Genomic DNA, 56,729 nt, shown 5'->3' on the forward strand with positions numbered 1-56,729 from the left:
TGAAGCCCCGCTCCTTCTTCGACCAGATGAACGACTGGGCGCGATCGGAAGGCGCCGGGGGTCTGGGCTACATCATCTATGGCGAGGACGGCCCACGCGGCCCCATCGCCAAGAACCTGGACGAGGAACGCGTCGAGCGGATCAGGACCGAATGCGGCCTGTCCGCCGGCGACGCGGTGTTCTTCGCCGCCGACAGGGCTGACGGCGCGGCGAATCTGGCCGGCAAGGCGCGCGTCCGGCTCGGCGACCAGCTCGAGTTGCTGGAGCGTGAGCAGTTCAGGTTCTGCTGGATCGTCGACTTCCCGATGTTCGAATGGGACGAGGACGAGAAGAAGGTCGAGTTCTCCCACAATCCCTTCTCCATGCCCCAGGGCGGCATGGAGGCGCTGGAGAGCATGGACCCGCTCGAGATCAAGGCGTTCCAGTACGACGTGGTCTGCAATGGCGTGGAACTCTCCTCGGGCGCGATCCGGAACCACCGCCCCGACATCATGCTGAAGGCCTTCGAAATCGCCGGCTACCAGGCCGAGCAGGTGGAGAAGGATTTCTCGGGGATGCTCAACGCACTGCGCTATGGCGCCCCGCCCCATGGCGGCATCGCGCCGGGCGTCGACCGCATCGTCATGCTGATCCTGGACGAGCCGAACCTGCGCGAGATCGTGGCCTTCCCCATGAACCAGCAGGCCGAGGACCTGATGATGGGGGCGCCGGCCGAGGTCTCGCCGAAGCAGCTCCGCGAACTGCACATCCGCTCGGTATTGCCGGAGCCGGAGAAGAAGTGACCGGTCGGCGCGCGTGGGATGGCTCGGCCGGCACGCGCGCCTTCTGCCGATGAGCCGGGCAATGAATGGCGAAACGGTGGCGGTAACGGCATGCCCCCCATGCCGGACACACGCGCAAGTGGTCGGGCGACGGGAAACGCGATATATGGTCAGACCATGAGCGAGATCGCGGCAGCACCGGCATCGGGCGCGTCCGAGAAGACGCGGGACAGGATCGGGTTCTTCTTCCTGAACCTGGGCCATCTCTACGACCACATGTTCATGCTGATCTTCGCCACCGTCGTGGTGGCCCTCGTCGGCATGGACGGCATGAGCTATGGCGAGTTGCTGAAGCTGGCGACGCCTGCCTTCGTGCTGTTCGGCCTGGGATCGCTGCCCGCCGGCTGGCTGGCCGACCGCTGGTCGCGCCAGGGCATGATCACGGTTTTCTTCATCGGCATCGGCGCCGCCTCGATCCTCACCGGCTTCGCGGAGTCGAGCTGGCAGATCGCCCTCGGCCTCGGCGCCATCGGCCTGTTCGCCTCGATCTACCATCCCGTCGGCATCGCCATGGTCGTCGACGGCCGCGAGAAGGTCGGCAAGGCGCTGGGCATCAACGGCGTCTGGGGCAACATGGGCGTGGCCGCTGCGCCGCTGGTCGCCGGCTATCTGGTGCAGACCGCGGACTGGCGCACGGCGTTCATCGTCCCCGGCATCGTCGCCGTGCTGACTGGCCTCGCCTACATCGTCTTCTGCCGCGACAGCGCGCGCCGGCCGAAGACGGCGAAGCCGCAGGTCGCCGACCCTCACGACAGCGACCTGACGAAGGCCGTGCTGCTGCGCGTCGCCTTCGCGCTGACGCTGACGATCCTGTTCGGCGGCATCGTCTTCCATTCGGTCGCCATCGCCCTGCCCAAGCTCTACGCCGAGCGGCTGGCCAGCCTGACCACCGACCTGGCCAATATCGGCGTCATCGTCGCCCTGATCGTCGGCATCGCCAGCTTCGCGCAGATCGTCGTCGGCCATCTGGTCGACCGCTTCCCCGCGCGGCGCATCCTGTTCCTGATCGCACTGCTGCAGGTGCCGGCGCTGGCCGGCGTCGCGGTACTGTTCGACCTGCCGGCGATCTTCGTCGGCTTCGCCGCGCTGCTGCTGATTCTGGGCGAGGTGCCGATCCACGACACGATCGTGACCCGCCACACCAGGGCCGCCTGGCGCGGCCGCGTCTTCGCGGTGAAGTTCGTCATCGCGCTGCTGGTGGCGGCGGCGGTGCCGTCGCTGGTCGGCGGCGTGCACGAGGCCTTCGGCTTCGACGCCCTGTTCTACATCCTCGCCGCGGCCGCGGGCGGCGTCGCGTTGTCGGCGCTGATCCTGCCGAAGGCCCGCAAGATCGCCCGTTGAACACCTCCATCCCGGAGCGCCCGTCATGACCCAGCACACCATCAACTCCGTCGAGGAACTCCGCACCGTCTACGGCAAGGTCAGCCCGCGCGCCGCGCAGAAGGCGATCCCGAAGCTGGAGAAGCACGCGCGTAACTTCATCGCGCACTCGCCCTTTCTGGTGCTGTCCAGCGCCGCGGGCGACGGCACCGCCGACGTCAGCCCGAAGGGCGACGCGCCGGGTTTCGTGCATGTCATCGACGACAACACCATCGCCATCCCCGACCGGCCCGGGAACAACCGCATCGACACGCTGCAGAACATCCTGGAGAACCCGAACGTCGCGGCGATCTTCATGATCCCCGGCGTCCGCGAGACGCTCCGCGTCAACGGCAAGGCCGAGATCTCCACCGACCCGGAGCTGCTGGCGGCCATGGCGGTGAACGGCAAGACGCCGATCACGGCCATCGTCATCCACGTCGAGCAGACCTTCCTGCACTGCGCCAAGTGCATCATCCGCTCGAAGCTGTGGGACGACGACCACCGCCCGGAGAAGGGCGCCATCCCCACCCTGTCGCGCATGATCGCCGACCAGGTGGGCATGGAGATCGACGAGGCGGAATCCGAGAAGCTGCTTGAGCAGGCCTACCGCGATCGGCTTTATTGAGCCCCGCAAGGTTCAGGCGTTTCAGGGGAGGAAGCGATCATGGCGAAGATCGGATTTGTCGGCGTCGGCAACATGGGCGGCCCGATGGCCATCAATCTCATCAAGGCCGGCCATGAGGTGACCTGCTACGATCTCTCCAGCGCCGCCGTGGACAAGGTGGTGGGCGCCGGCGGCAAGGCCGCCAGTTCGGCGACGGACGCCGTCGACCGGAAGGAAATCGTCATCACCATGCTGCCCAAGGGCGAACATGTCCGGGCGGTCTATCTGGGCGAGGACGGCCTGATCCAGGCGGCCGAGGAAGGCACGCTGTTCATCGATTCGTCGACCATCGACGTCGCCACCGCGCGCGACGTGGCGAAGGTCGCCCAGGACGCCGGCATGATGATGATCGACGCGCCGGTCTCCGGCGGCGTCGGCGGCGCCGAGGGCGGCACCCTGACCTTCATGTGCGGCGGTTCGGATGCGGCCTTCGAGAAGGCGAAACCGATCCTCGACGTGATGGGCGGCAAGATCGTTCACGCCGGGGGCGCCGGCAACGGCCAGGTCGCCAAGATCTGCAACAACATGGTGCTGGGTATCTCCATGCTGGCCGCGGGCGAGGCCTTCACCCTGGCCGAGAAGCTGGGCCTCGACGCCCAGACCTTCTTCGACATCGTCTCGACCTCGTCGGGCTATTGCTGGTCGATCAACGTCTACTGCCCGGTCCCCGGCCCGGTGCCGACCAGCCCCGCCAACCGGGACTACCAGCCCGGCTTCTCGGCGGAGAACATGCTGAAGGATCTGCGGCTCTCCCAGCAGGCGGCGGAACAGTCCGGCGTCGACACCCACATGGGCCACGAGGCGATGGCGCTCTACGAGCGCTTCGCCGAAGCCATGAACCAGGGCGGCAAGGATTTCTCCGGCATCATCAGGATGATCCAGGAAAAGAGCGGCGGCTGATGAACTACTGGCTGTTGAAGTCGGAACCCGGGACCTGGGGCTGGGACGACCAGGTCGCTCGCGGCGACAAGGGCGAGCACTGGGACGGCGTGCGGAACTACCAGGCCTCCAACAACATGAAGGCCATGAAGGTCGGCGACCGGGGCTTCTTCTACCACTCGGTGAACGAGAAGCGAATCGTCGGCATTGTCGAGGTGATCCGGGAGTACTACCCGGACCATACCGACCCGAAAGGCCGCTTCGGCATGGTCGACGTCAAGGCCGTGAAGCCCTTCGAGACACCGGTGACGCTGGCCGACATCAGGAGCGACGAACGGCTCGCCGACCTGCCGCTGATCAAGCAGTCGCGGCTCTCGGTCATGCCGATCCCCGAGGACGCCTGGAAGATGATCTGCGCCATGGGCGGGGTGGAACCGTAGAGCGTTCCAGTGTTGATTGAACCGCTCGACATTGTCGCCCTCGGGCCGCGGATCCTGTCCGAGGCAAGCTTTGATCCGAGGTCCTGTGCGCCTGTAGCTCCAATGTTTGATAGAGCCACTCAAACCTGTCGCCCTTGGACTCGATCCAAGGGCCCAGTGAACCAAAGAACTGGGTCCTGGGGTCAAGCCCCAGGACGCCCAGTAATTATATCAACTAGCGTAACGCTCTAAACCGCCTCTTTCGCCTGCTTGACGAACTTGTAGAGCTGGCGGTCGACGGCTTCGACGTCTTCCTGGAACTTCAGCAGCACGTTGATCGTCCGGCGCACGGTCTCGACGTCGAGTTCGCTGACGTTGAGCAGCAGCAGCGTCCGCGCCCAGTCGATGGTCTCGCTGATCGCCGGCACCTTCTTCAGTTCCTCGGCCCGAAGGGCGTGCACGAAGGCCACGAGCTGCTTGCGGAGCGATTCGGCGGCCGCCGGGACGCGGGCGGCGACGATGCGGCGCTCCATCTTCTCGTCGGGGAACGGGATGTAGAGGTGCAGGCAGCGGCGCTTCAGCGCGTCGCCCATCTCCCGGGTGTTGTTGGACGTCAGGAAGACGATCGGCGGGATCTTCGCCTTGATCACGCCGATCTCGGGCACGCTGATCTGGTAGGCGGACAGGATCTCCAGCAGATAGGCCTCGAACTCGTAGTCCGACTTGTCGATCTCGTCGATCAGCAGGACTGCGCCGTTCTCCGCCTCCAGCGCCTTCAGCAGCGGCCTGGGCTCGAGGAAGTCGTGGCTGAAGAAGACGTCGGAGAAGCTGTGGAGCTGGCCCATCGCCTCGGGCAGCGATTTCGCGCCCTGCATGACGTCGCCCAGCTTCTCCTTCAGCACCTGGGTGTAGAGGAGCTGCTTGCCGTATTTCCACTCGTAGAGCGCCTTGGCCTCGTCCAGCCCCTCATAGCACTGCAGGCGGATCAGCGGGATGTCGAGCATCTCCGAGGTCGCGATCGCCAGCTCGGTCTTGCCGACGCCGGGCGGACCCTCGACCAGGATCGGCTTGGTAAGCTGCTGCGCCAGGAACACGGCGGTCGCGATCCGGTCGTTGGAGATGTATCCCAGCTGGTCGAACGCCTTGTCGATCTTCGACGGGTCCGACAGCTTTTCCTGCCACTCTGCGCTCACGAACACTCCCCTTCCGCCATCGTGTCATCTGCGGGGCCCGTCATAGCCCGCCCGGGCGGACGGCGAAAGCCGCCTTCGCGCATGGCTGCGTCATTCGGCGGCAAGGGACTTCAGACGCCACCCCATCAGCGCCGCACCGAGAATCATCGGCACCGCCGCAACGGGCACCCAGAACGCGGCCCGCGCGGTGGCGGCCAGCGTATCCCCGTCCGCCAGGCCGGCGGCGTTGGCGACCAGCCCCGCCCATGCAGCGCCCAGCGCCAGTCCGGTCTGCTGCACCGTGGGCACGGAGGAGGCCGCGATATCCTCCTCGCCGGGACGCGCGTTGGCCATGACGGTCTGGGCGATGAAGGCCCAGCAGGTTCCCATGCCCAGCCCCATCAGCATGATCGCGGGCAGGACGAGGAGCAGCGGACCGCGCGGCATCGCCAGCGCCAGCGCGCACAGGCCGACCAGCATGATCACGGGGCCGATGCGGATCAGGCGCAGCGGCCAGCGTCCGGAAAGCCCCGAGACCACGATCGCGGCCGTGGTCCAGCACAGCGAGGCGGAGGCCACGAAATAGCCCGCAGTCAGGGGATCCGCGCCATGGATGCGCTGGATGAAGAGCGGCACGAAGCTCGGCATCTGGGTGAAGACCACCGAGACCAGCAGCGCGATCCAGAGCCCCGTCCCCGTGACCGTGGCGAGACTGAAGGCGTCCGACGGCAGCAACGGATCGGCCGCGCGCCGATCGCGCCGCAGCATGAGAACGAAGGCCGCGCCCGCCAGCGCGATCATGGCGCCCTTGGCTGGCGGCGCTTCGAAGACGCTGGCGAACGACATGGCCGCGATGGCCAGAACCAGCAGCAGCAGCCGCAACGCCGGCAGGCGCGGACAGTCCATTTCGCCGGCGGCGAGCCTCGGCAGGGCGAAGAATGTCAGGCAGGCAAGCGCGGCAGAGATACCAGCCACCGTCAGGAACGCCCCGCGCCAGTGCCCCAGATTGGCGAAGACGCCGCCCAGCAGCGGTCCGATCAGGACGGAGATGCTCCAGACGCTGGCGAGCATGGCGAAGACCCGGGGCCACAGCCGCTGCGGGAAGGTCTTGCGCACCAGCACATAGGCGGTCGCCGCGACCATGCCCCCGCCGAAGCCCTGCACGATGCGCCCCATGATCACGTCGATCATCGACGGCGCCATCGCGCAGGCCAGCGAACCCAGGGCGAAGATCGCCGCCCCGATCAGGTAGCCGCCGCGCGGGCCGACGGCGCGGTTGATCAGGCCGCTCGACGTGGCGGCGACGATGGAGGCCGCCATGAAGGCGGTCATTGCCCAGGCGATCAGGTGCGCGCCGCCGATATCGGCGACGATGCTCGGCAGCACGGTCGCCACCAGCATGACGTTCATGGAGTGCAGCAGGATCCCGGCCAGCATGACGGCCAGCGCCGGAAGCCATTCGGGCTGCAGGACCTCGCGCCAGCCGACACGGCCGGCGTCGGCGCTCACCCCGCGGCCCCGGTCATCGCCGCGCCGCGCTTCGCCAGTTTCGCAGCATCGACGCGGGCCGCGATCTTGCCCATTTCGGTCATGTCGCGGGCCAGCAGGTCGAGAAATCCGTCCCCGCCGCGAACCGGTTCAAGCAGGGCATTGAACTCCTCCTGAAACCGCCGCCCCAGCCGGCGCAGCGCGAGCAGCCGCGCCTCGTGCTCGGGCGACGCCGGGTCGCCGCCGCAGTCCGCCATGAGCTGACGCGCCGCCGCGTGATAGAGGTCACGGTCGGCCGCCAGTCCGCCAAGCGCCGCCGCCTGTTCCTTCTCCAGCAGCGGCGCCAGACGCCGCAGCTCGACCGCCATGCCGCCGGTCTTGATGGCGAGGCCCATGCAGTCCTCGACCCGGCGGAAACGCTTCAGCACGGTTTCCACCGCGTCGCCGGCCTCCGCCAGCAGCGCCTCGCCGGGCAGTTCGACATTATCCAGCTTCAATCCGCAATGACCGGAGGGCTTCAGGAAGTCGACCCTGACCCCTTCTGTACGGGTGACCCCTTCCGCATCCTCCGGCACAAGAAACGCGCCGAAGCTCTTGCGGCCATTCACTGCTCCGGTGATCGCGACGACGACGAAGACGCCGGCGATCGGCCCGTTTGTCAGCCAGGCCTTCTCGCCATTCAGGCGCCATCCTTCGGCGCTCCGCTCGGCCCGGGTCTTCAGATGCTTCGGATGCGCCCCCGCGCCGGGCTCGGAGATGGCGATGCACGGAGAGATGCGCCCCTGCGCCAGGTCGGGCAGCCACTCTTCCTTCTGCGCCTCGCTGCCGAACTCGGCAATGACGCGGCCGGCGATCATGTGATGGCCCATCCAGGAGGAGCAGAGGCCCACCACTTCCGCCGCCTCGGCGAAGGCGGCCGCGGTATCGAACATTTCCACCGGCGTGGCATCGATCCCGCCCCAGTCCCCCAGGCCGAAACCGAGCCAGCCGGCCTCGCCCAGTTCCTGCCAGATCTGCCAGGGGAAGTCCTCGGAACGGATGAGCGCACCGGCCTGCGGCGCGATGACATCGCGGGCGTAGTCCGCCAGCTCGGCCGCGGCGTTCACGCCTACCGGCCCTTCCAGTTCGGTTTGCGCTTCTCGGCGAAGGCCTTCGGCCCCTCGATGAAGTCCTCGGAATTCCGCAGCGCCTCGACAGCCGGATAGTCGTCCAGCATGGCGTCGGCGACGTCGGCGTGCTCCAGGCCCTGCCGCACCACTTCCAGCGTGGTCCGGAGCGACACCGGCGAGCATTCCAGCATCATCTCCGCCCAGCGCTTCGCGCCGGCCAGGGCTTCGCCCTGGGGCACGACCTCGGTGACGAAGCCAAGTTCCTTGCCTTCCGCCGCCGGGACGTGGCGGCCGGTCAGCATCATGCCCATGGCCTGCTTGAGCGGAATTTGCCGCGGCAGCCGATGTACGCCGCCGGCCAGCGCGGCGAGCCCCACCTTCGGCTCCGGCAGCGCAAAGCGGGCATTCTCCGAGGCGACGATGATGTCGCAGGCCAGCGCGATCTCGAAGCCGCCGCCCATGGCGACGCCGTTGACCGCGGCGATCACCGGCTTCCTGCGGTCGTGGCGGCTGGTCAGTCCACCGAAGCCCATCGGCGCGTACCATTTCGGATTGCCTTCGGCCTGGTAGACCAGGTCGTTGCCGGCGGAGAAGGCGCGCTCGCCGGCGCCGGTGACGATCGCGATCCAGAGGTCGTCATTGGCCTCGAACATGTCGAAGATCGCGCCCATCTCGGCATTCGCCGGCGGATGCAGCGCGTTCATGCGCTCGGGCCGGTTGATGGTGACGGTCAGGACATGACCGTCCTGTTCGGTGGTGGTGAATTCGCCCATGGTTTCCTCCCCCGGCGGCTGACGCGCGGCTAGTGCTTCGTGATCTGTTCGATGTGTTCGACGATCTCCTCCGGATCGGCGGGCTCGGTGCCGGGCAGCACGTAATCGCCGCCCAGCCAGCGGTTGAGATCGACATTGGCGCAACGCGTCGAACAGAACGGCCGCGCCGCCTCGCTCGCCGGCTTGCCGCAGATCGGGCAGTCTTTCGTTGGTACGCGTGACATGAGGTTATCTTTCGCGGCTGAGGCGGAACTCGTCAACGGCCAGCGCGTCATAGCCGAGCCGCACCGGGCGGCCGAGGAGTCCGTCGAGCCCGCCGGCAAGGCGCGAGCCCACGACAGGCCGTAGTTCGGCCGACAGCGTCAGCGCCACCGGCACCGGGCCGACGCCGGCCAGCTCCGCCTCGATCCGGCGAAGCACCCGCGCCAGCGCGGCCTCGGGCCGCAGATGCTGCCGCGCCGGCGCCGTTTCGCAGAGTTGCGTCAGAAGCGCCGCGGCGTCCCGGCTGCGCGTCAGCGTCAGGATGGAAAACCGGTCGATTCCGCCGATCTCCACCTGCGCCGGGTCGCGCTGGAACGCCTGGCGCAACGCCTTCTCGACCTTCTTGCGTTCCGGCGCACCGCGCAGCGAGATGAAGTCCACGGCGACCACGCCGCCGATGCGCCGCAGACGAAGCTGCCGCGCCAGTTCCCGGGCGGCGGCGAGGTTGGCCTTCACCGGATCGCCCGGCGCGTCGACATCGACCGTGGTCATGGCCCGTGTCGTCTCGATGGTCAGCCGTCCGCCGCCCGGCAAGACGACTTCCGGCGCAAGCGCGGCGTCGATTTCGTCATCAAGTTCCAGCGAACGCGAGGCCTCGCAGAGCTCGATCCGGTCGGCGAGGTCCGGCGCAAGCGCCTTGGCGCGCTGCCGCAACTCCGCCAGCAGGCCGCGGTCCGGCGTCAGGATCGCCTCCGGCGACGGGCCGGCAAGGCGAATGAAGGCCTGCTCGATCAGGTCTGGCGCGGGAAGCACCAGCGCCGGTCCCTTCGTCCGCGCCGCCTCGATCTGCACCCACTCGGCCCGGAGGCGGCGCAACTCGGCCAGCACCACGTCAATTTCGACCTGCGACGCCGCCGGGTGCACCAGTATCCGGCCCGCACCGCCCGCATCGGTCAGCGCCGCACCGAGCGTCTCGCGCAGGTCGAGACCGGCGACGGCCTTGGGGAAGTCGAGGCCCTCGCGCAACGGATGGAAACTGAGATAGCGGCCGTGCAGGGCGATGTCGGCGCTGGCCCGGCCCTGCTTGCCGTCGAGTCCCTCACGGCCGGTCTGGACCAGAAGATCCTGGCCGCGCCGCACCAGTTTCGCGATGGACAGCTTCCTGGCGCCGGCGTCGTCGGCCGCCAGCACCCGCGCATCCGCCGCACGCACGAAAAGGCTCAGCCCCTCGCCCGCGTCTACCGTCGCCGCCTGCAGCTCACCGGAGACATGCGTGACGCGGCCCTTCCGAATCTCTCCCGGCCGGCCCGGCCCGGGCTCCGCGCTTTCGATGTGAATCTCGGCGATGCGGGACTGTTCGATCAGCGCGACCCGGGTCTCCAGCGGTCCCCGGTCGATGAAGAGGCCTCTATCCATCGCGCCGGCTCCAGACGGGATAGCCGGCGCCCGCGAGCAGCGCCGCGCAGTCATGCAGCGGCAGGCCGACCACATTCGACCATGAACCGTTGATCTGTCGGACGAAGACGTCGGCCATGCCCTGAATGGCGTAGCCGCCGGCCTTCCCCTCCCACTCGCCGGAGGCGATATAGGCTTCCCGTTCGGCCCGGGTCAGTCGCTTGAACGTCACGATCGTGGTGACCCGACGGCTGGACATCTCGCCCGACGGCCGGACCAGAGCCAGCCCCGTGGTCACACGGTGACGGCGGCCCGAGAGCAGGTCGAGACAACCCCGCGCCTCGGCTTCCGAAGCCGGCTTGGGCAGGATGCGCCGCCCGCAGCCGACGACGGTATCCGCCGCCAGCACGAAATCACCGGCATGGGCCGGCGCGACCGCGCGCGCCTTCTCCTCGGCCAGCCTGAGCGCCAGCCGATGGGGAGGCTCGTCGCGATGAGGGGATTCGTCGATGTCGGCGGGAACGATGCCGTCGGGCACGATGCCGATCTGGCGAAGCAGGTCACGCCGCCTCGGCGAGGCGGAGGCCAGGATCAGGCGCGGCACGCCGGTCCCGCTCCCGCCGCGCTATTTGAAGCGATAGGTGATGCGGCCCTTGCTCAGGTCATATGGCGTCATCTCGACCATCACGCGGTCGCCGGCCAGCACACGGATGCGGTTCTTGCGCATCTTGCCGGACGTGTGCGCCAGCACCTCGTGTTCGTTTTCGAGCTGCACCCGGAACATCGCGTTGGGCAGCAGTTCCACCACGTGACCCTCGAACTCCAGAAGTTCCTCTTTCGCCATTCCGCACCAAGTTCCCTATTCGATCGTTGGCGCGCAACATGATCAATCGGACACGCTTAATCAAGCCTCCCGCGGCGCATCAGCCCCTTGCGCGCCGCCACGGCCTCCGTTATACGCAGCCTCCGTGACCGGCGGTGCGACACGGCTCCGGCGGTACCGGCCCAGGTAGCTCAGTTGGTAGAGCAGTGGACTGAAAATCCGCGTGTCGGTGGTTCGAATCCGCCCCTGGGCACCATTTTTTTCAATAGCTTAATGAGATTGATCGCTCACTCAATTTTTTAATAGGTAACATCTCAGGTAACAGAACCGCCAGCTTGGCCAACCTTGCCGCATTTTCCGCGCGGCGGAGAAACTGCACCATCGGGTGCGCCGCATACCGTTCATCAAGCTCGAAAAACCCAGGATGTCTCGCCATCGCAACCTCCCTCCTCGCCATCACCGCTGTGAATCAAATCCGCCCGAGGAGAGTGAGGTTTTTCGAGACGTCAAGCGCGCCACAAAAAAAGCCCCAGTTAAACCGGGGCCAGTTTTCTATTCGCGCAACTGCCGCAAAAATATCGCGGTCATTTTCGAAAGTGTCTCTTCAACTTCCAAGCCCACTTTCGACACCCGCCTATCCGGGTCCGCCTGAACACGAGGCGCATATTTCAAGTCCATGGCTATTTCATCCACAAGCTTTTGACGCTCACGATCAGTCATAGATGCCTCCATTCTCTATTCTACTTCATATTTTACAATACTTCGGTCCAAAGAAGAAGTAGACCGCCAGTAGTTTGGCTCTCCGCTATCCCAAAAAGCATGGCGATTTCCCGCACGAATTTCATTTCTCAATCTAATACCGCTATTCATGCAATGACGCCTCAGCTCAAGATCCAGCCACTCAAAGGTTTGATGAAAAGGAATAGTTCGGCCATTGCGGGCCCTACGCGGAATCGCAATCGAAATACTCCCATTATTTGTTATACTTCCAATCAATGTAGGAAGTAAGTTTCTAAAAAACTCAGCCATTTTCTCAGCGCCGCCTTCCTGAATATTATATCCGTAAGGCGGATCGCAAACAATATGGTCTACAGATCTTTCAAGGTTGCGCATTAAATCGAGCGAATCATCAACCTTGCACAAGAAAACCCCTGGCCTCTTACTTTCCACGATATGTTTCACGTCACCCGGCTTCACATTTTGAATCTTTTTCAATATTTCATAAAATTTTTGACTCTGAACTTTTAAGATTGCCGAATAACTCCCCCCTTTACTCACTGAAAATGCCCCCTTTACGACCCCTTGCCACCGAACATCTTCCACAAGACTTGTCTTTTCGTAATGATCTTCAAGTTCTAATATTGTTCTATTGATTTCCTCCTTAATGACATGGTCTAAATTTTCTTGGCTGATTTGAATACTAATCCATTTTTGAGCAATGGCGCGCCATACTATGTAAAAAATGCACCTTGTTCTTAAATCACACTTGTCATCATCATTTAAAAATTGCATGATATCGTTGCCAAACCCTTCATCCATCATTCTTTTTATTGCAGATGCGACTTTTCTCTGACTGTTTTCACAACTTTTGACGTCAACGTAATTCATGATACCGCTATAGATATAGATCACTATTTGCAAAAACTTCTCTGTTGCACTTTTGCCCTTGAGCCCTGCCAACTTGGTTTTTTGCGCATTCAATAAGTCGTCGTAGGGCACCAGAAAAGAGGGGCTATAATTCTCCAACTTTGCAACTATTGCTCGAAGATCCGTTTCCAAATTAGATATTTCCGACGGTGTGTAGGAAAAAAAATGCGCGTTATCTTGAACAAGACGGGGGAATAGCGGGTTTCTGTCGAACCCTAATATACATGCGTCTGGATATCTAATTGCCGCATCTAATATTGTTGTTCCGGTTCCACAAAATGGATCGATAAAAACAAACTGCTCATTCTGATGTTGATCCAAGCCCGCCAGATTAATTAGTGCGCCTGAAAGGGTATGCGGAATTGTTATAGGCGCACACCACCCTAATTTTCGTTCCTTAAAGGTATGCAATGGGTTGGCGTTTCGAAAATACTGCGCATATAGTATGAGATACTTATCTCGTGTATTTATTTCGTATATTCCAGCTTGACTGTCTGCAATACCACCATCGGTGATCATCCAAATTGTGCAATCGTCGACAGTTTTACTCTCAATTTTTTCTGTTTTATAATTTTTTATCCCCTGGGGGACGAAAATCTTGTTTTGAAATCTATTTTGTATAAAAGCAACGTAGTCTAACAATGGCGTTCCTTCAATATAATGTTTTCGTAGATGAAGTCGTATGCCATCAAGGCCATTCCTAACAGATGCCGGGGACATTACCTTTTCATCATCGGAGAAAAGCTCTTCAGCATAGGCGGTAAAGAATATTTTTTTTCCTTCTTCCAAATTTGCTAAAAACTCATCTAAACGCTTAGTTATAACGTGCTGCTCGGCTTTCTCTGCATTGCGTATATAAAGAGGCAAACCGGCCGAATGCGCATAACCGGACATTGCGACGACAGAAATCATGTCGCACTTCAGAACATTCGGAATATGTATCAAAACCGATGTAAAATACGGCTCTATAATGATAGAGTTCTTGAATAGATCGGCGTATATTGCGCGAAAATGTTCGATAAAATCCAATGAATTGTCGGAAAATTTGGATTCAATGTGCGTTCTGTTAAAAAAATCGATCTCATTTATTGCATTTCTTAGCAGAGTGGTTATATAATAGTCGGTTCCTATACAAATAGACTTCTGTCTTTTAGGTGGTATTTTAAGATTAGCGCGAACGAGAGCTTCTATTTCATTATAAAATAGATCGGTAACTGATGCATTTTTTTGTGAAAGAATAAAAAATGAGCCCGCAAAGTCAGCGAAATCTGGCTCACTTCCATAGGATGACATTCCACTTCTGTAATACCAATCCGCCTTAAACGCGCGGATAAAAATGTTCGCGTCAAGTTCGTAGAGCCGCTCCTCGGCGTTAGGGTCTATTGCCTCCCTAACCGCTAAACTTAGGGCGCGGCGAATGGCGCCGGTTAAATCGTCCATGCTTGCCCCCTCTGATTCGGATTATTCTACGACAGGCTGTGATGGTCAATGAGTTGCTCAATTCTTGGTGCGTTTGGCTTCGCTCAATGCCGTCCGGGTATTAGTCACCCTCGTCCACAAGGTGAGTGAACCCGCCGCAAGACACAGTTTGAATTGATCCGCGTTGTGTGTGGATTCCCTCTAGGAAGCAAGCGGAATCCAGACGGGTGAGGTGCGGCCATGTATCTGGCCTGTTGATGCCACCGTCATGCGGCGCTGGCCTGTGTAGAGATATGCGGATCGCGTCCCTTGAGGTGGTCCTAGAAAATCGGACGGGGAATTAAGGTGTATTCCGCCGGGTACGGAGGAATGCGAGATGGCGAAGCCACGGAAGTTCACGCCTGAGTTCAAGGCGAAGGTGGCGCTGGAAGCGCTGCGGGGCGACAAGGCGATCCAGGAGATCGCGGCGCGCCACAAGGTCCACCCCAATCAGGTCGGCACGTGGAAGCGCCAGGCGATGAACGGCCTGGGCAAGGTATTCTCGAACGGCGCTGACCAGGCTCGGCGGGACGTTGAGGCCGAGGTCCACGAGCTGCATGCGAAGATCGGCCAGTTGACGGTGGAGCGGGATCCCCGATCAGGTCGGGGACAAGCTTTTTGGCCATAGGGCTCAAGCGATGAGCCGGGTGGAACGCAAGGCGATGGTCCGCCGCGACGTTCCCGGCCTGAGCTTGAGCCGGCAATGCGAGATCCTGTCGATCAGCCGCTCGTCGTTCTATTACACGCCGAAGGGCGAGAGCCCTTCGAGTCTGGCGCTGATGCGGCGGATCGACGAGCTGTTCCTGAAGCACCCCGGACCAATCGTCGGGGACTGATCGGCGGCGGATCGCGAAATGCGAGCTATGATGTTCGCACCTGCAGCTTCATACCGATCTTCGAGAGCCGTTCGCACAGGTGCTGGGATGCACCCTCCCCGGTTCGAGAAGTACCCCGGACTGGGTCACCAAAAGGGGTGGAGGCTAGATTCTCGACCTCGGCTACCCAATCCGAGGGCTCTATCTCGACCTCTTTCCCGCGGACCGATCGGTTCGAGGTCGCTGTTTCGAGGATCTGCCGCTTACCGGCGCCATCGGCCCTTTCGTAGGTTGCAGGAAGGCTCTTCGCCAGTTCGAGTATCTGGGCCAGTTGATCCGGGTTCGGGAGCGCGGAGGTCCGGTTGTCGCGTTGTTCCGTGAGCCGGCGCCGATCGAACATCAGGCGTTCCCTGCGGCGCTGGAAGGTGTCCTGGTCGATCATGCCGTCGACATAGGCATCGGTGAGCCGATCCATCCGTTGATCGATTTGGGCAAGCTGCGCCTCCAGAGTGCCAACAACCTCCTCGGAGCGAAGACCGGCGATATAGCTCTCGAACCAGGCCACGACCTTCTCAATGTCCTGGTCCGTCAACCTGATCGAGGAGAGCCTGTCTTGCACCGCCTTTTCAATCGCTTCTTCGCGAACGCATTTCGTGGGGCAGGCGCGCGCGTGGCACCGGTAGTAGACATGGCCTTTCTGCAGTTCGGGGATCATCGCGCCGCCGCAATGGCCGCATCGGAATAACCCACGGAAGAGATGGTCACGCCGGGTGAGCTTCTTGCCGCACTTGTTGTCCTTGATCGCTTGCACGTGCTCGAAGAGCTCGACGGAGATCAGCGGCTCGTGGATTCCCTGATAGGTGGCACCAGTACCCTTTATCCGGACGATCCCGCAATAGAACGGATTGGAGAGCATCGTCTCGAAGACATGCTTCTTGATGGGCCGGCCGGTTTCGCTCTGGAAGCCGCGCCGCTGCATCTCCGCGAGCAGGGACATCAGCGAGTACTGCCCCGTCGCATAGAGGCGGAAGGCGTCCTGGACGTGGTGCGCACGTCCCGGGTCGGGTGTCTTGGGCTTGCCGCCACCGTTGTTGAGATAGCCGATCGGCGCCTTGAAGGGGTACAGGCCCTGTTTCAGGCGGCCCTCGATGCCCTTGATCGTCTCGTCGCGGAGGTTGCGGATGTAGTCGGCGGCGATGACGGCCTGGATATCGGCCGTGAGCCGCCCGCCGCGCGAGCGGAAGTCGAGGCTCTCGGTGGCGAAGTGGATGTCGATGCCGGTATCGGAGAGTTCGCCAATCCTGGCCCAGTCGGCGAAGTTCCGCGCGGAGCGGTCGATCTTGTGAATCACCAGGCCTTCGGCCTTTCGGGCCTTCAGGAGTTTCAGCATACGGTTGAATGTGGGGCGCCCGCCCTTGGCTGCCGTCACCTTCTCCTCGAACCACTCGACGATCTCGATGTCATGGCGATCGGCGAAGGCCTGGATCGCCTCGCGTTGGGCTTCCAGCGAGACGCCCTCCCCCTGCTTCACGCTGGAAACGCGGGTATAGCCGAAGCACTTCTTCATATGTCGAATTGATTAAGTGTCTAAATTATTATCATTCTCGGTGTGATTTTCCTCGCCGTTCCAAGGCCAGGACCCTTCGCGGCGCATCCGCTCGTACATCCGCTGGCAGAGCGCCAGATAGGCTTCGAGGCGGGGATCGAGGGGTTCCTTGTTCATCTGCCTATTGTGCACCGGATGGCGGTGTCGACAGGTCTCCGCCGCGGGCGGGTTCCGCCGGTGAACCGGGGCGCCGGGTGTAGACGGTGAAGGGCTTGGACTGCCGGCCCTCGACCATGACCCGGGCGAAGCACTCGAAGTTGGCGAGGCCGATCAGATCGCGCGGGTGCACGTCGCCCAGCTGGTTGCCGAGGATCGGCGCATCGGCGGCGCCGACGCGGAAGATCATCATGCTGCCGGCATTGCCCAGGATCGCGGAGAGCAGCGGCCGCTCGAGCTGATCCAGATACTGATGCGCCAGAACGAGGCCGACGCCGTATTTGCGGAGCTGCGGCAGCATGTCGGCGAGCGCCGTGCTCGAGAAGGCGTGGAACTCGTCGGCATAGACGATGAACGGCCGCCGGTCCCGGAAGGCCAGGCTCGCGCGGCTGTAGCCGGCATGGGCGAAGCCCGAGAGGATCAGCCCGCCCAGCACATTGGCCGTATCGGCGCCGAGCCGGCCGGTCGCGAGGTTGACGATGAGGTGCTGGCCCTCGTCCATGATCCGGCGGAAGCGGAGCGGTTGATCGGGCTCGCAGACGGCGCGGCGGACCAGCGGATGCGAGAGGAAGGCGCCCAGCTTGTTGGCGATGGGCGCGACGCCGTCGACCGCACCCTTGTAGCGAAGTGCGGTGAACTCCACGGTCCAGAACTCCCTGACCTGGTCGTCGGTGATGTTGGCGACCATCCGCTCGCGCGCGGCGCTGTCGATGAAGAGCGGTAGGATGTCTCTCAGATCCGCGTCCGGCTGATCGAGCAGCGCCAGCAGCGCATAGCGCAAGAGATGCTCCATGCGCGCGCCCCAGGCGTCGATCCATTGTTTCTTGAGGGTATCGATCAGGCTGGAAGCAACGAGCGGGCGATGCTCGACCGCCACATGGGTGAGCGGGTTGTAGCCGAAGGGACAGGCCGGGTCGGCGACATCCCAGTAGATATGGCCGGACCCGAGCGTCCGGCTCAGCTCGGCGGCCAGGTCGCCATGGGGATCCAGGAGACAGAAGCCCGTGCCGTCCCGGGCGTCCTGCCTGGCGAGCTCGGCGATCAGCGTCGACTTGCCGGCCCCGGTCTGGCCGACGACGTAGAGGTGCATCAGCCGGTCGGCCAGCGTCATCGCGAAGGGCGCCGGGCCCGAGCGGCGGTGGGCCTCCCCCAGCGTGACGCGGCGATCGAGCGGGTTCATTGGCTCCAGCATGTCACGCCAGCGGCTCTCCCGTGGGCCCCGCCATCTGCCGCCTCGCCCGATGGCGGGGTTATGGGGATAGCGCGATCGATGAGAGACTGAGCCCCGGGGGAGAGCGGCGTTCTTCCGCCAACCGGCCACCACCCTCAACGTTCTCCCCTGGCCATATTCCGTCCAGGGCGGCCTCCCGCCGCCCGGATGCGCCTGACCGATGAAGTGGTCGGGCGTCTCCGGGCGACGACAAGGAGGCTGCCATGACCCATGACCAGACGAACAATACGACCGATGAGACGGAAGAGGCCCGGACGGCCCGCATCCGGGAGCTGAACGACCGCTTCCGGACCGGCGCCGGCGGCGCCGGCCAGGTGTTGATCACCGCCGGCATCGAGGGACTCGGCCCGGACAAGGCCAGAGCGGTGTACGAAGCGGTCCAGCGCTTCGACGACTTCACCGCCGACAACGACCCGTATGGCGAGCACGATTTCGGCGCCTTCGACCTGGACGGCCGGAAGATCTTCTGGAAGATCGATACCTACGATCTCTCCATGACGATGATGTCGCCGGATCCGACGGATCCGTCCGTCACCCGGCGCGTGCTCACCATCATGCTCGCCAGCGAGTACTGATGGTCGTTCCAACTCACCACCACCCGTCGAGCGATCGGCGGGTGGTTTTCCTTAGTATCCCGTTCAGCCCCACATGCGGTCGGCGATCTCGAGCTCCTCGCGGCCGCTGGCATTGGCGTAGATCGCCGTCGTCGAGAGCGCCGCATGGCCCATCCATTTCGACAGCATGTTGAGCGGCACGCCCATGCGGATGGCGTGGATGCCATAGCCATGGCGCAACCCCTTGGGCGAGGCCTGGGCGCCCTCGATGCCGGCCCGGGCCATCACCGCCTTGATCCAGCGATAGCCGGTGGAGCGGTTGAGCGGCGCCGCGCCATGCCGCCAGAGCGGACCGGGACCGGCCCCCTCGCCTTCCAGCCCGTGGGTCTCCTCGAGCAGACGGGCGAGAGCCGCCGGGATCGGCACCTCGCGCATCACGTGCCGGCGGCGTTTCTTCAGGGTCCGGAACGAGATCACCCGGCCCTGGAGCTGCACCGAGGCCGGCGTCAGCTCGAGCGCCTCGGAGAGCCGGCAGCCGGTATAGAGCAGCGTCAGGCAGAAGCTCCGGACCTCCGGCGGGGCGCCGCCCGCCGCCGCCACGAAGCGCTCCCGCTCGGCGGCGTTGATGTAGAGGCGGCGCTTCCGATCGTCATAGAGCCGCATTTCCGAGGGCATGAGCCATGTATCCGTATGCACCATTATTGTGAGGTCTGAATTGGCGATGGCCCCCTCCTAGAGGGCCCGCGGCGGCTCTGCAACGGAATTGCCAATTCCGGGCGATGAGACGTGAAGCCTCGATATTTCAGTCGGTTATCGCACCGGAACCGGAATCGTAACGAAGCGGATTCACCAATGCAACCGCAAAACAGGCCGCCAATGACCATCGTACAATATTGGCAATAGTGGTGCAAAGCCGGCCCTGTGGACAGCACCCGGCGGCACGCGACGAACAGAGGGAGACGACACGATGAGGGGACGCAGAATGCGCCTGCCCCGGCTGGCCGCAACCGCGCTGATGCTGGGCCTGGCGCTCGCCGCCTGCAAGACCACCGGCGAGGCGAAGCCCGCCACCCTGCCCGAAGCGGCGGCGGTCCAGCCGCCCGGACCCGGTGTGTCCGCCGAACATGCGCGCTTCGCCGGCATCTGGCAGGGCACATGGGGCGAGAGCCTCGACGGCAAGCTGGCGGTGACGCGCGTCGGCCCCGATGGCTCGGTCGATGCGATCTACGCCTGGGGCGACAACCCGGGACGGTTCCGCGGCGGGCACAACTTCGTCAAGGGCAAGATCGAAGGCGAGACACTCACCCTCGAGCGCTTCGGCAGCGGCGCCGACGTTTCCTACGAGATGCAGCCCGACGGCTGGCTCAAGGGCCACTACCACCGCCCGGGCCATGGCAACCGCGCCGAGGCGGAGGCCACCGGCCGGTTCGACCGGATCAGCGGACCGGAGGCTTGAGACAGATGAACAGGCAAAGCAGCAAGGTCATCGGGCCGATCGCCCTCCTCGCCGCGCTGGTGCTGGGCGCCTGCGTGACCGGCAGCACCGAGCCGCCCGAGGGAGCCACGCTCTACCAGAAGCAGCCCCTGCCGGTCGGCACCACCATGACGCTCCGCCGGAGCGAGGGCGGCAATGTCCGCACCTTCACCCAGACAGTCACCGGCACCGACATCTTCGAGGGCCGCGAGGTCATCCGCTCGGAGAACGACGACGGCACGACGAGCTTCTATGACAGGGAGACGCGCACCTGGACGGCGACGCTGGACCGGGACGGGACGGTCAAGACCTATATCGATCCTCATGCGGGCTATTACGACTGGCCGCTCTTCGTCGGCAAGTCGTGGCGGCCCTCCTACGCCTTCCACGATGTCGCCGGCGGCAACAGCTGGTCCGGCATCGCCCCGTCTCTCGAGGTGGCCGCGATAGAGACGGTCACCGTCCCGGCCGGGACCTTCGAGACACTCCGCATCGAGAGCGGGCCGGGCAACAATGTCGGCTTCGAGGCGACCTACTGGTACGCGCCCTCGATCGGCCTGATCGTCAAGTCGGACTGGGCGCGGACCACCAACCACTACCAGGGTCCGGGCGGCGCGCGCGAGACGGTGCTGGTCGCCTTCGAGAAGCCGTCCGGCCCCGATGTGGAGCTGATCGAATGAGCGGGCCAGGGAGGCCGTCCCGGATGATGACCCGGCGCGCGGCCCTCGTCCTTGTCGCAGGCGGCGTGCTTCTCGCCGCCTGCGGCCCCACGGCAGAGGAGATCGCGGCCTATCAGCCGACGCCGGTGGAGGTGGCGCTCTCGGACGGTCTTTACCGCGGCGAGTGGTTGCGGGGGCAGCTTTACGAGATCCGCTTCGACCCGGCCGGCCCCGACCAGCGCGCCATGATCCGGGTCATCGACGCCGACACGAACCGGACGGAGTACAACATGCCGGCGAAGGTAGACGTCGCGGGCAACAAGGTGACGCTCCGCTACACCGAGTTCGACCGGACGGACCATCTCAGCTTCGATCCCGAGCGCAATCGCCTGGAAGGCCACATCGTCTTCAACGGCGAGCGTACCCACAGGCTCTGGGCCGAACGGGTGGAGTAGCGGCGCTGGTGCCGGGCCATGCGACCCATAGCGGGAGTGCGGAAGCGGGCGGCCCAGGGGCTGCCCGCTTCCTTGTTGTTCAGGTCTCGTCCGTCGTCTCGAAGAGATGGCCGACCCTGGCCCAGAGGTCGGCTGTCTGCAGGCGGCCCGTCTCGGTCACGGTCCGGACCGGGAAGGCCAGCCAGCCGGGCAGCCAGCCTTCGGCCTTCGCCCGGCCATTGGTCCCTTCGGCGAAGTCCCCGATGATCGCCTTCCGCGTCTTCAGCTTCTCCGAGCGGTTGGCCTCGGCCACGCGCTCGCCGGCGATGTCGGCCAGCATGGCGTCAACGACCGCCCGGTCCCGCAGCATGTCGACGAAGACGCTATCCGCCGACCAGTGCTTCTTCATGTCCACGGCCAGATGGTTGCCTGCAGCCTCGACCATGGCGCTCCCGGCGGCGAGGGCTTCGGCCATGGCGAAGGCCGCGATGCGCAGGAGCTCAGCCTCGCCGAGTTCGAGCAGATGGGCGAACACTTCCGCCGTACCGTAGCCGTCATGGCCGGGCCGGACGACATCGCGGTCCGCCGCCGGATCGCGGCCCAGAAGTTCGAGCACCGCCTTGCGCTCGCTCTCAAAGGCCTGCTGCGCCCGGCTCCCGGCGATGCTGGCGGCAATGGCCTCGCCCCGGCAGGCCTGCGGCTCGGGCCGCACCAGCCAGTGGCCCGAGGACGCGATCATGTGCGCCACGATAAGCCGCAGCGCCACGTCGGGCCTTTGCAGAAGCTCGGCCCGGACCGCCGCATGGCGGTGAAGATCGATATAGTTCTGCATCGCCTGCGTCGCCTCCGGACGGCGGGCGGCTTCGGTGTCCGTCGCGCCTTCGGCATCCTCGCCCACCATTGCGGCACGGGCGCGGCGCGCTGCCTCCCGGCGGCCGAGATAGCCCTCATGGCATTCCACGTCGCCGCGCCGGGAGACGGCGATGAAGACCTTGCCGCCGTCCTCTTTTGCGACCACCTCATGCTCCCAGTTCCGGAAGTAGTCGCCCGGCTCGAGCACCACGACATCGGCCCAGCCCGCCTCGATCAGGGCGTTGCGCTTTTCCGCGATGGCCCGGTTCTGATGTTCCCAGAACAGCGCCGCATCGGCGAAGAAGCGCTCCTCGCCGAAGAGGTCGGTGACGATCTCGCCCGGATAGTCATCGAGATCGAACAGCGCGACCTCAACGGGGATGGACTGGCCGCCGAAGAGCCACTGGCGCAGCTGGTGGCCGCGCGGCTCCATCTGTTCCGGATCGTCCAGGAGCGCCATCCACGCCTTCTGCTGCGCGGCGCTCGCCATCGTGAGCAACCGGACGGTCGCCGCATCGATCCGGTCCTCGCGATAGGCGGTGCGGATGCGCGGCACGAGATTGCCGAGAGCCAGGCGGCGCTCCACCATCCGCTCCGTGATCGCGAACATGGCGGCGATCTCGGCAACGGACCGCCCGTTCTTGCCGAGCCGGACGAAGGTCTCGTACTGGGTCATCTCGTCGGGTGCGAGACGGGCGAAGTTCTCGATCAGCGAGGCCTCGAGCGCCTCCGCGTCGTCGCCCGCGGCCATGACCGCACAGGGCAGCGCCTCGATGCCGCCCGCTTCATCGGCGACCGCCCGGGCCGCGAAGAAGCGCCGCCGTCCCGCGACGATCTCATAGTGGCCGTCCGTCTTCGCGGGCCGCACCAGCAGGGGCTGGAGGACGCCATGGGCGCGGACGCTGGGGAGGATGTCGGCGATATCGGGCTGCTTCCGGCCATGGCGCATGTTGAGCTTCGAGACCTCGAGCTGTTCGATCGGGATGTGCTGCAGTTCCATTTTGGTGTCGTCTCCGTTTGCGGTTGGGTGATGCGCCCCCGGCCCGCTCCCGACAGGTGACGGCGAGCGACCGGCGCAGAGCGCGCGAGCCACCCCCGGGGCGAAGAAGCTCCTCATGATCCGGCCTCATACGAACCCCATGGAGAGCGCCCCGGCCATCCAACCGGCTCGGTGCGGTCCTGTGGTGTCGCGGTATCGGCAACGGCCCTCTCCTTCTTCGCCCCGTTCCCCCGGCAGGCGGGGTGGGCGGCGAGATCGCCCGGGAGGGCCCGGCAGAAGGGCGGGCCGCACCCGAAGGGCCGGAGCGCAGCGGCGGACCTGGCGCGCAGCGCCAAGGTTGCGGGCCGCCCTGATGGGCCCAGAAGGGCGCGCCGGCCGCACCGCGCCGGAGGAACCGACAAACCTGGCCGCGCCGGCCCGAACGGGCGCGGCGGCCGGTTCGGACCGGAGGTCCGCCTGTCTTCAGCGTCGATGGCCAAGGGGCCGCCGAAGGTGGGGAACCGGCTGGGAGTCCAGAGCACACGGATCATGGCCCCAGGGCGGTGGGGATAACCGGCGGGATGGCAGCGTCGGCGCCGCCGGGCGGAGACCGTATATATCGGAGCGCGGCGGCCTGGGCGCGATGGGCCGGGATGGCAGGCGCCGGGGACTGGACAGGGGTCGCTCGCTTGCTAGCCTGAAGGAACAAGAGATCCGACGCTGGTGGACCGGCGGAGGTTCACCGCGAGGTCGGAGGCGCGAGGGTTCCACCCTCGCGCTTTCGCCGTCTCTGTTCTCGCGGTCGAGCCTTCGCCAGTCGCCATTTGCGCACATGGCGGGGTCATGTGGGTTGGGCGGCGGCGGTTAGAATGGACGGGTTAGCCGTTCATTTAAGTTCTTTCACACCATGCAAAACGAATTATCCCTCGACCTCCGTGTCGCTCGCCGGCAAGCCGGCCTTACCCAGGCCGATTGCGGCCATCTGCTCGGTATCGATGCCTCCCGCGTCTCCAAGATCGAAAAAGGCAAACGCCAGCTTCTGCCGCTCGACATGTGCGCCCTGGCGCTGATCTACGGCCGTCCCATGGACAGCCTCTACGCCCCGCTGATCCGTGAGGCCGAAGTGCGGATTGGCGAGCGGTTCCCGACCCTGCCGGCGCCGCCCAGCCGCTGGGCGGGCACCTTCAACCGCCAGCAGACGCTGTCCGCTCTGGCCGAGAGATTGGAAGCCAGTCAGCGGCGCATCCATGGCGGCTAGGCCGGAGCGGCTGATCGCCGTCGCGGTCTCCTCCGACGGCATCGCCGCCGTCTGCCTCGTCGGAGGGAAACTGAAGAACTGGCAGCTCTGGCGCCCCGCGCCCGGCCGCGAGACAGAACTCCGCTCGAAGGTCAGGACGCTCGTCGCCGAGTTCGGTCCCGATATCATCGCGACCGAAGATCCTCATCTGGACTGCCGCAAGCGCGGCCGGAGCTACGCATCGCTCCTGGCGCTTGTCCAGGATGCGCAGGACCAGCCCGCCCGCCACATTCCGCTGCAACGCATCCAGCTCTACCGGAACCAGATCGAGGAGGCCCAGGCGCTGGTCGGGCGGTTCACGGAAATGGCGGCCTACCGGCCGAACCGGGCAATCCCCGCCAACACGCTTCGGAGGTATTTGCTGTACTTCGAGGCGCTGTCCTACGCGGTGCGGGTCTGCAATGCGAAAAGGCTCTGACGCAAACGCGTCAATCGGGGCCGTTGCTGGTTCTGTGAGCCAATGAACCGGTTATCCGAAGCATCCGCTCGAGTTGCCGAGCAGGCCCGGAGGTGAGAGGAAATAGCCCTGCATCAGACGGATACCCAAGGCTTTCAGCACCTCCATCTCCGCCCTGGTTTCGACGCCTTCGGCGATCATCTCGATGCCCGTCTTCTGGCCATAGGTTACCAGGGCGTCGATGAGCGCCCGTCTGTCCCGGTCGGAATCCGCCCTGTGCACAAGGGCCGCATCGAGTTTGATGATATCGGGCCTCAGCTCGAGAATATGGGAAAGGCTCGCATAGCCGGCGCCGGCGTCATCCACCGCCAGCCGCAGACCGCGCCGCCGCAGGGGACGCAGCACCCGCTCGATCGACCGGTAGTTTTCGACGACCTGATGCTCGGTAATCTCCAGGACAATCCGCGCCAGCGGAATGTGTGCGAACAGCGCTTCGAAACCCGGATCGAGAATGGCGTGAGGCGACGCATTCACCGACAGGTATCTCGGGGCCGGCAACTTCACGAGTGTGTCGAGGGCGCTGCTGAGCGTCGCCATCTCGAACGGCGCGCCCATCCCGAGCATTTCGGCTTCCTTGAACCATTGGTCGGGCGATCGCCTTGGCAACTCAGATATCCGGGCCAGACATTCGGCGCCGACCGGCGTTCCGTCGATGGCGTCCCAGATCTCCTGATGGACGTACGAAAAGCGCTTGTCGTCAATGATCCGGCGTATCGTCGCCTCGCGATGTTCGATCGTGCTCTTCTTCGTGAGTTCGGCTTCGATGTCGTGCGACACCATTTCCGCAAACAGGGCGAGGATCCGCGGGTCCTGCTCCGACAGCCCGGGGTTCGGCAGAATACTGGCACAGCAGAACTGGCCAAAGACCGTGCCGTCCCTGAAGGTGATCGGCGAACTGGCAAACGAGCCGATCGGAATGTCGCGGGTTATGGCCAATTTCTCCGCGATCGGATCACGGATCGTGTCCGGAATGATCGGCGGAAGCTCATGCCTCAGAATATAAGGGGTGTATGTGTCCTGAAGGCTGAAGCGATCGTTTTCCTTGAGATGCAGCTTCGCCGATTGGTTATCGAGCACCTCGAGAACCAGGTCTCCGGCATCGATGCGAGACAGATAGGCCACGTCCATACCGAGATGCACCCTGACAATGCCCAATGCCCGACGCGCATTCGCAGACCAGCGCGGCTCGCCGGAAACATCAGGGGCCCCGGATTGGCCCGCCAGCCCGTCGATATCGCCTGAAACCATCCGACTCCTCGCATCGCTGTCTACAAGGAATGACCAGAACCCGAGTGTAACAGTGCGTGGGCGACAATTACCGATTGATGAACGAATGAATGACGGCGAAGGCGGCTGTTTGTGTCCACCGGCACAACGAGTGCCGCGCCAAACGGCGCCGCAAGAGCGGACAGATTGCGATCAAGGTATCGTATTTTCGGCCTTCCTGCCGATGGATTGGCTGTCGACCACGCATTGGCAATGGTCCGGGCGACAACCGCAAAGATGGTCGCGGCCGGCCCGACCCGCTTCGCAGAGAGGACCATAGGAACTAATCGCGCAAAGGCGAAACCCAGTTTACTTCGCGCTTGGCGACCAGCCGGATTCCGCCATCGTCAAGGCGAAGCGGAAAAAATGCTGCCGGTCCGTTCAGCATGTCGAGCACACGGTCGGTCGCCAGTACGAAGGCATCCCCCCTCATAATGACGCCTCGCCGAAGCGCTACCGACACAGGCACCGCGATCTTCGGGATGTAATGGCCCCTCATCGGATGACGACCTGCTCGAACATGACCGCCTGATGCCTAGCGTGAGGCTCTGGCCTGGCGGCCCTTGCGGCCGAGTCCGATCGACTGTGCCATCTCGGCGCGCCGCTGGGCGTAATTTGGCGCGACCATCGGATAGTCCGGCGGCAGGTTCCATTTCGCACGATACTCTTCCGGCGACATTTCATAGTTGGTACGGAGGTAGCGCTTCAGCATCTTGAGCTTCTTGCCGTCCTCGAGGCAGATCAGATGGTCGGGCGTAACCGAGCGCTTGATCGGGACTGCCGGCTTCTGCGGTTCGGCAGGTTCGGGCGCAGCCGCCGAACCGGCCGCATTGAGGGCAAGATAGGTACGCCGGATGAGCTCTGGTACCTCGTCGGCCGGGACGGCATTATGGCCGACATAGGCCGCCACGATCTCCGCAGTCATTTCCATCAAATTTCGCAGCTGGACCTGCTCTTGGACTGAATTATTCCGATTGTTCATTAAGGACATGCCTTTCTACTCCCGTGACCGTTCAATTGGACATCACCCAGTTTTTTCGGTCATTCCTGAATCGATAGTATGTAACGATGAACTTTTGCAGCAACAGCAAATTCCTCGCAAATCTACGTACCTTCAAATATCTGGAATATGCGATCCGACTGTGTGCAGGCGTTTGCAAAAAGAGTGACGCCAGCGTCAATTAAATCCGCGGCAGGTGACTCGCGTCGATACTCGAATCTGCGATCTCGCGACGCTGACGGAATAATCATGTCGGATCGATCACTGAACCGGCCCCGCGATAGCTGGACCGTGCAGTGTCCGATCACTCTCGCAACTGCTTCGAGCGCCAGGTATCCCGCACGGGCGTTCGCTATCCGATCTGTCCCAGGATCGGAAAGGTGTCGAGCAGCCAGAATGCGAAGGCAGAGAGATAGTCGGTGATCATCGCAACGCCCATCACGATCAGGATCACCCCGGCGACCTGATGCAGACGGCGGCCCAGGTGGCCGATGGGCCGCAGACGCCGCGCCAGTCGCTCGGTGAACGCCGCAGCCAGGAGGAAGGGCACGCCAAGCCCGGCCGAGTAGACCGCAAGCAGGGTCGTGCCCTCGGAGACCGTCGCGGACGCCGCTGTTGTCGTCAGAATCGCGCCCAGAATCGGCCCGATGCAAGGCGTCCAGCCGAACGCGAATGCGAGACCGAGGACATAGGCAGCGACCGGGCGGCCACCGGGAATCGACAGGTGAATACGTAGATCCCGCTGCATCACGCCGAAACGGGCGAAACCCAGCATGAAAAGCCCGAAAACGATGACCACCGTGCCGCCAACGATGTTCAGCTCGTAGCGATAGCCGAGCATCAGTTGACCCAACGCCGTCGCGCTGGCGCCCAGGATGATGAAGACCGTCGAGAACCCCAGCACGAAGAAGAGGCTGAGCGCCACTGCAGCGAACGGAAAACGCCGAGGGCCCGGCGAGGCGGAGATCCGGGCCGTGCCGCCGGCGATGTAGGAGACGTAGCCGGGCACAAGCGGCAGAACGCAGGGAGAAAGGAACGAAATCGCTCCGGCCAGGAAGGTCACGACCAGGCCGACAAGACTGAGTTCGGCTGTCATGCCTCTGCTTCTCCGCGAGCAGGAACCGTATTGATCCGGAGCGCCCACCAGAAGCCGGCGAGCGGCACCACGATCCATTGCAGGACCGGGCTGAGGCCCGCATCAAGAACGGGGATCACAGGCATCAACTCGCGATAGGCCCAGGCTTCCCGCACCTCGATGTTCAGCCACTCGCTGAACATCGTATAGGCAAGCCCGAAGGCGATAGCGCCCGCTACAACCTGAACCCGTCGTTCGGCGGGCCAACCTGTGTTCCCGAACAGGAACAAGGACAGCATGACGGCGCTGAGCGCGATGAGGATATCGCCGCCGGTGCAATGAACAGCGGCGAAAACGATCTCTGCTGCGGAGCCGGTTTCCCACAGCGTATAGAGCGGCATGTGCGCGAACTCCCAGATCAGGTTCGCGGCCGCCACGAACCCCATGTAACGTCTCAGAGCCGTCAGCCATGTGAGCGCGCTGGCAGGAACGTGCGCGCCCGCTGTCCGGGAACCGTTCATTTGAAGAACCCGATGACCCTGTCCCACCAGCTGTCGGGTTCCGACGTGTCGGCAACCGGGGGCGCGTTCGTCAGGCCGTTTATGTAGAGGACGAGATGGATCTGCCGGAACGCGGTTCCGTGAAACAGGCCGGCATGCCGGCCTCCCCTGTCGATGACGTGAACCAGCGGGAACGATGGACTCCGATCACTCAGTGCGGTGAAGCGGCGAGCGCTTTCGGCCACCGTTTCGTCCGAGGGCGACGCTGATCGCCAGTTTGCGCGGTCCCATGACGGACCGTTGGCGTCGGGGCGATCAAGGATCGTCAGAAAGGTCACCATCTGCTTCATGGGCGTGACGTTCACCTGCTCCTGCACGGAGGCGAGGATTTCCTGTTGCTCCGCACAGGGAGCGCCGCAATCGCGAGGCGCGAAGCTCAGAACAACGATGCTGTCCCCGAGGTCGCGGAGCGTCAGGCTTTGGCCCTGCTCAACCGTCAGCGCCAGGCCCGGGACCGACCGCTGGTCAGTCGGCTCGAAGGCCGGCTCCTTGGTAGCCATCACTTCGTCCAACCGTTCACCAGGATGATGGGCGAAAGCCGGCATGGCCACGACGAGAAGGCCGAAGATCAGGAGAGCTTTCATTGGATGTCCTCCGCCGGACCCCCGGCCCCGACGCCGAGCACCGGGACAGAGACCGTGATCGCGCCGGCGCGTTCGAATCTCAGGGTGAGGGGAAATCGCGTGCCTTCGGTCAGCCGTTTCTTCAGCCCCGTCAGCATCAGATGCGCGCCGCCCGGAGCGAGGACGACCCGTTCGCCCGCCGGCAAATCCAGCGCGTCGAGGTTCATCATCCGGTTGACATCGTCGCTGTTCTCAATGGCGTGGATCATCACCCTGTCGGCGGCGGGGCTTTCGACCGCCACCAACCGGTCGTCGCGGGCGCTCTCCATGGTCAGATAGGCGACGCCGGGACGGGATGCGAGAATGGTGGCGCGTGCCCACGGGTCAATGATCCGGACCGCATTCTCGGCCATTGCGGCCAGTGGCGACATCGCCAGGATCAAGGCGATCAGCAGGGCGGTTCTCATTCTCCATACCTTTCCATGGCGTCCCGGATCTTCCGGGCCATCTCTTCCGGGAGCTGGTCGCTTTCGCGGAATCCGGTCTCGAACTGTCCGTCGGGGGTCATCAGGTAGATGTAGCCCGAATGCGCCATGACATATCCGTCCGGGGCGCTGTCTTGCTCCATCCGTTCATAGAAGACGCGAAAGGCGTTCGCCGCGGCGGCGATATCGGCCTCGCTGCCCGTCAGGCCGACGAGCCCGGGATGGAACGCCGAGACATATTCGGCCAACGCTTCCGGCGTATCCCGGCCGGGGTCGACCGTAATGAACAGGGCCGCGACCCTTTCCGCGGTGTCGCCGCCGAGCATGTCGAGAACCCTCGCCATATAGGCCAGTGTCGTGGGACACAGATCGGGACAATGGGTGAAACCGAAGAACACCAACTGCCAGCGTCCGAGAAACTCGGCCTCGGTTACGCGCTTGCCGGTGTGGTCAGTCAATGTGAATTCGGAGCGGATGACCGCTTCTCCGGTTCGGGTCGCCTGCCCGCTTTCCTGCGGCGCTGGCGTCCTCGTCATGTACAGGCCGGCAAGAACGAGCGCGGCGACGACCGCGAGACCCCAGAGCGCATACCGAATGCGGGCCAACCTCGAGGATGTGAACGAAGTCATCGGATCACCTCGGAATGCGCCCGCCCGCGCAGAATGCCCGGGCGGGCCATTACAATCAGCCGTCGCGAGAGTCGGGCGCGTGCGGGCCCGATTTCATGTGGTCCGTCATGGCCGCCATCATCTCGCGGCATTCCTCCATCATCGGACCCATCTGCTGCATCATCTGCATCATGCCCATCATGCCGGACATCCCGTTTTCGTCCTGCATCATTCCCGGCATCCGTTCCTTCGGCTGCTGCGGCTGTTGCTCGTCAGCGAAGGCAAGGGATGTCGCGGCGAACAGGCCGCCGACAACGGTCAGGGTCTTGAGTGTATTGCGCATGGTCGGTTTCCTTTCTCGGTTTTGGATCTCAGAGTTCTCCAGAACGCTGAGGGGTAACGTCAGGCACTCCTGGCCTGACTGATGCACTGCCGCGGGTCTTGCACGCGCCCGCACCGCCGCCGCGCATGCAGAAACCGAGCGCGCACATGGCCAGACACGGGACGAAGGCGAGCAGGATCGGCGCGGCCCCGACCGCCGTCAGCCAACTCCAGTTCGAAAACAGGCCGACGCCTGCGGCCGCGGCCGCCGCCAGCAAGAGGGTGCGGCGCTCTGTCAGCCAGGCCGGAAGGGTGCGTCGCGGCGAGGCATGGGCTCCCTTGTCAGGAATATCCTCAGTCGTCATGGCCTTGTCTGCTTTCCTGTATGTTCGGCGATCACGGTCTCCAGGAACGCGACCATCTCCGGAGTGTCCCACTCGGCAGGTCCGACGAGCCGGGCCAGTTCGTTGCCCCGGGGGCCGATCAGCAGGGTCGTCGGCAATCCGAAGGCGCCGAGTTCCCTGACCGACTCGCCCGTTTCATCGATGAAAAGCCGAAGTCGCCGCACTCCCGTCTCCTCGAAGAAGCTCCGAACGACTCCGACGCCAGCCCTGTCGATCGAAAGGGCGATAACTTCGAAGCGTTCGCCGCCGAGCTGATCCTGAAGTCTGTCGAGCGTCGGCATTTCATGGCGGCAGGGCGGACACCACGTGGCCCAGATGTTGAGCAGAACGATCCGGCCGCGCCAGTCATCGAGGTCGTAGTCGCGGCCATCGCCGTCCTTGAACCCGATCGGCGGGATTGGCCGCGGTTCATCATGCAGCGACATAGGCGCTTGTTCGGCGCGCAAGGCTGAAGTGACGAGAACTACCGATATGGCGACGAACGCGAGCAGTCTCATGGCAGGGGTTTCCCTTCTTCGCGGAGCCGGCCGATCAGCGGCAGAATCACGTCCTTCAACGCCTGAGGGGTCACGGGGCCGATATGCTTGTAGGCAATGCGGCCGTCTGCGCCGATGACAAAGGTTTCGGGCACGCCGTAGACACCGAAGTCGATGCCGACCCGGCCATTCAGATCCGCTCCGGTCCGCGAATAGGGATCCCCAAGCTCGTCAAGCCATGCGGCCGCATCGTTCGGTCTGTCCTTGTAGTTGAGACCGTGAATCGGCACCGCTCCCGATCTGGCCAATTGCATGAACAACGGGTGTTCCGCGCGGCAGGCCGTGCACCATGACGCGAAGACATTGAGAAGGCTGACTTCACCCCGGAGGTCCGCATCCGAAAGGCCCTGCGCGCGCCCCTGTACCGGTGGAAGGTCGAATGCGGGAACGGCCTTGCCGATCAACGCGGAGGGTATTTCCTTTGGATTGAGAGACAATCCGGTCCAGAGCGCCGCCGCTATCACGCCAAAGAGCGCGACCGGGAAGGCGAAGCGCCAGTTCCTGACCAGGGTTCCAACACGGGTTCCGGCGCTCATGGCGGGATTCTCAGCCATTGCCGTCGTCCTTTCGCCGCCGGAAAAAGAGAAACTTGACCAGCGCGGCGATGGCCAGGACGAGGAGGATCAGGACCAACAGCCAGATCAGTCCCATGCCCCACATCATTCCGTATGAATCGTGCATCATTGCCTTGGTTCCTTCTCCATCCGCACCGCCGCCGCGCGGCGGCGGGCCCGGATATGCTCGGGCCAGTGCGATTTGATGAACGCCAGCACTGCGCGGATGTCGTTGTCGGAGAGCGCGTCGCCGAAGCCCGGCATGTCGGTCTCGTAGCCGTCCGGGGCATGCGCGGCGAAGCCGTCGCGCGTGATGGCGAACAGGATTGCGTCAGGATGGTGCCAGGTGTGTCCGGTCTCGTCGTGAGGCGGTGCGGGCAGCCGGCCGTCCGGCTTGCGTCGACGCCAGTCCGGCTGTCCTTCCAGACGCGCACCGTGGCAGGCGGCGCAGTGAAGCGCATAGAATTCACCGCCGCGTTCGACCTGCGCCCCTTCGTCAGGATCCGCCCGGCTGGCGAACGCCGGCCAGGCGACCGCCGCCGCCACTACGCCGGCGGCGAACAGGGCACACCGGCCCTGTCCGCGAAACATCGAGGCCGCCGCCCTCATTCGACCGCATAGACCGTGGGCGGAACCGGGCCGATCTCATAGATCGTGAACGGCTGCGTCTTCACGCCGGACATGCCCGGCGAACCCTGCGGCATGCCGGGAAGCGTGATGCCCGCAATCTTCGGCTTCTCGCTCAGCAACCGCTCGACGGTGGCGACCGGCACATGGCCGCTGACGACATAATTGTCGATCATTGACAGGTGGCAGCCTTCGAAGTTCTCCGGAATTCCGGCCAGCCTGCTCATCTGCGGCAGTTCGTGGGTCGGCTTCACGGTAACTTCGAACCCGTTCTGCCGCAGATAGTCGGCATAACCTTCGCAGCAGCCGCATTGAGGCGCCTTGTACAATGTGACGTCATGGGACGGCTGATCGGCGAACGCCGGCGCCGCGACGGCGAGGGCCAGCCCGAAAAGGGCCGCCGAAATGATCTTGCGCATGATTGATTTCCTCCTTGTCGATGGGTCAGGCGACACGAATGACGCCCATCATTCCCGCCGCCTGGTGCTCGAGAATGTGGCAATGGAACATCCAGTCGCCGGGATTGTCGGCGACGAGGGCGATCTCGACCTTCTCCCGCGGCGCCATCAGGACGGTGTCCTGCCATTCGCGGTGGGCCGTTGGCGCGCCGTTGCGTGAGATCACGCGGAACGAATGGCCGTGCAGATGCATCGGATGATGCCAGGCTGTCGCGTTGGTCATCGCGATGACATGGCTCCGGCCGCGTTCGAGCGTCAGCATCGGGTCGAGCACGTGGCCCTCGGCGGCCTTGCCGTTGATGAACCAGACGCCGTTGCCGCGCATCATGCCCATCATTCCGCCGCCCATGCCGCCCGAGCCGCCTTGCCCCATGCTGCCGCCCATCTCGCGCATCACCATCGCGCCCATCATGCCGCCGTTGAATACGACGTCGTGCCGGCGCGCCGGGGCGGGATCGGGCTCCGGCAGCGGGTTGGCCGGCAGGGCGACGGGCCAGTCGGGCGCATCGTCCCGGAGCCGGGACCGGTCATATGCGAAATCGACCAGCCGGTATTCGAGGCCCTCGTAGAAGCGGTCGGCGACGGTCGCCCGGCTGCCCGGCTCACCGGTCATGTCGATGATCAGGTCGACGCGCATGGCCGGTCCGAGGACGACGAGACCGTTCGGCGGCTCGTGCGGGGTGACCGGCTGGCCGTCGAGTGCGATCACCGTGGGGGCCTGATCCCGGAAGTCGAGCCCGAAGATGCGGGCGTTCGCCGCGTTGATCAGCCGCAACCGGACCCGCTCGCCGCTACGCACCGGGAATTCGCCCGGCACGCGGCCGTTGATCGTGACCGTATTGCCGACCCGGCCACCGTGGCTGATATCGTGGCGGTTGCCGAAGTCGTCGCTGATCTCGGCCGATTGCGTCAGCCGCCAGTCGTCGAGGACCCAGGTCAGTTCGCGGTCCACACGGAACGGCTCCGCCTCCTCGATGATCAGGGGACCGTAGAGACCACGCCCGACCTGTTCGAAGCTGCGCTGGTGCGGGTGATACCAGAACGTCCCGGCATCGACCGCGTCGAACTCGTAGATGAAGGTCTCGCCGGCGGCGATCGGGCGTTGGGTCAGGTGCGGGACGCCGTCCATCGCGTTCGGCAGCCGCACCCCGTGCCAGTGGACCGTGGTTTCCTCGGCCAGAGCGTTCTCGACCGTGATGCGAAGTCGCTCGCCCTGGCGAACACGGATCTCAGGACCCGGGACGGCGCCGTTGTAACCCCAGACCGGCGTCTCGCCGTGCAGATCGGGTGCGAGACGTGTCCGACCGGGCACCGCGCGCAACGTGAATTCCCTGGTCCCGGCGGCGCGCGCGGCATTTGCCATAAGGTTCGGCATGGCGAGCCCCGCCGCACTGGCAGAAATTGCTGTCAGCAGGCTTCGCCGCGATAGCGGCAGCGTAGGAATTGATGACATTTTGGGTGCTCATTTGATGCTCTGGTTGCACGACGCACAGCGATGTTGGCCTGTGCATGAGGTCAGGGCGATGGCCCGGATGACGATCCGGGTCTCGCGCCGGCACGCAGGAATCGGAGCGCACTCCGAATCCCGTCGGATCAGATGAGGAGTCGCGGAGGATAGGGGTCGGGCTGGCCAACTCGCCCAGTCAGATGGTTTGTCTTTGGTGACGTGCCCGACTCCGCAATGCGCGGGCTGTACGAGTCACCCTGGCCAAGATGTGCTGCAAAGGAGATCGTGCAATCAATGTCGCACGTCAGCAGGTTGTCCTCGCCGTCTTCGACAGCGCCGCAATCCTGGCAATCCGCCATCTCGACCGCGCCGATGTCGCCGAGAGCCATCTTCAGCGACATGGAAGCCGTCGCCGCCGAATTCACGACCATGCCCGCCGCGAACAGCGCGAACAGGACAATGGTAAACATGCGACTCCGACAGATCATCCGATGCTTCTACGTTGCCCGGTCCCGAATGTGAAGATGCAAGACGTCACATCTTCGGGAACGGTATCGCCTGGCGCAGGAGCAGGGCGTCGCCGCGTCGCTCCCAAAGCTCTGTCGTGCGGGCACCGGCCTCGCCGCGGTGATCGTTCCTGCCGTCGAGCGCATGCGCCGGGTGTTCGAAGGTGGCCACGCTCCGTTCGTTGACGCCCGCCCCCCCACATCCAGAAGCGCGCCCGTGACATAGGAGGCCGCGTCGGACAGCAGCCAGACCACGGCGGCGGCCACCTCGGCCGGCGTGCCGGCGCGACCGAGAGGCACGGTCGGTCCCACGCGGCTCGCCTGATCGGGTATGCCGGCGCCGTCGTAGATTTCGGTGTCGATCAGTCCGGGCCGTACCGCGTTGACGCGAATGCCCTCGTCGGCGACCTCGATCGCCAGCCCGTGCGTCAAGGTATCGATGGCGCCCTTGGAGGCGGCATAGGCCGCGAACGCGCCCGGCGCGCCGTGCACCGATCCCCGCGACGAGATATTGACGATCACGCCGCCATCGCCGCCACGGCTGCGCGATATCCGCCTTATCGCTTCCTGGGTGGAGAGGATCGTACCAGTCAGGTTCGTCCGCCACATCGGGGCGAGCACCGCCGGATCCAGATCGACCAGCTTGCCATGGGGCTGGAGGACGGCGGCGTTGTTGACCAGGCCGCGGACCGGCCCCACCGCGGCTGCGGTCTCGAACAGGCGGGCGACATCCGCCTCTACGCCGGCATCGGCCTGGACGGCGATCGCCTCGCCAGCGCAGGCCGCCGCAACCGAAGCGGCGGCATCGTCCCGGCTGTGATAGCTGAAGACGACGCGCCAGCCGACGGCCACGGCCTCGCGCACGCATGCGGCGCCAATGCCGCGGCTGCCGCCCGTGACCACCAGAACCGGGGTCATTGTCCCGCGCCTTCAAGCATCTCGATCAGCCAGGCATTGGCGGTCTCGGGCGCTTCGTAGAACAGCCAGTGCCCCGCGCCCGGCACGACCCGGAAATCCAGTCCGGCATCGAAGCGTCTCAGTGCCGCTTCCTGGCGCGCGCGCTGCTCGGGCGGGTTGAAGATGTCGGCGCCGCCCCAGATGGCGCCGAGCCGGGCCGTCACCTGCGGCAGCACGTCCAGCAGCGTGGTCGTGTCGGGATACTTGCCGCAGCGGACGCGGGCGCGCTCGATGTTCCGCCGCTGAATGCGGACCGCCAGATCATCGACCTTGTGGGCATCGGCGATCATCAGCTTGGCCAGGTTGTGGCGGTGGACGGCGTCGACCTCCGGACCGCTCATGCCCGGGCGCATCGCGAAGAGCTCCGTCCCGTCCGGCGGTGTCGTCCGCATCCCGAAGCCGCTGGGACCGCTCAGCACGAGACAGCCGACGCGGCGGCCAAGGCGGGCGGCCATGTGGCCCGCAATGATCCCGCCATATGAGAAGCCGACGATATCGAGTGACGCTTCCGGCCCGAGCAGTTCGTCGACGCCTGCCTGCAGAAGCGTCGCGAGATGTTCGGGTGCGTGCGGTTCGGGCGGCGTGTCGGAGCGGCCATAGCCCGGCATGTCGGGCACGAGCACCCGGAAATGCTTCGCCAGCGGCGCAATGTTGTATGCGAAATGCGTCCAGCCACCGAAGTCGCCGTGCAGCAGGACCACGGCGCGCCCCTCTCCGAAGCAATGCCAGGCGACCTGAGCCCCGGGGCCGGCGGTCATGACGAGGTCGGCGGACGCTTCCAGGTCGGATACGGGATCAATGATGTCTTCGGGGAATTTCAAACCACCCTCCTGCTTTAGCGGCTGAGCCGTCCTGTATGGGCGAAGCCCGCCGTCCCGCGCCATCGGTTTCTTGCGCTCGAACGCTATCGGTTCCGCAGTGGCGGGACCCGGAGATGCACCTTGCGGAGCCACCCGGACGGCGCCACATCGCTCTCCATCAGTGGAGCAAGTCGATGCCCCGTGACTACGATCTGGCCATTATCGGGACCGGCGTTGCCGCCAGCACCGTCGCCACCAAGGTCCGCGCAGCGGGCCGGAGCGTCGCGGTGATCGATTCCAGACCCTTCGGCGGAACCTGCGCCCTCAGAGGCTGCGATCCCAGGAAGCTGCTGCTCGCCGGCGCCGACGCGGTCGATCACGCGCGGCGGGCGGCGGCCATGTGGCCGCCGAATTCTCCCACATCGCCGCATGCGCCGGCGCGGATGTGACGATCCTGCAGCGCGGCGAGCGCCTGCCGAAGAACTTCGATTCCGATCTCGTGGACTGGCTCGCCCGGAAGTTCGCGCGCCTCGGCATCGAGGTCGAGACCGGCACCGAGGTCCGCTACATCGAAACGGAAGACAACGAGCTGGTGGTGACGGCGCGACGCGGATCGCTAGATAACTGGAACATTTCCAGGAAGGGACTCGACCCTCGTCGGAGGAAAGTCTCTCTGCCCTGGTCGGCGGGGGACGCGGTGTTGGCTCACCGCGAACCGGGCGGAGAGGGGCCGCCCACGACCGCAACCGGCCGCGCCGCGACCGTCCCGCCACCCCTGCAGGGGCGGGGAGATAGTGAAACCCGAGGATCATGAAGTCGAATCCAAATGCACTCCCATCCATCGACCCATTGCGCCAATTAACCCAAGGTCAATAGGATCCCGCTATGGCCCGTTTACCAAGCGTTGCTTCGAATGGATTACAGGATGACCGGCAAGGTGCCCGAAAGTCGCCTTCACACCCAGCTCCTTCACCATGAACTGAAGGAGCTGGCGTACCTGGACGAAGCCGTGCTCCCTGAATTGGCGCGATCATTCGCCAAGGGTTGGATGGCGCAGAGGGGCGATCGCGAAATCCCCCGCCGAAGCAGCTTCGGGCCATTGGACATGCCGCGGGCTACTCTGTCCTGGGTGATGGTGTGGGAGCCGGTCGACGGGGATTATCGTTGCCGCCTGGCGGGCACGGGCCTCCGGTCAGATTCTGGCCTGGAGCTGACCGGTTGTCTACTGGGCGAGCTCTTTGCCCGCAAAGACAACGTTTGGTCGGAGTTCGATGGTGTGGCCAGTGGAGCATCCTATTGCTTTGTGGAGCGCCTGATCCTTTGGTCCGAAGCTCCGCCCATGATCCGTACCCGGCTTTTGCTGCCGCTTGCTTCGGACGATGGTGGACCGCACCGGCTCGTCGGTCTCGTTGGGCCCAGCTTTCGATTCGACTGCGATGAACGAGGGCGTTTGAGCAAGAGGGCGAATTCTCCATTATAGTTCTATCAAGGGTGCGCGACGGCATCAGGGACATGCACCGCCATAGCTGGCGTCACTGTCCGGCTTTCAGAGCACAACTCAGACGACCGATGAGATGAAGCAGACGCCGTTCGCCTATCCGACCACCGCGTCAGATATCCGTTCGATGCTGTAGCCTGGTTGGCCTTCACGTGCATGGCGCCGAGCGATGCCGGATCATTTGGCAGCTACTGCGCGGAGAAGGCGGCCGAACGCCGTCAGTGGGAAGGCTGGCGACATCGCGTGGTCCTTTATGCGCCGGTTCAGGGCGCCCCGATGTCGAAGGTCGCCAAATCTAGGCCCAGCCATTGGCGACCGATCAGCTCCTTCATCGGCCCCGCGGGCCGAAACGTCGGCCCGAAGTTCTCAATTGAACCGAACAGCAGCCAGGGGAAACTGCCGGCAGTTCCGGCCAGTTTGATCATCCGCGCAATTTTCCGCTCGTCCGTCCCGACGACGAGAACCATCAGAGGCGCCGTGAGCTTCAGATGGTCCCGGTAGTGCCCCTCGCCGACATAGGCCCGATACTGCGCCAACGAGCGTTGCCAGCTCTTGCGGTTCCAGTTGCTCGTGGTCATGGGTTCGGTGCCGCGGTCGGCCTCGACGAGGAAGAAGCGGTATCGCGCCCCGGCATCGGTCAGATATTCAAGCCCGAAGAGCGCATCGGGAATGAGGTCCCTGGTTACGGTCCTGCCCGTTTTCGGGTCCTTGATCGGGGTGGGGAAGCGCAGCTGGGCCCCTGCCCTCTCGAGCACCCGCCAGCCCGGGATGAATTTCAGGTCATCGCGGCTCAAGGTCGCCAGCTCGATGGAGGCAGTGATGCAGGCGGTCATGAAACCATGCAGCCAGGGGCCCGAGGGCCGTGTCGCATAGGCCGAGTACGAACCGGCGTCCTTCAGGGCGTCGATTGAGGCCGGCGTCAGATCGTAGACAAGCTGATTATAGCGGCTGTCGATCGTGCGGAACTGCTGCAGCGGCCGCGATAGGTAGGGACCGCCATGGCGGGTTTCGGATTCGTTGAAGAGGTCCGTCAAGCGCTCCCTGGCCCGCTTTACGCTGCGATATTCGCCAGCCGAGAAGCCGTGCAGGTAGGAGGACGGCAAAGGCCCGTGCTCGTGGATCTTGCGAAACCAGAGCAGATCCCGGGGCTGCGGACTGATGCGCTTGCCGGTCGAGATCGGCCGCAATCGGTTGCGGCGCTGGATGGCGTCAAAACCGGGCGCCGGCTCCGCCATCTACCAGGTTGGCGTCGCGTCGGTGGCCGATGAGCTCTCAGCCGCGGGTTGCGGAGATGCTGCCTCCGAAGTGTCCTTGACCTTCGCTTTCCGGTCACTCGCCCCGGCCGCCTCGACGCTCGGCCTGCCAAGTTCAGAATAGTGCACCGCGTAGCGCGCCCGCATGCGCTCCTGAAGATGGCGCCGGGCCTCCGCGGACATCTGCGCCCGGGCTTCCAGTTCGCCGAACGGGAAGGACAACGGCAGCGCGTGGCTGGTGGCGCCTCGCACATAGGCGGCAAAGCTGCCCTTGGGCTGGTTCTCGATCAGCGCCGGATCGCAATGGAGCATCGGCGCCAGGGCGCGCGCATCCTTCGCCGAGACGCCGCCGGCGAATTTGATCGCCGTATTGGCGGCGAAGGCTTCCTGCAGCTTGGGCTCAAGCTGTCCCAGATACTGGTGCGCCAGCACCGTGCCGACACGGTACTTCCGCGCCTGACTCAGGATGATGCCGATATTGCGGTCGAAATAGTCCGCCGCCTCGTCGATATAGACGAAGGTCGGCATGCGTTCCTTCTCCGACAACGTCGCGCGCTCCTGCGCGGCCTGGGCGATCATGGCGATGAAGAACCGCCCGAAGATCTCGGTGCCCTGCTCCTTCAGGAGATCCTTCGCGGTGTTGATCAGAATAACCTTGCCGGCGTTCATCTCCGCGAAGAGGTCCAGCTTCGATCGCGGATGGGAGAACATCCGCTCGAAGGTCTGGTTTTCCAGGATGCCCCAGAGGCGGCGGAGCACCTGCTTCTTCGTCTGCTCGAACTCCTTCGAGGTGAACTCGGTCTCGAAGAAATGCCGCGCGGTGCCGGTCAGCTTCTCGATGTGCTGGGCGAACTTCACCTCGCTGCCGGGTTCCATCAGCTCGCGCAGCGTGTGGATGGTGGCGTCGGGGATATGGAGCATGAGACGGGTCACGTAACGGAAGATGACGCTCTGCTTCTGGGTCATCTCCGCGGCGAGGAGCGAGCCCAGGACGAAGTCGTAGAGCTCCAGGATGGAGTTGGTGAGCCGCTCCCGCTCCAGCGGCGCATAGCCCTGGAGCCGTTCGATGCCGACGTCGAAGAGATTGAGCGAGACCGGCCATTCGACATCAGTCGGATCGATCACGACGATCCGGTCGGCGAGCGCCCCGCCCTCGGCAAACTCGGCCAGGCGGGAGATGGTGCGGATAAGATCGCCCTGGCTGTCCAGGACCACCACGCTTCGCGCGCCCAGCGCCACCGCTTCGAGATCATGGCCGATCAGATACTGCAGCGTCTGTGTCTTGCCGTGTCCCGAACCGGCGACGATGTGGTGATGCTCGAAGCGGGCTTCCGTCGGAATCACGAAGGGCAGCTCCTGATCGAAGAGCTCGAGCAGCGGCGTGCCGCCGAGATAGGTCGCGGCGAGTTCCGCCGGATCGGCGATATCCGACTTCGATGGCATTTTGGGCATCCGCTGAAAAGCCCGCGGATCGGCCGCCGGATTGCCGCCCGAGGCCGCCACCAGATTGCGTTCCAGCCGGGCGACGTGCCGGGTGAAGAGGCCGGCCTCCGCCAGCTCGTCGGTGCAGATGGCGGCGCAGACTCCCTCCGTCAGCCGGCCGACATCGCCGATGCTGCGGATCAGCGGCGCCGGCGCGGGAATGCCATCATCCATGTCCGCATCAGCCGCCAGTGCCGGACAGGCCCCGTGAAGCCGACCCACGATTTCGGCGAAAGTGTCGATCAGCAGGGATTGGACCAGGGGCAGGCCTTCCAACAATTGCCGCTGGACGTTCAGTTCGTCGCGCAGCGCCCAGAGCTCGGAAACCGAGCGCCGGTCCGCCCATCCGGGCTCGGGCATGAGGAACAGACCTTCATAGTCGAAGGTCCTTTTGATAAAGCGGAGCACGACCGCGCGCTGAGGATGATCGTCCGGTAGGTCCAGTCGGGCCAGGACGTCCGATGTCAGCTCCTCGATCAGAACCTCACGCCCTTCCGGCGAACGCAGCCCATGGCGGCGGAACAGGCCCTCGACGCGATCGAAAAGCTCCTGGGTCACCTGCAGATCGCCCGGCCGGAACAGCCCGTGGATGAAGGCGTGCGTCCGGGCGGCGAGGTGGAGCGGCATCAGAGCCCTCTGAGGATGACCTGCCGGGCCTCGTCCTTGGGCAGCGGCTCTATTCTGTGGCTCTCGGTGCCGTCCCAGTGTTTGGCGCTTTCCATGACCTGGCGGAGATAGCCGGTGATGGTCTCGAGCCAGGCTTCCTTGCGGGCCAGCTCGATTACGCTCGGGCAGCTGAAATGCCGCCCGTGCAGCAGATCCTTGACGAAGATCGTCTCGCGCTTCTCGTGGAAATACCAGTAGCCGGCGCCGATGCCGCCTGCGAGCCCCAGGACGACGCCGATGGTCATGCCGATGAAGACGGCAAGCAGGCTTCCCACCACGAAAAAGACCAGCAGCCCGATGATTCCCGCATTGCGAAGCAGCTTCGGCTGGATCGCGGCAATCAGAATTGCGTCATCAAAGCGGTAGCGCTTCACGAGTTCCTGCTCGCCCGCCTCAAGCTCGACCTTCGCCCACAGCTTGAACTGAACCTTGGCGAGCTTTCCCTCTGTCTGCTCGCGCCGAAACAACAGGTCCATCACGCCCTCCCTTATAGGATGTATATATTGGGGGCACCTCACCTAAAGATCGTCAAGGCACAATTTCCTTCATCAAGAGCAGAGAGGGGCAGAGCCACACGCCGGCGATCTCGTGACGCGGCCGGCATATCGCGAATTTTGTAGATCTAACGGCCGCGCGATTCCTGAAAGGAAGCGCATGAAGTCGCAGCCCACCGAAACGTTCGCTGGCGCCGCCATTTGGATAGATGTGATCCCATGGATGGGGATCGGGACGGCAACGCTATAGGGATACAGGAGTCTAAGCCCATCGCTCGCCACCCGTCATGACCTCGACCCACCCAATACCCCGTCGTTTCGAACGCAGATGTCCAACCACGTTGGAATTCGGACCATAACCAGGTCGCCGCCACCCCCAGCTCATGGAACTCTTACGCTCAATCTCGGTGGATTCGTTCCGCACCGGTCGGATGTTGGCGCTATCACCTCGGAAAGCCCGGATCGCGATGGGGGCGCTGGTCCGGGGCCGAATAAGCTTCCCACAAGACGATCGAAGGTTCAGATTGGGGGCACGCAGTCGTCTCAAGTTACTGTTTCAATCTGCAGCCAAACATGGCCAGTGATCCGACCAACGCATGCTGCGCCCATGTCTTTAGCCATGCGTCTCAGAACAAGCCATTGCCTAATGGCGGAGGGCGGTAGTTCGCAGATAGCCACCTCGTCCCGGCCGCTTCGACGCCTGGCCAGCAGAAGCCCTTTACGCAGCAGAAGGGGTATGATACCCGTTCTCGGCGGCAGAAAGGGTATCAGACCCATTCTATGGGAGGTGGCATCTGCGTTATGTAACGACACCTGTCGCCGTACGCCTGACGGGGCTTTCTACTGAAAAGCTCCGCGAGTGGAGTAGTCGGCGAGCCCTCATCCCGGCCGACATACGTCCCAAACAGAAGGGCTCTCCGGCCAAATTCACTTGGCAGACCGTGCTGATGCTGAGGCTGGCGGTTGTCTTGCGTGACCACTTCAATCTCGAGCTACAGGCGCATAAGCCCTTTTTTGCGCAACTTCGACAGGGTCTTCGCAAGCGGTCGTTTATCACATTGTGGGGACAACGACTTGTGCTGTGTCCTGTCGGCTGGGATTTCATTGAAGAGGGAGCCCCCCTCCCCGAGGGCGACGTACTGCTGCTGGAACTCGATCCGCATCTGCATGTTCTGCGGGACGGGTTCGCCCTGCCGGACGCAGCTGCAGCGCGCGGACAGCTCGATCTGTTTTCTTTGCCGAACCTTCGACGCGCCGACCAGGCAGCGACCGTGGCCGAAGGCGTAGGAACGGATCGAAGGTGGTCGGCATGAGCGCGTACCGCACATCGGCCTGCATCCGACGGCTATCGCCTTTGCCCATCGCCATTGTTCCTGTTATGTTCTTTTCTCTGTACATGGGACGAAAGGAACTACTGTGAGCCCGGCATCGATGCAGGACTGGCTAGAAAGGCTCGGCTATACCGCCGAGCCTGCCGTCTTACATCGCCGCGATGAGGCGGTTCCAGAAACCCACCCCTACGCATTGGAGATAAAGACCCTCCTCAAGCAAGATGGGGCCATACGGGCTCACGCTGTCTTCGACGTAGAGAGTGTGCCTACTGTCGTGTTCGTCGGTGACGACGGTGCCCCCCTGTCACAACACGCCCTCGACGAAACGCGCAAACGCATCTGGAATCAGAATCTCGCCACGGTGGTGATCGAAGTGAAGGGCGAGAAGGCACTCGCCTTACCCGCCCGAAAGCTGCGCAATGCTGGCGAGCAGCTCTTCATACAAGATGCCAGACCGGACGGACCTTTCTCCGCCCTAGACATTGCCTCGGCCAATGTCACCCGCCGCGTGCCGAACTGGTTCGACGTCAAGGCACGCGTAGACCGCAAGCTGCTCGCCAACCTCTCCACCGTCGTTTCGAAACTGGCAGAGGGCGGCCTCTCCGGGACCACTGTGGATCATGATGTCCGGCACTTGGCCGAACTCCTAATGGGACAGGTGCTCTTCGTCTCCTACCTCGAACACCGCGAGATTGTAGGTGCCACCTACCGCAACCGCCGACGAGTGGTGCCGCTTCACGAGCTCATTGCGGAAGGTGACCGCCAAGGCTTGCGGGCTCTGATCGATTCATTGAGGTCGGATTTCAACGGTGACTTTCTCGGCGACGATCGTCATGACCCCTGGACCGCGCTAACTGACGGTGGCTTCCACCTTATCAACCAGTTTCTCCGTCGTACGGACATGCGTACGGGCCAAGGCGACTTCTGGAACTACGATTTCAGCTATATCCCTGTCGAGCTGCTCTCTGGACTGTATGAGTCCTTCCTCTCTGCAGAGCAACAGGCTAAGGAGGGCGCTTACTACACACCCCGTCACCTGGCTATGCTGGCCGTCGATCAGGCCTTCTCAAGCTCACCCGATCCATTGTCAGAAACAATCTTCGACGGCGCATGTGGTTCGGGAATCCTTCTGACCACAGCCTACCGGCGCCTTATCGCCCTGTCGGAGGCCCGCGCAAGACGCCAATTGCGCTTCGGCGAACGGGCAGACTTGCTCAAGCGCCGCATCTTCGGTGGTGACATCAACTTCATGGCCTGCCGCGTCACAGCATTTAGCCTCTACCTTTCGTTGCTGGAAGGCCTCAACCCGGCGGACATCATGGAGGCCCAGGAGCGTGAAGGCACACAATTGCCTTCGCTGAATGGCGCGAACTTGACCCATGGCGAAGAGGCAGCGGACTTCTTCCGCGACGAGCATGCCTTCAACGACAAGCGCTTTTCACTGATTATCTCGAACCCACCCTGGGCGGAGCCAGAGGGTGCGTCGCGGACGTCCGCAGACGCGTGGACGGAGCGTGTGGATGCGCCGTTTGTCCGCCGCCAGATTGCTGGCGCCTATGCGCTGCGTGCAATCGACTTTCTCGAGACCGGTGGCCGAGTCTGCCTCATTCTTCCCATCGGCCAGTTCCTCGGACCATCCAGTGCTGATTTCGTATCGCATCTGCTAGAGCAATATCGCCCTTTGCGCCTGATCAATTTCGGCGATTTGCAAGGGCTGCTCTTCCCGACCGCCGAGAATACGTGCCACGTCTTTCTTGGTGAGGCTCGGCCAGAGCGCCTTCCGGGCCGGATCCCGTTCGACGAGACCTTTGAATACTGCGTGCCCAAGGCGGACATGAGCCTCGCGCTCGGTCGGCTCACCATGCAGTCGGCGGACAAGCACCGGCTACAGACGCGCTCAGTGGCGGAAGATTCGCAGCTTCTCGTAACGATGATGTGGGGCGACGCCAACGATCTCTCCATATGGACCCGTTTAACCGCACGCGGCACCTTTGCCGATTTCTGGCGCGGCTCGCGGGAGTTTCGCCGGTGGGTCTACCGTAAGGGCATCCATTTGAACGACAGAAGCCGCGAGCCCGTCAGCGCCGCCCCGCTGCGCGACAAGCGGTTCGTGCCCGTAGCCGCCTTGAGCGCGGGCTCCCCCGTGCTGCATCCCGATCTCCTCAGGGCCTGGCCTGAAAATCAGGACACTGTGGTTGGCTTGAACGATTCGGTGCTGGCCGTGTTCGACGGACCGCGCGTGCTATTTCCGGATGGCTTCTCCAGAGAGCAGCTCAACGTTCGAGCTGTCTACTACGATGGTCCGGCGACGTTCACACATAGTATCGGCGTAATTTCGGGCACACAGGAGGATGCCAAACTCCTACAGTTCGTTGCCGTCTATCTGCGTTCCAGTCTCGCGCGCTACTTCCTGATGATGCGCGGCTGGAAAATGCTCTGCGAACGCAACGGCGTTCATCTCACCGATGTCGAAGCGTTTCCCTTCTTCACTCCCGACAACGCCCCGAATCCGGACGCGGCGACCGAAGCATTAGTGAGTGTATCTCGTCATGTTGGCAAGATCGCCAACCTCCCGGAACTTGAACAGAGCAGGCGGTATGACTCCCTGAAGTCGGAGCTCGATCACGCAGTCTTCACCTATTTCGGCCTCACGCCCGAGGAGCAGACGCTGGTTCGCGAAACTGTTGATATCTTGATGCCGTCCATACGACCTCGCGGATTCAAGAGTCTCGACACACCGGCTCAGCACACCACTCAGCCCGATGATTTTGCGGTCTACGCACGCGCACTCGCAGAGACCCTGACTACATGGCGGAGCCGAACACGCGGCAAGGGTCGCTTCCAGGTCGACGTCGTGGCCAGCGACCCTCGGCGCGCCGGCCCCTCCGGGATCGTTCGCATAACCTACAAGGAAAAGCCCACCGGGGCGCCTATCGTGAACACCGCAGTAAATGACGATCTCGTTCTCCAGACGCTGAACCAGCTTCGCGTCTCCGGTCTCAGAGCTATTCCCTTGGGAGAATCCCTATCCCTGGTTCCGGATGCACATATCTGGGTCGACCGATCCCTCTATCTCGTTCGCCCCCTCAGCCAGCGCAATTGGACCGTTCGCCAAGCCCTGCGCGATGCTGAGCAGATCGTAAGAACGGTTCAGTCGCATGGAGCTTCTGGCCAGTTGGGGGTGCCCGCGTGACGGCGACGGCTGAGTGGCTTGCGGCCTTTCCCATTCAACCTGCAAGGGAAGCCGTCGAGGCACTCCGTGAGGCTTGGTCGGAGCTATCCGAGCGACCGCGCTCCGACTTCAACCCCAAGACCAAAGAGACGGCACTGACGAAGCGGCTCAAGGTTTATGTCGAGAACTACACGGCGCGCCAACGAGGCCTTCTCGGCATGTGGGCAGCCGAAGACATCATAGGAGAGATCGATCCGGTCACCGGCGAAATGATCGAGGAACGCAGAACCGATATCGTCTATGGCTGGAACGACGAGGCCCAAGATCTGAAGCTCGTGTTCGAGTTCAAGCGCCTCGGTAAACAGAAGCGCCATCGAGATCACTATTTGCGCGAGAACGGATTGACGCGGTTCGTCACTGGCATTTATAGCCGCCGTCAGGCAGTCGCCGCGATGGTCGGCGTTCTTCTCGATCCGGAATGCGACGTAGTTCCGCCAATCAGAAAGATGCTCGCTGACAAAGACCTGTCCGACGAGTTGAAGCTACGGCCAGCAGCCGACGGTACTCCGTTCATCCAACCCTCGCTACTGTTTGAAGCGGCGAACTTCGATACGGAGCATGAGCGAGACCCAGCTCTAGCACCCACCCACGGCCATATCCGCGTCGCACACATTTTTCTATCGTTCGGCTACCCAACCACAACCCAGAAATCAAAAACGAAGAAACCAAATTGAACTGATCAAGGCTTAGCAGGCTGTTGAAGAAGTCGGTGGAGCGCCGGGCGGCAACGCGATTCACTCGATTGGCGAGATCGCCGAGCGGTTCTTGGATGCGGTGCTGGCGCAGCCGCGGGTGGCGCGGCTGCCGCCTACAATCTGGTCCGGCTTCCCAGGCTGCTGGCGCAGGCATCGCCATGACCGCGCCGATGAACTGCCAGCTGATCGGCCGACCTGCTCGACGACGGCACCCTTGAGATCGAGTTCGCCTACCATCTCGGCAACGAGGCCGTCCTCAAAGCCGTTCGTGGGCCTTCTTCAACAGCCTGCTAGTTTTCTGGGGTTTCCGAGTGCCAATTCGAACAGGGATATGACCGTCCAGTCTGTCGACCAAAGAAAGAAGAGACGGCCGGGCTGTGCACGCCCGGCCGCCCAGCTCCTGCATTCAGGAGTGTCGGACAGGTTCGTCCCGGCGGTTCAGCCGTTCCTGAAGCCAGTCGAGCACCTCGTCCTCAACCCATCCCACTCTGTTGGGGCCGATCTGGACCCGCTTGGGGAACTTCCCGGCCTTCTCCAGCCGTGCGACGTGTTGTGGCGAGTACAGAACCAGCTCCTTCAGCTGACGCTTCGACAGTATCCTCATCACGATGCTCCTTGATGGAGAAGCATCGCGATGCCCCTGGTTACGACAATACCCACGGGTGCAGCGATGGTATCAGTCGGCGGCCTCAGACGCGAGCACTTGAGCAGTCTTGCCACTTAGCGTCGCAATGAAATCAGCCCACGCGTCCACTGCACCACGCTTTTCGTCGGCGAAGTCATGGCGTTGATATACGGCGACAATGCCCCCGAACGTCCCGCTGGTATGATTCAGGAGCTTCTCGACCACATGAATGCCGACACCGAGCCGCGCCATCCCGGATGCCGCTGTCCGTCTAAGGTCATGAATGCGCCAGGGCGGTAGCACCACTTTCTCAGGATCCTCACCGCGTTCCTCGGCCATGCGCTGAAGTTCCACGAGCATCGCCGCATCAAGCCGGTTCTTTGCACGGCCAAAGCCGGAAGCGGGCCGCTCCTTCTCCTCGTTCTCGGTGTCACGGGCAAACCGCGCAGGGAACAGCAGGCTTGAGCTCTCCTTGCTTTCGAGCTCGGTGATCAGATCAAGGGCTGCCTGGCTCAACGGCACATCATGGGGTTTGCCGTTCTTGGTCCGCTCACCGGACAGGCGCCACAACTTGTCCTGCAGATCGAACTCGGCCCAGGCGGCCGAGGCGACCTCGTCGCGTCGCTGAGCGGTTAGAAGGAGCAATCGAAAGATTGTGCCGAACGGGTTGCCGGCCTTGTCGCATGCAGTGAGAAACGCGCGCAGTTCATCGTCCGTCAGCACCCGATCGCGCGCCCGCTCCTTCGCCGGAGGTTTGATCCCGGTCACGGGTGAAGTCTCTATCAGCCCCCGCTCGACCGCCCATCCAAATAGCCTGCGGACATTCGTCAATATCCGGTTCACGCCAACGGAGAGACCTCGCTCCTCGGCCTTGTCGAGAACCTCGAGAATGTCCTGCCGACCAATGTCCTTGATCTCCCGGTGACCGATGACCGGATAGAGATGCCGCTCGAACATACGGACGATCTCGTCGGCGGTTCGGTTCCGCGGCCGATGCCATTTCTCGATGAACTGCTCCGCCACCCGTTGGACGGTATCGGGCTCACGGCGTCGAGCCTCCAGCTTCTCGGCGGCGGGATCCCTGCCGAACTCCACTTCGTTTCGGGCATCCCGCCAGGCCTGTCGCGCCTCGGCAAGCGACATCGCCGGCCAACTTCCGAGCTTCATTCGCCGCTGTTTGCCGCGCAGGCGATAGAAGAACACCCAGCTCTTCCGCCCGCCATATGAGATACGGAGGGCAAGGCCCGGGTAGCCCTTGTCGAACTGGTCTTCCTGACCTTTTGCCGGCGGTTTGAGCCGCTCCACCACAGCGGCATTGAGGTTTCGTTTTGGCATCGCTCCAGGCTCCATCGACCTCCAAAGCGACACTAGGATACTTCTCTATAGGTAACAATAGGTAACACAGACGCGTTGCTCTGAGGTGTTCCGCTATGTCCAACCTTGGAACGGGTGTCGCAAGATTCTTTAATAATATCAGCTAGATATGAGTCTGTTTCGGGAATCTATGAGAACCTATGAATCGGTTCAAATAAAGACTGAAAATCCGCGTGTCGGTGGTTCGAATCCGCCCCTGGGCACCATTTTTCCCTCAAACATTCCCGGACGCCGCCAACCGATCGCCAGCGCACGCCCTCGTGCGCGACGTTCAGACCGCTGGCACGTAGTGATAGAGCCAGGTCTCCGAGAGCGTCCGGTCGCCCAGGCGGAGATGACAGCGGAGATCGACGCCCTCGCCGCCGCTCGTCGCAAGGTCGAAGACGGCGCGCCAGATATCCGTGCCGACGACCTTGACGACATAACGCCCGGAAACCTTGCCGCGCGAGGCGCTGACCACGGCCTCGACATCATAGCGCGGCGCCATTTCCGAGATCGGTCCGCCGCGGAAATCGATGACGAACTTCCTGACCGCGCTGGCGTCGGGCCGCGCCTGACCGGGCCTGCCGCCCCGGCCGGTCCGCGTGGCGACGACGCTGGCCACCGCATCCGGCGGATAGGGCTGGCGGTCACGCCAGTGCAGCCGGTAGGCGAACCGCATCGTATCGCCGGCGGCGATCGCTCCGGCGGGCGACCAGAAGGCGGCGATGTTGTCATGAATTTCGTCGTCGGTCGGAATCTCGAGCAGCTGCACCGAGCCCGGCCCCCAATCGTCTTTCGGCTCCACCCAGAGGCTCGGCCGCCGGTCGTAGAAGGCGCCGTCATCCTGATAGCTGGCGAAATCGCGGTCCCGCTGAACCAGGCCGAATCCCTTGGGGCTGGTGTCCTCGAAGCTGTGAAGACGGACCGTCGGAGGATTGGTCAGAGGACGGAAGATGCGCTCGCCGGCGCCGGTCCAGAGCGCCAGTCCGTCACTGTCGTGGACCTCCGGACGCCAGTCGACCGCCCGCCGGGGTTCGTTCTCGCCGAACCAGTACATGCTGGTGAGCGGTGCAAGGCCCAGGCGCCGAACCGCGCGCCGGAAGAACAGAGACGCCTCCACGTCCATGATCACGCCCTCCCCGGGCCGCGCGTCGAAGCGCCAGGCGCCGGTAACGCTCGGGCCGTCGAGCAGCGCATGAATGCGCACGCCCCCGGCCGCATCTGCGAGATCTTCCAGCCAGAACTCGGTGAATGCGGGGAACTCCTCGGCGCCCTGCACCGCCGTGTCGATGGCGACGCCGCGGGCGGAGAGACCGTATTGATCCGATTGTCCGGCGCTGCGGAAATAGCTCGCGCCCTGGAAGGCCAGCCAGTCGGACGGGCCGCCTGCCGGGTCCATGACACGGAACCCGGCGAACCCGAGATCCTCGGGCAGTTCGTCGGCGAGACCCGGCACGTCCCGTTCGAACATGTCGGGCCGGTAGACGATCTCGCGCGCCTCATCGCCTTCCACCCGATGAATACGCACCGGGGATGGCGCAAAGCGATGCAGATGGAAGAACCGGATCGGCGCCCCGCCCGGGCGAACGGTCCATGGCGAGGCTTCCGGCCGGAAGCGGATTTTCTGCACCGCGTCGAAATCGATGCGTTGAACGATGTCGGGTGCCGGGGTCGGGCGCGGCCTGAAGGCGTCTTCCGCCATCCGGCGGGCGCGGTTCCGGAGCCGGTCATAGCTGAAGGGAACCGCCCGGCCCGAAGACGACCGTGCAAGTGCGCCCCCGTAACCTGCGAGCCAGGCGGAACCCGTCAGCGCCGCCAGAGCCAGGAAGCTCCGGCGTGTGGCTCCTCTCGAACCGTCCATGTCAATGTCGACGCGCCAGCGCGCCGATTATTCCATCGCCCATCGGGCGATCCGCGTGACCACGCGGCTCGTGCGGCACAAGGAACAGACCGAGTCGCGCTGTCGCCCGTCCCGACGCGGCGCGGCCGGAAAGCACATCGATCGGCGCTGCCAGCAGCAGGCCGGCCAGGACCGGCGCGAGCCACAGGAAATGAACCGGTGCGAAGACCGACAACAGGACGCCGGCGCCCAGCGCGGCCAGAATTTCCCACCTGTACTGGCGCAACGCTTCGGACCATCGCATGCGGTCCGCTTCCCGCCTTTGCGGATTCCACGCGACCGAGCGGCCGGTCAGAACTTCGATGACGAAACGCGTGTGCAGGAACATGAGGATCGGCGCCAGCAACGCCGAGAAGATCATCTCCAGCAGAACGCTCGCACTCATGCGCAGGCCGCCGCCATGCCCGTTCCGGATCCGCCGGCTGCCGAGGCCATGGACAAGAGCCAGAAACTTCGGGCCCACCAGATAGACGACGGTCAGCGCCAGTACGGCGACGTCGCCGGAGATCGGCAGAGCCACGAGCGCCGCCCGCTGCGGCAGGGCATCGGCCAGCGCCGCAGCCGTCATCGTGGCAAGCAGCAGGAACCAGAGCGGCCCGGCGACATAGCCCATGATGCCGAGAACGAAATTCGCCCGGCTGATCCAGTTCAGTCCGGCCACCGGGAGCAGCCGCGCGTGCTGCAGATTGCCCTGACACCACCGCCGGTCGCGCGTGGCGAAGTCGGTCAGACTGGGCGGCCCTTCCTCGTAGCTGCCGTCAATGTCCGCATCGATGCGGACCTTCCAGCCGCGCCGGCGCAGCAGCGCAGCTTCGACAAAGTCGTGGCTCATGATGGGTCCGCCAAGCGGCGGCGATCCCGGCAGTTCCGGCAACCCGCAGGCGCCGGCGAATGCCTCCATGCGCATGATCGCGTTGTGGCCCCAGTAGAAGGCGGCGTCTCCCTGCGCCGCGGCCATTCCGGGGGTGAACACCGCCCCGTAGAACGAGTTGGCGAACTGCCGGATCCGGGCGAAGAGCGTCGCGCCATCACGCTCCAGGGGCCGGGTCTGCAACAGGCCGAGCTTCGGATCGGCCTCCATCTGTTCGACCAATTCGCCCATTGCGGCGGCCGTCATCAGACTGTCGGCGTCGAGCACGATCATGTAGCGGTAGCGGCCGCCCCAGCGTCGGCAGAACTCGGCGATATTGCCGCTCTTCTTGCCCCGGTTGTCGGTCCGGCGGCGGTAGAATATCCGCCCGTGCCCCGAAACCTCGGCGCACAGCCCTCGCCAGGCGCTTTCCTCGGCCGCCGCCACCTCGGGCCGGCGCGAATCGCTGAGGATGAAGAACTCGAAACCACCCAGCCGTCCTTCACGACGCAGCGATTCATGCATGGTCCGGATCCGGGCGAAGACCTCTGCAGGGTCCTCGTGGAAAACAGGCACGGCGATGACCGTCAGGAACCCGCCCTCAGTCGGCATCCCGGATGATTCAGTGCGCATGTCGGACGATGGCCGCTTGCGCGCAGATCCGACCTGCCACAATCCCAGACAGGCAAAGACGAAGCCCGCCGCCAGCATGGCATGCAGCGGAAGGATCAGAAGGAGAATCGACGCCTCGATCGCGCTGATGCCGTCGCCCCCAAAGGCAGTGACGAGCGCAGCGCTCACCGCCAGCGTCGAGACGGCGACGAAGGAGACGGCAACCGGCGCGGCCGACATGGCGGTCTAGCCGCGGACAGCGGGCAAACCGCGTCGCCGGAAGGCGGCGAACCGCCGAAGCCCGGCCATCGGGGCGCGGATCGCCGCAGCGACGGCCGACCAGGCTGCGAAGGCGCTCAGATCCTGCTCGGGCATGTCCAGCGGCGCGGCGGGCGGGGATTGCGCGAGAGGGTGACGCGGGGCCCGGGCAGCCAACGCGTCCAGCCGCTCGGCGGTGCGTCTGAGCCGTCTGCCGGCGGCGTCCACCGGCGCGTTATCGTAACCGGGCGCGAGCGCGCGACGGAGCGCCCGCGCCACCTCGCCATGACCGCGAGCGCTCCCGAACCGGGCGTCCAATGCTCTTCTTGCTTCAGGCATCTTGCCGACCTCCGATATCCCCGGTCCCGATCCGACGTCGGGAAAGACGCCGTGGCCGCCGGCGGCATGGGTTCCTGAAGCTGTCGACTCATCTGGTCCCCGGTTATTCCGCGCCGTGTTTCATTCCTTCGAGGCTTCCTCGCCGGACGACACCGTCGCCGTTGCCGAAGAGGAGGCCTCGCACCCCTCGCCGTCTCCCCTGGCCACGTCCTCGTCATGATCGACCACACTGCGTTCGCCATCGTCGGCGCGCGCACTCGAGCTGGCCCTGGATTCGCATTCGCCGTCGCCTGACCGCTTCGTCGAGCTGGAAGCTCTGGCGGACGCCGAGGCCGACGACGAAGACGAAGAGGTGGCCGAAGACGTGGCATTGGCGCCCGTCTTCTCGACCGATCCGGCGACCGCCATCGAAACGCCTGTGACGGCGCCGAGCGCCAGGATCCCGATCGTGGCCAGGGCAGGCAGCGTCGTGAGGTTGGATGGAGTGAGATTGAACATGAAACCGTATCTCCTGAAGCGGTGATGGCCCGGCGTGCGGCCGCCAGGCTCCCTGTCTCTCCGACTCATTCAGCCCGGTCCTATTCCGAACGCGACGCCAATTCGCCGACCGAATGCCGAAACGCCGCAGCCCTGACTGGATTGCGCGGTAGTCTATTACTTACTCGATTCCACCAAATTCGCCACAGACGTATCTCATCGCATTTTATTTCTTAATTTCCTCCCGTTCTTCGATATTTTTATTTATCTGGAATGATCCTGATCAGGCCCCGTCAACCCGAATGAACGACCTCGAAGTCCGGTCGATGGACCGGCGCGGGATGGGCCGTTCAACGAGTGCAATTCTATTTGGGAGACGGACTGATGAAGAACGCATCGATCCGAAAACAACTGCTGGGCTCGGCAAGCGCCGTTGCTCTTCTGGTCGTGGGAACGGCCAGCATGGCGCAGCCTGCCGCCGTGGCCGACAACAACTGGAACGATCTCATCCAGTCTCAGAAACTGACGGCGTCGGATCCTGAAGGCCGCGCCGTGCTCCATCTCGCCCAGGCGGGCGGCGATGCCGGTGGCGATGCTGGCGCCGGCGGCGATGCCGGTGGTGATGCTGGCGCTGGCGGCGATGCCGGTGGCGATGCTGGCGCCGGCGGCGATGCCGGTGGTGATGCTGGCGCTGGCGGCGATGCCGGTGGCGATGCTGGCGCCGGCGGCGATGCCGGTGGTGATGCTGGCGCAGATGCGGGCGCGGATGCCGGTGGCGACGCCAGCGCGGACGCGTCCGGCGATGCCGGTGCGTCGGCGGGCGATGCCGGTGTCTCGGCCTCGGCCTCCTCGGGATCGTCGGCAAGCGCTTCCGGTGACGGCTCCGCGAGCGCTTCCTCGAGCGCCGGCTCGTCGGTGAGCGTCGGGGATGATGGCGCGAGCGCGAGCGGCGAGTCCGTGTCGAGCGGCACCGCCAGCGGCGATTCGGCCAGCGTTGACACCAGCGCCGGCGTTTCGGTCGACGCGGGCGATGGCGATTCGGCCGGGTCCTCCGCGGCCGCAGATGGCTCGGTCGACGGCGAAGGTTCGGTCGGCGCGGCTTCCGGCGCTTCGGCCGGGGTGGCCGTCGACGGCACCAACGGCAGCTCGCAGTCGACCGGATCGGCGGCGGCGAGCATCGATGGCGATGGCACCGGTTCGGCCTCGACCGACAGCAGCGCCGATGTCTCCGTCGACGGCGCGGGCGTGGCCAGCTCCGGCGCCGATGCCGGCGCGGACATCGACGGCAGCGGTGCGGCGAGCGCCGGCACCACCGCTTCCGCGGACGTCAGCCTGGGCGACGACGGCTCGTCCGTGGCGGATGCGGATTCGACCTCCACGGCGAGCGCGACCGGCGAAGTCTCCGACTCCGCCGAAGGCGACACCGCCGCGAGCGTCGATCTGGACGGCAGCGCTTCCGGTGACAGCGCCGCTTCGGCGAGCACCACTGGCGGCTCCGCCAACGCTTCGAGCGGCGCGACCGCGTCGATCGACGTCGGCGAGGACGGCATCGCAGCCGATGCAGGCACGACCGCTGCGGCTGATGTCACCGGCGAGGGCGACACGTCGGCTTCGGGCGAGACCTCGATCGACATCTCCCTCGGCGATGATGCCAATGCCACCGCCAATGGCGCGGCCGACGCCATCTCCGACACCGCGGCTTCGGCGGAGACCGGAGCCAGCGGCAGCGTCTCGCTGGGCGATGACGGTGTCGAGGCGAACGCCGGCGCAACTGCGGACGCCAACGCCGAGGGCAATGGCGAAGCCAACGCCTCGGTGAACGGCGAGTCCGGGATCGACCTGGGTGAGCTCGGCAACGCCAATGGCGCGGCCGAAGCCAACGCCGCCACCGAGAATGGCGCGGCCAGCGCAGCGGTCGATACAGCGGCCCGCGGCGAAGTCGACGGCACGGACGTCGGCGTCGACGCACAGGCGAACGGCACCGCCGACGTGACCGGCGACGGCACCGCGACGGTCGACACCGATACGTCGGGCACCGCCAACGCCAACACCGAGGCCCCGGACGATGGCGTCGATGAGGGCGAAGAGTCCGAGACCGGCGCGCTCGACGAGGACGCCACCGAGCTCGACGACGAAACCGCGGCCACCGAGCCGACGGCGAAGGCCCGGTCGTTCTCGCGCACGCACAGCGTCGTCACGCCGAACATGGCGCTGAGCCTGTCGAAGTCGCACAGCAACGCGATGTCCCTCGACGATGAGGGCGGCGCAAATGTTGCCGTCAGCAACGCGATGGGCAGGTCGATGGCGCTGGACACGCCGGGCAAGACCATGGCGAAGGCGGACACGAAGACGAACACCAACGTCATCGGTGACGCCGAGGCCGAAAGCGATGCGGTCGCCGACGCCTCCGTCGATCCGGATGGGGATATGAACGCCTCCTCCGGTGCGGAGACCAGCGCGACGGCCAACTGATCGGCCGAAACGCGACGGCCGGCCTGGGCTCGGAACCTTCGGGTTCCGGGCCCTTGGCGTGTCGGAACGTCCGGATGTCGAGCGCTACCACCATCGAGCATCGGAATATTTCGGGACCGCGACGGGTCAAGAAGGACAGCGCGGGGTGGTCCATGCCGGAACGCCCCGTTCTGTCGCGCCATCACCATCGAAACCAGCCGACCATCGGAGTACAAGAATGAAAACGACGGCTCAACGCCTTGGCCTGATTGCTGTTATTTCCGGGATCCTGGCCGCTTGCGGCACCAGTCAGAACGC

General features: G+C 64.1%; 57 protein-coding genes and 1 tRNA gene (1 of these 58 only partly in view). 20 read left to right on the plus strand and 38 right to left on the minus strand.

The genetic code is table 11. From position 1 onward, the window contains the following. From TEF_12475 to TEF_12495, 5 genes are all read left to right on the plus strand, one after another. Nucleotides 1–782, plus strand: the 3' end of a protein-coding gene (locus tag TEF_12475; protein ANK83458.1) for an aspartate--tRNA ligase. 1,006 nt of this gene lie to the left of the window's left edge; only the last 782 of its 1,788 coding nucleotides appear in the window; its start codon lies beyond the left edge, outside the window; the stop codon is at nt 780–782. A gap of 156 nt (nt 783–938) precedes the next feature. Further along, complete coding sequence (locus TEF_12480; protein ANK81515.1) at nt 939–2,162, plus strand: hypothetical protein; 1,224 nt, start codon at nt 939–941, stop codon at nt 2,160–2,162. A gap of 25 nt (nt 2,163–2,187) precedes the next feature. Next, on the plus strand, nt 2,188–2,808 hold the full coding sequence (locus TEF_12485) for a hypothetical protein (protein ANK81516.1): 621 nt from the start codon (nt 2,188–2,190) through the stop codon (nt 2,806–2,808). Between the two features lie 39 nt (nt 2,809–2,847). Then, nucleotides 2,848–3,747, plus strand: coding sequence for a 3-hydroxyisobutyrate dehydrogenase (locus TEF_12490; GenBank protein ANK81517.1), 900 nt, complete (start codon nt 2,848–2,850; stop codon nt 3,745–3,747). Then, nucleotides 3,747–4,166 carry a ubiquinol-cytochrome C reductase gene (locus TEF_12495; GenBank protein ANK81518.1) on the plus strand — a complete coding sequence of 140 codons (420 nt, stop codon included), beginning with the start codon at nt 3,747–3,749 and terminating at the stop codon, nt 4,164–4,166. Before TEF_12490 ends, TEF_12495 begins: the two co-directional genes overlap by 1 nt. A 227-nt stretch (nt 4,167–4,393) precedes the next feature. On the opposite strand, the gene TEF_12500 is transcribed toward TEF_12495, so the two are convergent. The 8 genes from TEF_12500 to TEF_12535 all read right to left on the minus strand — a co-directional run bounded on the left by TEF_12500 (nt 4,394) and on the right by TEF_12535 (nt 11,127). After that, on the minus strand, nt 4,394–5,338 hold the full coding sequence (locus tag TEF_12500) for an ATPase (protein ID ANK83459.1): 945 nt from the start codon (nt 5,336–5,338) through the stop codon (nt 4,394–4,396). 90 nt (nt 5,339–5,428) lie between these two features. Continuing rightward, nucleotides 5,429–6,826 (minus strand): hypothetical protein, encoded by a 1,398-nt coding sequence (locus TEF_12505; GenBank protein ID ANK81519.1) that lies wholly within the window; start codon nt 6,824–6,826, stop codon nt 5,429–5,431. Next, the gene (locus TEF_12510; protein ANK81520.1) at nt 6,823–7,911 is read right to left on the minus strand and encodes a hypothetical protein; all 1,089 of its coding nucleotides are present in this window, start codon (nt 7,909–7,911) and stop codon (nt 6,823–6,825) included. Before TEF_12510 ends, TEF_12505 begins: the two co-directional genes overlap by 4 nt. 2 nt (nt 7,912–7,913) lie before the next feature. Continuing rightward, a complete protein-coding gene (locus tag TEF_12515) occupies nt 7,914–8,687 on the minus strand; it encodes an enoyl-CoA hydratase (GenBank protein ANK81521.1) in 774 nt (257 codons plus the stop codon). Between the two features lie 29 nt (nt 8,688–8,716). Next, entirely contained in the window at nt 8,717–8,962 is a 246-nt protein-coding gene (locus TEF_12520; GenBank protein ANK81522.1) for a hypothetical protein, read from the minus strand. Continuing rightward, complete coding sequence (locus TEF_12525) at nt 8,916–10,304, minus strand: hypothetical protein (protein ID ANK81523.1); 1,389 nt, start codon at nt 10,302–10,304, stop codon at nt 8,916–8,918. The genes TEF_12520 and TEF_12525 overlap by 47 nt, the downstream gene beginning before the upstream one ends. Then, on the minus strand, nt 10,297–10,887 hold the full coding sequence (locus TEF_12530) for a septum formation protein Maf (GenBank protein ID ANK81524.1): 591 nt from the start codon (nt 10,885–10,887) through the stop codon (nt 10,297–10,299). Before TEF_12530 ends, TEF_12525 begins: the two co-directional genes overlap by 8 nt. A gap of 21 nt (nt 10,888–10,908) precedes the next feature. Further along, nucleotides 10,909–11,127: a translation initiation factor IF-1 gene (locus TEF_12535; protein ANK81525.1), complete on the minus strand. Its 219-nt coding sequence runs from the start codon at nt 11,125–11,127 to the stop codon at nt 10,909–10,911. A 159-nt stretch (nt 11,128–11,286) separates the two neighbouring features. Here TEF_12535 and TEF_12540 point away from each other — a divergent pair. From TEF_12540 to TEF_12550, 3 genes are all read left to right on the plus strand, one after another. Further along, a tRNA-Phe gene (locus TEF_12540) sits at nt 11,287–11,362 on the plus strand. Between the two features lie 3,186 nt (nt 11,363–14,548). Next, nucleotides 14,549–14,839, plus strand: coding sequence for a transposase (locus tag TEF_12545; protein ANK81526.1), 291 nt, complete (start codon nt 14,549–14,551; stop codon nt 14,837–14,839). A 10-nt stretch (nt 14,840–14,849) separates the two neighbouring features. Next, complete coding sequence (locus tag TEF_12550; GenBank protein ID ANK81527.1) at nt 14,850–15,047, plus strand: hypothetical protein; 198 nt, start codon at nt 14,850–14,852, stop codon at nt 15,045–15,047. A gap of 25 nt (nt 15,048–15,072) precedes the next feature. Here the strand turns inward: TEF_12550 and TEF_12555 are convergent, their stop codons facing one another. Together TEF_12555 and TEF_12560 are read right to left on the minus strand one after the other, a co-directional pair. Then, complete coding sequence (locus TEF_12555; GenBank protein ID ANK81528.1) at nt 15,073–16,593, minus strand: resolvase; 1,521 nt, start codon at nt 16,591–16,593, stop codon at nt 15,073–15,075. A 160-nt stretch (nt 16,594–16,753) separates the two neighbouring features. Beyond that, on the minus strand, nt 16,754–17,980 hold the full coding sequence (locus TEF_12560) for a hypothetical protein (GenBank protein ANK81529.1): 1,227 nt from the start codon (nt 17,978–17,980) through the stop codon (nt 16,754–16,756). 242 nt (nt 17,981–18,222) lie between these two features. Here TEF_12560 and TEF_12565 point away from each other — a divergent pair, with 242 nt between their 5' ends. After that, on the plus strand, nt 18,223–18,594 hold the full coding sequence (locus TEF_12565) for a hypothetical protein (GenBank protein ANK81530.1): 372 nt from the start codon (nt 18,223–18,225) through the stop codon (nt 18,592–18,594). Between the two features lie 63 nt (nt 18,595–18,657). Here the strand turns inward: TEF_12565 and TEF_12570 are convergent, their stop codons facing one another. Next, nucleotides 18,658–19,272, minus strand: coding sequence for a hypothetical protein (locus tag TEF_12570; GenBank protein ID ANK81531.1), 615 nt, complete (start codon nt 19,270–19,272; stop codon nt 18,658–18,660). A gap of 283 nt (nt 19,273–19,555) precedes the next feature. On the opposite strand from TEF_12570, the gene TEF_12575 reads away from it, so the two are divergent. The 3 genes from TEF_12575 to TEF_12585 are packed head-to-tail and all read left to right on the plus strand — an operon-like array spanning nt 19,556 to nt 21,161. Next, nucleotides 19,556–20,029, plus strand: a complete 474-nt coding sequence (locus TEF_12575; protein ID ANK81532.1) for a hypothetical protein — start codon at nt 19,556–19,558, stop codon at nt 20,027–20,029. 5 nt (nt 20,030–20,034) lie between these two features. Next, nucleotides 20,035–20,727 (plus strand): hypothetical protein, encoded by a 693-nt coding sequence (locus TEF_12580; GenBank protein ID ANK81533.1) that lies wholly within the window; start codon nt 20,035–20,037, stop codon nt 20,725–20,727. 23 nt (nt 20,728–20,750) lie between these two features. Beyond that, nucleotides 20,751–21,161: a hypothetical protein gene (locus tag TEF_12585; GenBank protein ID ANK81534.1), complete on the plus strand. Its 411-nt coding sequence runs from the start codon at nt 20,751–20,753 to the stop codon at nt 21,159–21,161. Nucleotides 21,162–21,240: 79 nt separating this feature from the next. On the opposite strand, the gene TEF_12590 is transcribed toward TEF_12585, so the two are convergent. Then, a complete protein-coding gene (locus TEF_12590) occupies nt 21,241–22,992 on the minus strand; it encodes a chromosome partitioning protein ParB (protein ID ANK81535.1) in 1,752 nt (583 codons plus the stop codon). Between the two features lie 886 nt (nt 22,993–23,878). Between TEF_12590 and TEF_12595 the strand changes: the two genes are divergently transcribed. Together TEF_12595 and TEF_12600 are read left to right on the plus strand one after the other, a co-directional pair. Beyond that, the gene (locus tag TEF_12595; GenBank protein ID ANK81536.1) at nt 23,879–24,229 is read left to right on the plus strand and encodes a hypothetical protein; all 351 of its coding nucleotides are present in this window, start codon (nt 23,879–23,881) and stop codon (nt 24,227–24,229) included. Beyond that, the gene (locus TEF_12600; GenBank protein ANK81537.1) at nt 24,219–24,686 is read left to right on the plus strand and encodes a hypothetical protein; all 468 of its coding nucleotides are present in this window, start codon (nt 24,219–24,221) and stop codon (nt 24,684–24,686) included. Before TEF_12595 ends, TEF_12600 begins: the two co-directional genes overlap by 11 nt. A gap of 51 nt (nt 24,687–24,737) precedes the next feature. On the opposite strand, the gene TEF_12605 is transcribed toward TEF_12600, so the two are convergent. The 17 genes from TEF_12605 to TEF_12685 form a co-directional block, all read right to left on the minus strand. Further along, a complete protein-coding gene (locus TEF_12605) occupies nt 24,738–25,949 on the minus strand; it encodes a hypothetical protein (GenBank protein ANK83460.1) in 1,212 nt (403 codons plus the stop codon). Between the two features lie 325 nt (nt 25,950–26,274). Beyond that, nucleotides 26,275–26,490: a hypothetical protein gene (locus tag TEF_12610; GenBank protein ID ANK81538.1), complete on the minus strand. Its 216-nt coding sequence runs from the start codon at nt 26,488–26,490 to the stop codon at nt 26,275–26,277. Nucleotides 26,491–26,526: 36 nt separating this feature from the next. After that, entirely contained in the window at nt 26,527–26,973 is a 447-nt protein-coding gene (locus TEF_12615) for a transcriptional regulator (protein ID ANK81539.1), read from the minus strand. 370 nt (nt 26,974–27,343) lie between these two features. Next, nucleotides 27,344–28,087, minus strand: a complete 744-nt coding sequence (locus tag TEF_12620) for a cytochrome C biogenesis protein (GenBank protein ID ANK81540.1) — start codon at nt 28,085–28,087, stop codon at nt 27,344–27,346. Next, entirely contained in the window at nt 28,084–28,587 is a 504-nt protein-coding gene (locus TEF_12625) for a hypothetical protein (GenBank protein ANK81541.1), read from the minus strand. Before TEF_12625 ends, TEF_12620 begins: the two co-directional genes overlap by 4 nt. Then, nucleotides 28,584–29,210 (minus strand): hypothetical protein, encoded by a 627-nt coding sequence (locus tag TEF_12630; protein ANK81542.1) that lies wholly within the window; start codon nt 29,208–29,210, stop codon nt 28,584–28,586. The genes TEF_12625 and TEF_12630 overlap by 4 nt, the downstream gene beginning before the upstream one ends. Then, nucleotides 29,207–29,656: a hypothetical protein gene (locus tag TEF_12635; protein ANK81543.1), complete on the minus strand. Its 450-nt coding sequence runs from the start codon at nt 29,654–29,656 to the stop codon at nt 29,207–29,209. The genes TEF_12630 and TEF_12635 overlap by 4 nt, the downstream gene beginning before the upstream one ends. Further along, a complete protein-coding gene (locus tag TEF_12640) occupies nt 29,653–30,303 on the minus strand; it encodes an electron transporter (GenBank protein ID ANK81544.1) in 651 nt (216 codons plus the stop codon). Before TEF_12640 ends, TEF_12635 begins: the two co-directional genes overlap by 4 nt. A gap of 55 nt (nt 30,304–30,358) precedes the next feature. Next, entirely contained in the window at nt 30,359–30,625 is a 267-nt protein-coding gene (locus tag TEF_12645; GenBank protein ID ANK81545.1) for a hypothetical protein, read from the minus strand. 339 nt (nt 30,626–30,964) lie between these two features. After that, a complete protein-coding gene (locus TEF_12650; GenBank protein ID ANK81546.1) occupies nt 30,965–31,504 on the minus strand; it encodes a thiol:disulfide interchange protein in 540 nt (179 codons plus the stop codon). After that, nucleotides 31,501–32,079 (minus strand): thiol:disulfide interchange protein, encoded by a 579-nt coding sequence (locus TEF_12655; protein ANK83461.1) that lies wholly within the window; start codon nt 32,077–32,079, stop codon nt 31,501–31,503. The genes TEF_12650 and TEF_12655 overlap by 4 nt, the downstream gene beginning before the upstream one ends. Before the next feature lie 144 nt (nt 32,080–32,223). Beyond that, entirely contained in the window at nt 32,224–32,688 is a 465-nt protein-coding gene (locus TEF_12660; protein ID ANK83462.1) for a hypothetical protein, read from the minus strand. Nucleotides 32,689–32,702: 14 nt separating this feature from the next. Then, entirely contained in the window at nt 32,703–33,143 is a 441-nt protein-coding gene (locus tag TEF_12665; protein ID ANK81547.1) for a metal-binding protein, read from the minus strand. Nucleotides 33,144–33,168: 25 nt separating this feature from the next. After that, nucleotides 33,169–34,635 carry a copper oxidase gene (locus TEF_12670; GenBank protein ID ANK81548.1) on the minus strand — a complete coding sequence of 489 codons (1,467 nt, stop codon included), beginning with the start codon at nt 34,633–34,635 and terminating at the stop codon, nt 33,169–33,171. Between the two features lie 140 nt (nt 34,636–34,775). After that, complete coding sequence (locus TEF_12675; GenBank protein ID ANK81549.1) at nt 34,776–35,099, minus strand: hypothetical protein; 324 nt, start codon at nt 35,097–35,099, stop codon at nt 34,776–34,778. A gap of 27 nt (nt 35,100–35,126) precedes the next feature. Continuing rightward, the gene (locus TEF_12680) at nt 35,127–36,053 is read right to left on the minus strand and encodes a hypothetical protein (protein ID ANK81550.1); all 927 of its coding nucleotides are present in this window, start codon (nt 36,051–36,053) and stop codon (nt 35,127–35,129) included. Further along, the gene (locus TEF_12685) at nt 36,050–36,913 is read right to left on the minus strand and encodes a hypothetical protein (GenBank protein ANK81551.1); all 864 of its coding nucleotides are present in this window, start codon (nt 36,911–36,913) and stop codon (nt 36,050–36,052) included. Before TEF_12685 ends, TEF_12680 begins: the two co-directional genes overlap by 4 nt. 173 nt (nt 36,914–37,086) lie before the next feature. Between TEF_12685 and TEF_12690 the strand changes: the two genes are divergently transcribed. From TEF_12690 to TEF_12700, 3 genes are all read left to right on the plus strand, one after another. Next, entirely contained in the window at nt 37,087–37,341 is a 255-nt protein-coding gene (locus TEF_12690) for a hypothetical protein (protein ID ANK81552.1), read from the plus strand. Further along, entirely contained in the window at nt 37,338–37,706 is a 369-nt protein-coding gene (locus TEF_12695) for a hypothetical protein (GenBank protein ID ANK81553.1), read from the plus strand. The genes TEF_12690 and TEF_12695 overlap by 4 nt, the downstream gene beginning before the upstream one ends. Nucleotides 37,707–37,805: 99 nt before the next feature. Beyond that, nucleotides 37,806–38,372 (plus strand): hypothetical protein, encoded by a 567-nt coding sequence (locus TEF_12700; GenBank protein ID ANK81554.1) that lies wholly within the window; start codon nt 37,806–37,808, stop codon nt 38,370–38,372. A gap of 281 nt (nt 38,373–38,653) precedes the next feature. Here the strand turns inward: TEF_12700 and TEF_12705 are convergent, their stop codons facing one another. From TEF_12705 to TEF_12715, 3 genes are read right to left on the minus strand one after another with little or no spacing between them, the layout of a single operon-like run. Beyond that, nucleotides 38,654–39,625, minus strand: a complete 972-nt coding sequence (locus TEF_12705) for a hypothetical protein (GenBank protein ID ANK81555.1) — start codon at nt 39,623–39,625, stop codon at nt 38,654–38,656. Continuing rightward, nucleotides 39,626–41,752, minus strand: coding sequence for a hypothetical protein (locus tag TEF_12710; GenBank protein ANK81556.1), 2,127 nt, complete (start codon nt 41,750–41,752; stop codon nt 39,626–39,628). Further along, nucleotides 41,752–42,267, minus strand: a complete 516-nt coding sequence (locus TEF_12715; GenBank protein ID ANK81557.1) for a hypothetical protein — start codon at nt 42,265–42,267, stop codon at nt 41,752–41,754. Before TEF_12715 ends, TEF_12710 begins: the two co-directional genes overlap by 1 nt. A gap of 1,434 nt (nt 42,268–43,701) precedes the next feature. Between TEF_12715 and TEF_12720 the strand changes: the two genes are divergently transcribed. Beyond that, entirely contained in the window at nt 43,702–46,809 is a 3,108-nt protein-coding gene (locus TEF_12720; protein ANK81558.1) for a DNA methylase, read from the plus strand. Further along, nucleotides 46,806–47,522, plus strand: a complete 717-nt coding sequence (locus tag TEF_12725) for a Fis family transcriptional regulator (protein ANK81559.1) — start codon at nt 46,806–46,808, stop codon at nt 47,520–47,522. Before TEF_12720 ends, TEF_12725 begins: the two co-directional genes overlap by 4 nt. A 427-nt stretch (nt 47,523–47,949) precedes the next feature. Here TEF_12725 and TEF_12730 read toward each other — a convergent pair whose 3' ends face one another. The 6 genes from TEF_12730 to TEF_12755 form a co-directional block, all read right to left on the minus strand. Continuing rightward, the gene (locus tag TEF_12730) at nt 47,950–48,147 is read right to left on the minus strand and encodes a transcriptional regulator (GenBank protein ID ANK81560.1); all 198 of its coding nucleotides are present in this window, start codon (nt 48,145–48,147) and stop codon (nt 47,950–47,952) included. 72 nt (nt 48,148–48,219) lie between these two features. Continuing rightward, nucleotides 48,220–49,503: a hypothetical protein gene (locus TEF_12735; protein ID ANK83463.1), complete on the minus strand. Its 1,284-nt coding sequence runs from the start codon at nt 49,501–49,503 to the stop codon at nt 48,220–48,222. A 310-nt stretch (nt 49,504–49,813) separates the two neighbouring features. Further along, a complete protein-coding gene (locus tag TEF_12740; protein ANK81561.1) occupies nt 49,814–51,385 on the minus strand; it encodes a glucan biosynthesis protein D in 1,572 nt (523 codons plus the stop codon). Between the two features lies 1 nt (nt 51,386). Continuing rightward, a complete protein-coding gene (locus TEF_12745; protein ANK81562.1) occupies nt 51,387–53,126 on the minus strand; it encodes a glucan biosynthesis glucosyltransferase H in 1,740 nt (579 codons plus the stop codon). 6 nt (nt 53,127–53,132) lie between these two features. Continuing rightward, the gene (locus tag TEF_12750) at nt 53,133–53,462 is read right to left on the minus strand and encodes a hypothetical protein (protein ANK81563.1); all 330 of its coding nucleotides are present in this window, start codon (nt 53,460–53,462) and stop codon (nt 53,133–53,135) included. Between the two features lie 141 nt (nt 53,463–53,603). Next, nucleotides 53,604–53,981 (minus strand): hypothetical protein, encoded by a 378-nt coding sequence (locus TEF_12755; GenBank protein ID ANK81564.1) that lies wholly within the window; start codon nt 53,979–53,981, stop codon nt 53,604–53,606. A 363-nt stretch (nt 53,982–54,344) separates the two neighbouring features. Here TEF_12755 and TEF_12760 point away from each other — a divergent pair, with 363 nt between their 5' ends. Then, on the plus strand, nt 54,345–56,432 hold the full coding sequence (locus TEF_12760) for a hypothetical protein (protein ID ANK81565.1): 2,088 nt from the start codon (nt 54,345–54,347) through the stop codon (nt 56,430–56,432). The last annotated feature ends 297 nt before the right edge of the window (nt 56,433–56,729 follow it).

The organism is Rhizobiales bacterium NRL2 (assembly GCA_001664005.1).
Taxonomy (GTDB): domain Bacteria; phylum Pseudomonadota; class Alphaproteobacteria; order Minwuiales; family Minwuiaceae; genus Minwuia.

Bases quoted from the DNA above. Each gene is read 5' to 3' on its own strand.
- TEF_12690 (ANK81552.1), top strand. From the start codon at position 37,087: ATGCCCCGTGACTACGATCTGGCCATTATCGGGACCGGCGTTGCCGCC.
- TEF_12595 (ANK81536.1), top strand. From the start codon at position 23,879: ATGCAAAACGAATTATCCCTCGACCTCCGTGTCGCTCGCCGGCAAGCC.
- TEF_12675 (ANK81549.1), bottom strand. From the start codon at position 35,099: ATGTTTACCATTGTCCTGTTCGCGCTGTTCGCGGCGGGCATGGTCGTG.
- TEF_12575 (ANK81532.1), top strand. From the start codon at position 19,556: ATGCGCCTGCCCCGGCTGGCCGCAACCGCGCTGATGCTGGGCCTGGCG.
- TEF_12490 (ANK81517.1), top strand. From the start codon at position 2,848: ATGGCGAAGATCGGATTTGTCGGCGTCGGCAACATGGGCGGCCCGATG.
- TEF_12735 (ANK83463.1), bottom strand. From the start codon at position 49,503: ATGCCAAAACGAAACCTCAATGCCGCTGTGGTGGAGCGGCTCAAACCG.
- TEF_12670 (ANK81548.1), bottom strand. From the start codon at position 34,635: ATGTCATCAATTCCTACGCTGCCGCTATCGCGGCGAAGCCTGCTGACA.
- TEF_12740 (ANK81561.1), bottom strand. From the start codon at position 51,385: ATGGACGGTTCGAGAGGAGCCACACGCCGGAGCTTCCTGGCTCTGGCG.
- TEF_12590 (ANK81535.1), bottom strand. From the start codon at position 22,992: ATGGAACTGCAGCACATCCCGATCGAACAGCTCGAGGTCTCGAAGCTC.
- TEF_12615 (ANK81539.1), bottom strand. From the start codon at position 26,973: ATGAACAATCGGAATAATTCAGTCCAAGAGCAGGTCCAGCTGCGAAAT.
- TEF_12580 (ANK81533.1), top strand. From the start codon at position 20,035: ATGAACAGGCAAAGCAGCAAGGTCATCGGGCCGATCGCCCTCCTCGCC.
- TEF_12545 (ANK81526.1), top strand. From the start codon at position 14,549: ATGGCGAAGCCACGGAAGTTCACGCCTGAGTTCAAGGCGAAGGTGGCG.
- TEF_12495 (ANK81518.1), top strand. From the start codon at position 3,747: ATGAACTACTGGCTGTTGAAGTCGGAACCCGGGACCTGGGGCTGGGAC.
- TEF_12660 (ANK83462.1), bottom strand. From the start codon at position 32,688: ATGTTTCGCGGACAGGGCCGGTGTGCCCTGTTCGCCGCCGGCGTAGTG.
- TEF_12570 (ANK81531.1), bottom strand. From the start codon at position 19,272: ATGGTGCATACGGATACATGGCTCATGCCCTCGGAAATGCGGCTCTAT.
- TEF_12625 (ANK81541.1), bottom strand. From the start codon at position 28,587: ATGAACGGTTCCCGGACAGCGGGCGCGCACGTTCCTGCCAGCGCGCTC.
- TEF_12560 (ANK81529.1), bottom strand. From the start codon at position 17,980: ATGCTGGAGCCAATGAACCCGCTCGATCGCCGCGTCACGCTGGGGGAG.
- TEF_12715 (ANK81557.1), bottom strand. From the start codon at position 42,267: ATGGACCTGTTGTTTCGGCGCGAGCAGACAGAGGGAAAGCTCGCCAAG.
- TEF_12700 (ANK81554.1), top strand. From the start codon at position 37,806: ATGGATTACAGGATGACCGGCAAGGTGCCCGAAAGTCGCCTTCACACC.
- TEF_12520 (ANK81522.1), bottom strand. From the start codon at position 8,962: ATGACGCGCTGGCCGTTGACGAGTTCCGCCTCAGCCGCGAAAGATAAC.
- TEF_12480 (ANK81515.1), top strand. From the start codon at position 939: ATGAGCGAGATCGCGGCAGCACCGGCATCGGGCGCGTCCGAGAAGACG.
- TEF_12755 (ANK81564.1), bottom strand. From the start codon at position 53,981: ATGTTCAATCTCACTCCATCCAACCTCACGACGCTGCCTGCCCTGGCC.
- TEF_12600 (ANK81537.1), top strand. From the start codon at position 24,219: ATGGCGGCTAGGCCGGAGCGGCTGATCGCCGTCGCGGTCTCCTCCGAC.
- TEF_12665 (ANK81547.1), bottom strand. From the start codon at position 33,143: ATGCGCAAGATCATTTCGGCGGCCCTTTTCGGGCTGGCCCTCGCCGTC.
- TEF_12645 (ANK81545.1), bottom strand. From the start codon at position 30,625: ATGCGCAATACACTCAAGACCCTGACCGTTGTCGGCGGCCTGTTCGCC.
- TEF_12705 (ANK81555.1), bottom strand. From the start codon at position 39,625: ATGGCGGAGCCGGCGCCCGGTTTTGACGCCATCCAGCGCCGCAACCGA.
- TEF_12760 (ANK81565.1), top strand. From the start codon at position 54,345: ATGAAGAACGCATCGATCCGAAAACAACTGCTGGGCTCGGCAAGCGCC.
- TEF_12515 (ANK81521.1), bottom strand. From the start codon at position 8,687: ATGGGCGAATTCACCACCACCGAACAGGACGGTCATGTCCTGACCGTC.
- TEF_12565 (ANK81530.1), top strand. From the start codon at position 18,223: ATGACCCATGACCAGACGAACAATACGACCGATGAGACGGAAGAGGCC.
- TEF_12550 (ANK81527.1), top strand. From the start codon at position 14,850: ATGAGCCGGGTGGAACGCAAGGCGATGGTCCGCCGCGACGTTCCCGGC.
- TEF_12525 (ANK81523.1), bottom strand. From the start codon at position 10,304: ATGGATAGAGGCCTCTTCATCGACCGGGGACCGCTGGAGACCCGGGTC.
- TEF_12730 (ANK81560.1), bottom strand. From the start codon at position 48,147: ATGAGGATACTGTCGAAGCGTCAGCTGAAGGAGCTGGTTCTGTACTCG.
- TEF_12585 (ANK81534.1), top strand. From the start codon at position 20,751: ATGATGACCCGGCGCGCGGCCCTCGTCCTTGTCGCAGGCGGCGTGCTT.
- TEF_12620 (ANK81540.1), bottom strand. From the start codon at position 28,087: ATGACAGCCGAACTCAGTCTTGTCGGCCTGGTCGTGACCTTCCTGGCC.
- TEF_12630 (ANK81542.1), bottom strand. From the start codon at position 29,210: ATGAAAGCTCTCCTGATCTTCGGCCTTCTCGTCGTGGCCATGCCGGCT.
- TEF_12610 (ANK81538.1), bottom strand. From the start codon at position 26,490: ATGAGGGGCCATTACATCCCGAAGATCGCGGTGCCTGTGTCGGTAGCG.
- TEF_12640 (ANK81544.1), bottom strand. From the start codon at position 30,303: ATGACTTCGTTCACATCCTCGAGGTTGGCCCGCATTCGGTATGCGCTC.
- TEF_12555 (ANK81528.1), bottom strand. From the start codon at position 16,593: ATGAAGAAGTGCTTCGGCTATACCCGCGTTTCCAGCGTGAAGCAGGGG.
- TEF_12650 (ANK81546.1), bottom strand. From the start codon at position 31,504: ATGAGACTGCTCGCGTTCGTCGCCATATCGGTAGTTCTCGTCACTTCA.
- TEF_12710 (ANK81556.1), bottom strand. From the start codon at position 41,752: ATGCCGCTCCACCTCGCCGCCCGGACGCACGCCTTCATCCACGGGCTG.
- TEF_12485 (ANK81516.1), top strand. From the start codon at position 2,188: ATGACCCAGCACACCATCAACTCCGTCGAGGAACTCCGCACCGTCTAC.
- TEF_12655 (ANK83461.1), bottom strand. From the start codon at position 32,079: ATGAGCGCCGGAACCCGTGTTGGAACCCTGGTCAGGAACTGGCGCTTC.
- TEF_12680 (ANK81550.1), bottom strand. From the start codon at position 36,053: ATGACCCCGGTTCTGGTGGTCACGGGCGGCAGCCGCGGCATTGGCGCC.
- TEF_12535 (ANK81525.1), bottom strand. From the start codon at position 11,127: ATGGCGAAAGAGGAACTTCTGGAGTTCGAGGGTCACGTGGTGGAACTG.
- TEF_12745 (ANK81562.1), bottom strand. From the start codon at position 53,126: ATGTCGGCCGCGCCGGTTGCCGTCTCCTTCGTCGCCGTCTCGACGCTG.
- TEF_12635 (ANK81543.1), bottom strand. From the start codon at position 29,656: ATGAGAACCGCCCTGCTGATCGCCTTGATCCTGGCGATGTCGCCACTG.